The sequence below is a fragment of the Streptomyces sp. JJ38 genome (genome assembly GCF_019303475.1).
Classification (GTDB): Bacteria; Actinomycetota; Actinomycetes; order Streptomycetales; family Streptomycetaceae; genus Streptomyces.
The window spans coordinates 1-52,309 of record NZ_JABLSI010000036.1 but is presented as its reverse complement, the minus strand read 5'-3'; the positions used below and the strand labels follow the sequence as shown (position 1 = coordinate 52,309).

The window sequence follows — 52,309 nt, the reverse complement described above, 5'->3', positions numbered from 1 at the left end:
CCGGAGGCGGGGGCGGGGATCTCGGTGTCGACCTTGTCGGTCGAGACCTCGAGCAGCGGCTCGTCGGCCTCGACGGTCTCACCCTCGGCCTTCAGCCAGCGGGTGACGGTGCCCTCGGTGACGCTCTCGCCGAGCGCCGGAAGGGTTACGGAAACCGGCATGGTTTCGGTTGCTCCTTACGAAAGGTACGGATGTGGTCGCGCCCGACGCGATCAGTCGTGGGAGTGCAGGGGCTTGCCGGCCAGCGCCAGGTGCGCCTCGCCGAGAGCCTCGTTCTGCGTGGGGTGAGCGTGGATGAGCTGTGCGACCTCGGCGGGCAGCGCCTCCCAGTTGTAGATGAGCTGGGCCTCTCCGACCTGCTCGCCCATCCGGTCGCCGACCATGTGCACGCCGACCACGGCCCCGTCACGCACCTGGACGAGCTTGATCTCGCCCTGCGTCTTGAGGATCTTGCTCTTGCCGTTGCCACCGAGGTTGTACTTGAGCGTCACCACCGCGTCCGCGCCGTACTTCTCCTTGGCCTTGGCCTCGGTCAGACCGACGGAGGCGACCTCCGGGTGGCAGTACGTGACGCGCGGCACGCCGTCGTAGTCGATCGGGACGACCTTCTGCCCGGCCACCCGCTCTGCGACGAGGATGCCCTCGGCGAAGCCCACGTGGGCGAGCTGGAGGGTCGGGATGAGGTCACCGACGGCCGAGATGGTCGGCACGTTGGTCCGGCAGTACTCGTCGGCGAGGACGTAGCCGCGGTCCATCGCGACCCCGGCCTCCTCGTAGCCCAGGCCCTGCGAGACCGGGCCGCGGCCGATGGCGACCAGCAGCACCTCGGCCTCGTACTCCTTGCCGTTGGCCAGCGTGACCTTGACGCCGCCGTCGGTGTACTCGGCCTTCTCGAAGAAGGAGCCGAGGGAGAACTTGATGCCGCGCTTGCGGAAGGCGCGCTCCAGCAGCTTCGAGCTGCTCTCGTCCTCGGCCGGGACGAGGTGGGGCAGGCCCTCGACGATCGTCACGTCGGCGCCGAAGGACTTCCACACCGAGGCGAACTCGACGCCGATGACGCCGCCGCCCAGGATGATCGCCGACTTCGGCACCCGGTCCATGACCAGGGCGTGGTCGGAGGAGATGATGCGGTCGCCGTCGATGTTCAGCCCCGGCAGGGACTTGGGCACCGAGCCGGTGGCCAGCAGGATGTGCCGGCCCTCGTAGCGCTGTCCGTTCACGTCGACGGACGTGGGGGAGGAGAGGCGGCCCTCGCCCTCCACGTAGGTGATCTTGCGGGAGGCGATCAGCCCCTGCAGGCCCTTGTAGAGGCCGGAGATCACGCCGTCCTTGTACTTGTGGACACCGGCCATGTCGATGCCCTCGAGCGAGGTCTTCACACCGAACTCGGCACCCTCGCGGGCCTGGTCGGCCAGCTCACCGGCGTGTAGGAGCGCCTTGGTGGGGATACATCCGTAGTGCAGGCAGGTGCCGCCGACCTTGTCCTTCTCGATCAGGGCGACGTCGAGACCCAGTTGCGAAGCGCGCAGGGCGGCGGCGTAACCGCCGCTACCGCCGCCGAGGATCACTAGGTCGAAAACGGTGCTGGCGTCGTTCGCCACGTCACGTCCTCCATGCATGGGTGCGCCGGAGCCGGTCGACTGTGACCGGGCGGCTGTGCGTTCGGCCGCTCTACTGCTTCGGCCCTGTGGTTGAGCGGGCCCCTGTCCTGCCGAGACCCCATCTTCGCACTTGTCGGGGGCGGGCGGGACGCGGGGCCGGTGTGTGAGACGTCGTGCGGCCTCCCGAGCGGTTCCGGCCTGCGCCGCAACCGGCTGCTACCGGTCGGTAGCCCGGCCTGATCGCCGAGAGCGAACACCACGCGGGTCGCGGAGGACCCGGACGCGCTCGGGCCCTCCGCGGGGCGTGACGGCCCTGCGGAGGGCCCGGGGGAGCGGGGCGGCCGGGGGGACGTCAGAGGCCCGGGGCCCCGGCGACGGTGGCCGCCCTGGCGGCCGCGACGCGCCGCGGTGCGCGGGACGCACGCCGTGCGCCTTCCGCCCGCGGTGCGAGGAGCGTCACAGCAGCTCGCCGTCCGCGGTGCGCTCGGCCAGCCGCAGCAGCGTCCGCACCGCGGAGCCCGTGCCGCCCTTGGGCGTGTAGCCGAACGGCGCCGACTCGTTGAACGCGGGGCCCGCGATGTCCAGGTGGGCCCACGGCGTGCCCTCGGAGACGAACTCCTTCAGGAACAGGCCGGCCACCAGGCCGCCGCCCATGCGCTCGCCCATGTTGGCGATGTCGGCCACGGTGGAGTCCATGCCCTTGCGCAGCTCCGGCGGCATCGGCATCGGCCAGGACTGCTCGCCGGCCTCCTCCGCCGTCTCGTGCACCTCGGTGCGGAACGCCTCGTCGTTGGACATGACGCCGAAGGTGCGGTTGCCCAGGGCCAGCACCATGGCGCCGGTCAGCGTGGCGACGTCGACGAGCCCGTCCGGGGACTCCTCGCAGGCCCGGGTCAGCGCGTCGGCCAGGACGAGGCGGCCCTCGGCGTCGGTGTTGAGGACCTCGACGGTCTTGCCGCTGTACATGGTCAGCACGTCGCCCGGGCGCAGCGCGTTGCCCGAGGGCATGTTCTCGGCGAGGGCGAGCCAGCCGGTGACGTTGACCGCGAGCCCCAGCCGGGCGGCGGCCACCACGGCCGCGAACACGGCGGCGGCACCGCTCATGTCGCACTTCATCGTCTCGTTGTGGCCGGCCGGCTTCAGGGAGATGCCGCCCGAGTCGTAGGTGATGCCCTTGCCCACGAGGGCCAGCGTCTTGGCCGACTTCCCGTACGTGTAGCTGAGCTTCACCAGCCGGGGCGGGCTGTCCGAGCCCTGGCCGACGCCCAGGATGCCGCCGTAGCCGCCCTTGGCCAGCGCCTTCTCGTCCAGCACCTCGACCTTGAGGCCGTGCTCCTTGGCGGCGGCCTGGGCCTGCGCGGCGAACGAGGCCGGGTGCAGGTCGTTCGGCGGGGTGTTGATCAGGTCCCGGGCGCGGGCGACCTCCTCGGCGAGCACGACGGCCCGCTCGACGGCGGCCTTGTGCGCCTTGTCGCGGGGCTTGCCGCCCAGCAGCGCCACCTCGGCCAGCGGCGCGCCGGCGTCGTCGCCCTTGCCCGCCTTGGCACCCTTGGCGCCCTTGGCCGACTTGGCGCCGGCGCCCTTGCCCTCCTGCTCGCCCCGGTAGGCGGTGAAGGCGTAGGCGCCCAGCAGCGCGCCCTCGGCGACCGCGGCGACGGACTCCACGCCGTCCTCCAGAGGAAGGGCGAAGGCGGCCTTGCGCGTTCCGGTGAGCGCCCGCGCGGCGGCACCGGCGGCCCGGCGCAGCGTCTCGGGGGCGAAGCCGGAGCCGTCCTCGGGCGCGGAGCCCAGGCCCACGGCCAGCACGACCGGCGCCTTCAGCCCGTCCGGGGCCGGGAGCTTGGTCGTCTCGCCCTCGCCGCCGCTCGCGCCGAGCGTCTCCAGGACGGTGGCGAGCCGCCCGCCGAACGCCTTGTCCACCGTCTCGGCACCGGGGGTGATGGCCGGAGTGCCGGAGTCGTCGGCGCTTTTGGCGATGCCGATGACGATGGCGTCCGCACGCGTCGTTGCGGCGGACGAGGTACTGAGGGTCAGAGCAGTCACTGTCCTGGAGATCCTGTTCTTTGGAGATTCGTGTGAATTCCCTGGGGGTCTGGTGAGGCTGAGCCTACGCCTCAGCCTGCCGCAACCGACGGGCGGCTGGGAAGCGGCGGGCACCCGCCCGGCCGTCAGCCGTGCGCCGGGCGCCCGGCCGGCCCCCGCGCCTCGGCGAGGTCCGCCGAGGTCAGCCGAGGGCCAGGACCAACAGGCAGGCGGTCGTGGCGCTTTCGGCGAGCGCTCCGAAGACGTCGCCGGTGACCCCGCCCAGCCGGCGCCGGCACCGGCGCAACAGCAGCTCGGCCACGGCCAGTCCGGCGAGGACGGCCGCCGCGCCCCGCAGCGCGTCCGCGGCGCCGCCCACCGTTGCGCCCGCCGCCGCGGCCAGGAGCGTCACCGCCCCGGCGACCACCGCGGCCGGGACGGGTGGGACGGTGCCCGCGACGACCGCCCCCAGCCCCTCGGGACGGGCCGCGGGCACCCCGCGCCGGGCGGCGAGCGTGAGGGCGGTGCGGGCGGCGGTGGCGGCCACGGCGTACCCCCAGGCGGCCTCGGCCCAGCCCTCCGCGTAGAGCCCGGCCAGGACGGCGACCTGTCCGAGCAGCACGAGCAGCAGCGCCACCACCCCGAAGGGACCGATGTCGGACTTCTTCATGACCGCGAGCGCGCCCGCGGCGTCCCGGCCGCTGCCCAGCCCGTCGGCGACGTCGGCCAGCCCGTCCAGGTGGAGCCCGCGGGTCAGTACGGCCGGGACCGCGACCGTGGCGACGGCCGCGGTGAGGGGGCCCGTGCCGAGCGCCGCCAGCGCCGCGCCCGTCGCGCCCGCCGCGAGCCCGACGACCGCCCCCGCCACCGGCGCGCAGAGCATGCCCGGGCGGGCCGTGGCGCGGTCCCAGCGCCGCACGGGGACAGGGATCACGGTGAGGGTGCCGAAGGCGAAGCGGAGGCCGTCCGTGCGGCGAGGCGGTGTGTCGTTCATGGCGCGGACAGGCTACGGCCTGCCCGTGGACGGCCGGATCCGGGTGCGCCCCTCAGGGGCGCGGGAACCGCGCGACCAGCCACGACGCGGCGGCGGGTGACGCGGCGCGGGCAGGGCAGCCCCGACCCGGGCCGGACCCGGTACCGGGCCCGCGTGGCTCAGGCCACGTCGGCCGGGGCCGGGTCAGGGGCCTGGGCCGGGGTGTCGGCGGGCAGCTCCGCGGCGAGCGCGGCCGCGGCCTGGACGAGCGGCAGCGCGAGCAGCCCGCCGGTGCCCTCGCCCACCGTCACACCGTGGTCCAGCAGCGGTGTGAGCGCCATGCGGTCCAGGGCCTTGGCCTGCCCCGGCTCGCCGCTCGCCTGTCCGGCCAGCCACCAGTCCGGGGCGCGGAAGGCGACCCGCTGGGCGACCATGGCGCAGGCCGCCGAGACGACGCCGTCCAGGATCACCGGCGTCCGGCGGACGGCCGACTGGAGCAGGAAGCCGGTCGCCGCGGTGAGGTCCGCGCCGCCCACCGCGGCCAGCAGCCGCAGCTGGTCCCCGAGGACGGGCCGGGCGCGCCGCAGCCCGTCCCGGATGGCGGCGCACTTGCGCATCCAGACCAGATCGTCGATCCCGGTGCCGCCGCGGCCTGTCACGACCGAGGCGTCCGTGCCGCACAGCGCGCCGATCAGGATGCCGGCCGCCGTCGTGCCGCCGACGCTCAGGTCGCCCAGGACGACGAGGTCGGTGCCCGCGTCCGCCTCCTCGTCGGCGACGGCCATGCCGACGCGGAAGGCGCGCTCGGCCTCCTCGGCGCTCAGGGCGTCCTCGACGTCCGCGCGCCCGCTGGAGCGGCGTACCCGGTGCCGGGTGACCTCGGCGGGCAGCTCGGCGGGGTCGCAGTCCAGCGACATGTCCACGATGCGCATCGGTACCCCGGCCCGGCGTGCCAGGACGGCGCCGGGGCTGCTGCCGTCCAGCGCGGAGCGGACCAGGGTGTGGGCCGAGCCGGCGGGCCGGCCCGAGACGCCGAGTTCGGCCAGCCCGTGGTCGCCGGCGAACACCACCATCCGGGGCCGCTCGACGGGGGCGACGGGCACCCGGCCCTGGGCCGCGGCGAGCCACTCGCCGATCTCGTCCAGCCGGCCGAGGGCGCCGCGCGCGAGCCCGGTACGCAGTCGGCGCTCCTCCGCGTCCCGCCGGACGCCGCCGTCGGGCCGCTCGATGAGGTCGCCGAAGTCGTCGAGGTCCAGGCGGTCTTCGCTCATGGAGGGGAGGTTACCCGGCGCGGCCCGGGGCCCCGGGCTCCGGGGCCGGGCCCGCTCGCCCCGGTGGCGGCCGGCGTCTCGCGCCTCCCCGCGGTGTGCGCCTCACCCCCGCCGCCCGCCCCTCAGCGCAGGACGACGGCGTTGCCCGCGACGACGAGGAGGGCGTGCTCGCACTCCGCGGCGAAGGCCGTGTTCAGCCGGCCCAGCTCGTCCCGGTAGCGGCGGCCCGCCGGCGTCGCCGGATGGACGCCCGAGCCGACCTCGTTGCTCACGGCGACGACCGTGCGGCTCGTCCCGCGCAGCGCCCCCACCAGCTCCGCGACCCGCTCGTCGAGCCGCCGCCTGCCGCCCCGCGCCCAGGACTCGTCCGACCAGGCGTCGACGGCGTCCATCGCGTCCGTCAGCCACAGCGACAGGCAGTCGATGAGCAGCGGCGGCCCGTGGCGCTCCAGCAGCGGCACCAGATCGCATGTCTCGACGGTGCGCCAGGAAGACGGCCGGCGCTCCCGGTGCGCACTGACCCGCTCCGCCCAGTCCTCGTCGCCATCCCGGGAGCCGCCCGTCGCGACGTAGAGGACGTCCGGGTGCGCGCTCAGCCGCCGCTCGGCCTCCACCGACTTGCCCGAGCGGGCGCCGCCCAGCACCAGCGTGCGGCGCGGCACCTCCGGGACGTCGTGGAAGTCCCCGGCCGCCAGCGTCGTGCCGTCCGGTTCGACTCGCGCCCCGACCGCCGCCAGCCGCCGGTGCAGCTCGTCGCCCGGGGGCACGGTGTGGTCCACGTGGACGGCCAGCACGTCCGTCGTCGGGCCGACGACCCCGGCCGCCCGGAGCCGGGCCAGCGCCTCGGGGCGGCCCAGCACGTCCAGCAGCACGAGGTCGTAGGGGGCCTGCGCGTCCTCCAGCCCCGCCGGGGCCGAACCCGGGGGCAGGTAGAGCAGCCGCTGTCCGTCGGGCCCGGTGACGGCGTATCCGGTGCCGGGCGAGTCCAGGGCGACGGCGTGGACGCGGTGGCCGCTGATCAGCGCCAGGTCCTGCCCGTCGGGCACCCGCACCGGCGCGGGGAGCCCGGCGGGAACCTCCACGGGCGGGCCGTCCTGCGGATGGGAGAGCAGCACCTGCCGCACCCCGTGCAGCGACCGCCCCGCCCGGGCGGCGGCGAAGGCGGGCCCCGGAGTGAGATCGACGAGCAGGGTTCCGTCCACCAGCAGCGCCGTGGCGGCCCGGGCACGGGTGCCGAGGGAGGCGGCGCACACGGCGCAGGGGCAGTCGGGCCGGGGGAGTCCGGCGGGTGCGCCGGTGCCGAGCAGAGTCACGTCCACGGGACGATCGTCTCGCGTCCTGTCCGGAACGGCGCGGGGACCCACGTCCTGACTCCCCCGGCCGGGGCTGCCGCGAGTACGCTGCGGGCAGGATCCGCATGATCTTCCGACGACCCCGGCGCCCAGGAGGCGGACATGGCATGGACGTGGCAGTTCGAGAAGGCGGACGGCACCAGCACGGAGCCCCCGGCCCCCGTCGAGGACTTCGCCACCCAGGGGGACGCGGAGTCCTGGGTCGGGGAGAACTGGAAGGAACTGCTGGAGAGCGGCGTCGACCAGGTGCGGCTCCTGGAGGACGGCACCGAGGTCTACGGGCCGATGAGCCTGCACGCGGCCGCCGAGTGACCCGGCTGGGCGAGCCCCTCAGGCCTCGCCCAGCCGCACCGTGACCCGGTGCTGGGCGCCGCCGCGGAGGTAGCGGACCGGCACCCGGTCCCCCGGACGGTGCCCCGCGAGCGCCTCCGCGAGGTCGACGACGTCCACGATCTCCTCGCCGTCGACCTCGACGACCAGATCCCCGGGACGCAGGCCCGCCGCGGCGGCGCCCCCGTCCTCCGCGACCTCGACGACGGAGGCGCCCGCGGGCTGGAAGTCCTCCCCCAGGACCGTGCGCACGGAGACGCCCAGCTCCGCCTTGTCCGCGTCCACGACCTTGCCGTGGCGGATCATCTGCCCGGCGAGGTCGCGGACGGTCGCCGCCGGGATGGCGAAGCCGATGCCCGGCGCCGGGGCCGCGCCGAACTGCGGGTCCCGCGCCGAGAGCGTCGGGATGCCGATGACCTGCCCGGCCAGGTTCACCAGGGCCCCGCCGCTGTTGCCGGGGTTGATCGCGGCCGAGGTCTGCACCATGTTGCCGATCGTGGCCCGCCCCTCGCCCTCGCTCACCGAGCGGCCCACGGCCGAGACGATGCCCTGCGTGACGCTGGAGGAGAGCCCGAGCGGGTTGCCCATGGCGAGCACGATCTGTCCGACCTCCACCCGGGCCGAGTCGCCGAAGGTGGCCGGACGCAGTCCGCGCGGCGGGTCGGTGAGCCGGATGACGGCCAGGTCCTGGTCCTCGTGGGCGGCGACCAGCTCCGCCTTGAGCGGGCCCCCGCCCGTGGCGAGCGTCACCTCGAACGTCCGCGCGTCACCGACCACGTGCGCGTTCGTCACGATGTGCCCCGCGGTGTCGTGGACGACGCCCGAGCCGAGCTGCTCGTCGGTGGTGATCTGCACGACGGACGGCAGGACGTCCTGCACGACCTGCTGGTACCGCTCCTGGAGCTCGTCCGGGTCCGCCGGGGCGGGCGGCGGCGGGGACGGCGCGCGCGTGGCGGACGACGGGCCGGACGGGCCGGCTGAGTGCCCCGCCCCCGGCCCCTGGCCCGCGAGGCCGGAACAGCCGGTGAGCGGCGTCGTGACGCACAGCAGCGCCGCCGCGCACAGCAGGGCGGCGCCCGCGCGGCTGGCGGCGGGGACGGCGGCGGCACGGGTCATGAGCGCAGTCTCGCCCCCGGCCCCGGGCGCCGCCGGTCGGCACCGTCGAACGGCCGACCCCGCACCGCCCGCCCGGGACGGCCCGACGCACGACGACGGCGCCGGACCCGCCCCGTGCGGGGCGGGTCCGGCGCCGTCGTGGAAGGGGTGCCGAGGCCCTCGGCGGTTCACCCGGCGGAGGGAGCCGCGGAGGGCAGCCGTGCGGTGAGCCGCGCCGGAGGAGCGCGTCACACCCCGGGGATCAGACCGTCCTCGGTGAGCAGCGCGCGGACTTCCTCGATCGTCGCCTCCCGCTCCGGGAGGATCAGGTCCGAGGGCTCCAGCGCGGCGTCGGGCAGGGGGGCGCCGAGCCGGTGCACGGCGTCCAGCAGCGCGAGCAGCGTGCGGCGGAACCCCGGCTCGTCGCCGCCGTCCAGCTCCGCCTGCAGCTCGTCGTCCAGCTTGTCGAGCTCCGCCAGGTGCGAGTCGTCCAGCTCTACCTGGCCTTCGCCCATGATCCTTACGATCACGTCGTGCTCCTTCGTGCGGGGCCGGAAGCCGCGGCCGTCACTGCTTGTCGAACTTGGGCGTGTCCTGCCGCTGGGCCTGCTGCCCCTGATCCGAGGCACCGCCCTCGATGGCCTGCTGCCCGCTGCTGCCGCCGGCCAGCTCGGCCTTCATGCGTTCGAGCTCCAGCTCCACGTCGGAGCCGCCGGAGATGCGGTCCAGCTCGGCACTGATGTCGTCCTTGGCCGTCCCCGTCGGGTCGTCCAGGGCACCGGAGGCCAGCAGCTCGTCGATCGCGCCCGCCCGGGCCTGGAGCTGCGCCGTGCGGTCCTCCGCGCGCTGCACCGCGAGCCCGACGTCGCCCATCTCCTCGGAGATGCCGGTGAAGGCCTCGCCGATCCGTGTCTGCGCCTGGGCCGCCGTGTAGGTGGCCTTGATCGTCTCCTTCTTGGTGCGGAACGCGTCGACCTTCGCCTGGAGCCGCTGCGCAGCCAGGGTGAGCTTCTCCTCCTCGCCCTGGAGCGTCTGGTGCTGCGTCTGCAGGTCGGTGACCTGCTGCTGCAGGGCGGCCCGCCGCGTCAGCGCCTCCCGGGCCAGGTCCTCCCGGCCGAGCGAGAGCGCCTTGCGGCTCTGCTCCTCCAACTTCCCCGACTGCTGGTTGAGCTGGTTGAGCTGAAGCTCCAGCCGCTTGCGGGAGGTGGCGACGTCCGCGACGCCGCGTCGCACCTTCTGCAGCAGCTCCAGCTGCTTCTGGTAGGAGTAGTCGAGCGTCTCGCGCGGGTCCTCGGCCCGGTCCAGGGCCTTGTTGGCCTTCGCGCGGAACAGCATTCCCATCCGCTTCATGACACCGCTCATGGGCCTCGCGCGCCCCCTTCGTCGACGGACTCTTCGCCTCGGCATCCCTACAGAACCCACAGTACGGGCCCTGCTTCCATTACCGCACCGTCCTCGCCCCGATGAGCTCCTTCTCCAGGACGATCGTGACGCGTGCGTCTCCCGCCAGGGGTGTAGACGCGGACTCGGGGCGTCCCCGTTCCGCCGGGTTCCGTCCGGTCCGGGAGCATCCCGGAGGCGCCGTCCGTTTCCACCCGGTGCCGCCGCCCACCCCGTCCCGGAAGCTCCCGCCCTCCCGCCGAGGTCACCGGGTCACCGTTGCGGGATCGTGCTCACGGCGGGTGGGGCGCACCCCCGGGCACGCCGTAGTCTTGGAGACGTGTTCCGAAGCCGTTCCAAGGAAGATCACTCCCCGGCCGCCGAGGCCGCCGAGGAGCTGACGCAGCGCGACCCACAGGCGCCGAAGGGCCGCCCGACGCCCAAGCGCCGGGACGCCCAGGCGCAGCGCCGGTCGCTGTCCAAGCCCCCGGCCAACCGCAAGGAGGCCGCGAAGCGGGCGCGCGAGGCGCGCCGGGCGGACATGGCCAAGCAGCGTGAGGCCCTGGCCACGGGTGACGAGCGCTACCTGCCCCCGCGCGACCGCGGCCCCACCCGCCGCTTCGCCCGGGACTACATCGACGCAAAGTGGCACATCGCCGAGTTCTTCCTGCCGATCGCCGTGCTCATCCTCGTGCTGAGCATCGTGCCGAACGTGCAGGCGAAGAACCTCTCGCTGGTGCTCTGGATGGGCGTCATCGCGATGATCGTGCTCGACTCGGTGGTCACCGCGCGGCGGCTCAAGAAGGCCCTGCGCGAGCGCTTCCCCGGGGAGAACCTGCGGGGCGTCACGATGTACGCCCTCATGCGCACGCTCCAGATGCGCCGCATGCGGCTGCCCAAGCCGCAGGTGGCCCGGGGTGAGGCGCCGCGCCGCTGATGCCCGCCCCCGCCCAGGGCTTCGGCGAGGCGGCCGAGGCCTGGCTCGGTGGAGTCGGCAGGCTGCGTGACGCGGTGCGCCAGACCCTCGTCGCGCATCAGCTCGACGCCGAGCTGGCCGCCCGCTTCCCCGTCGGGCGTCGGCTGCGCGTTCTCGACGTCGGCGTGGGACAGGGCACCCAGGCGGTGCGGCTGGCCCGCATGGGGCACGAGGTCACCGGGATCGACCTCGACCCGCGCATGCTGGAGGCCGCCCGCGACGCCCTGGCCGCCGAGCCGGTGGACGTCCGGGGCCGCGTCCGGCTGCTGGCCGGGGACGCCCGGGAGACCGGCGCCCGGTTCGCGCCGGGCTCCTTCGACGCCGTGCTCTGCCACGGCGTGCTGATGTACGTGGAGGAGCCGGGGCCGCTGCTGGCGGGCCTGGCGAGGGTGCTGGCCCGCGGCGGGTTGCTGTCCCTGGTGGTGCGCAACGCCGACGCGCTCGCCCTGCGCCCCGGGCTCTCCGGCGACTGGGAGGCGGCGCTGGCGGCCTTCGACGACCCGCACTACACGAACCGGCTGGGCGTCGCCGCCCGGGCCGACCGGCTGTCCACCCTCACGGCGGCGCTGGCGGGCACCGGGGCTCCGTTGCGTGCCTGGTACGGCGTGCGGCTCTTCACCGACCTGGCGCCCGACGAGGCGGAGCCGCCGTCGGGGGAGGAGCTGGAGCGGTTGCTCGCCGCGGAGGAGCGAGCCGGGCGGACCGACCCCTACCGCGGTGTGGCCGCGCTGCTGCACGTCTGCGCGACGCGCGACTGACCCGCGCCCGCGCAGGGGCGCGGGGAACCGCGCGACCGGCCACAGCGCACCCGCACGCTGCGACGTGCCGACCGGGCCCCGTTGGGGTGGGGCCCCGTGCCGGGGGCTGCGCTTGCCAGCCCCGCGCCGTCGCGCAGACCTCGCAAGCGCAGCGGCCCGGGGTTCACGGCAGGGCGAGCATGCGCTCCAGGGCGAGCTTGGCGAACTTCTCCGTCTCGGGGTCGACCTGGATGCGGTTGACCACGGTGCCGTTCGCCAGCGACTCCAGCGCCCACACCAGGTGGGGCAGGTCGATGCGGTTCATCGTCGAGCAGAAGCAGACCGTCTTGTCGAGGAAGACGATCTCCTTGCCGTCCGCGGCGTAACGGTTCGCCAGCCGCCGTACGAGGTTCAGCTCGGTGCCGATGGCCCACTTCGAGCCGGCCGGGGCCGCGTCGAGCGTCCTGATGATGTACTCCGTGGAGCCCACGTAGTCGGCCGCGGCGACGACCTCGTGCTTGCACTCGGGGTGGACCAGGACGTTCACGCCGGGTATCCGCTCGCGGACGTCGTTCACCGAGTCGAGCGAGAAGCGGCCGTGCACCGAGCAGTGGCCGCGCCACAGGATCATCCTCGCCGCCCGCAGCTCCTCGGTGCTCAGACCGCCGTTCGGCTTGTGCGGGTTGTAGACGACGCAGTCGTCCAGCGACATCCCCATGTCGCGCACGGCGGTGTTGCGCCCGAGGTGCTGGTCGGGCAGGAAGAGGACCTTCTCGCCGTTCTCGAAGGCCCAGTCCAGCGCGCGGCGCGCGTTGGAGGAGGTGCAGATGGTGCCGCCGTGGCGGCCGGTGAAGGCCTTGATGTCCGCGGAGGAGTTCATGTACGAGACGGGGACCGTGACGTCGGCCACCCCGGCCTCGCTCAGCACGTCCCAGCACTCGGCGACCTGCTCGGCCGTCGCCATGTCCGCCATCGAGCAGCCGGCGGCCAGGTCGGGGAGCACGACCTGCTGGTCGTCGGTGGTGAGGATGTCGGCGGACTCGGCCATGAAGTGCACACCGCAGAACACGATGTACTCGGCCTGCGGGCGGGCCGCGGCGTCCCGGGCGAGCTTGAAGGAGTCGCCGGTGACGTCGGCGAACTGGATCACTTCGTCGCGCTGGTAGTGGTGCCCGAGCACGAAGACCCGGTCGCCCAGCTTCTCCTTGGCCGCGCGGGCGCGCTCCACCAGGTCCGGGTCGGAGGGGGCCGGGAGGTCGCCGGGGCACTCGACGCCGCGCTCGCTCTTCGGGTCGGCCTCCCGGCCGAGGAGCAGCAGGGCCAGCGGCGTGGGCTGGACATCCAGTGACTGCGCTGGGTTCACGTTTGTTCACTCCTCTTGGCGAATCCGGGCGCCTTGGAAGCTGACGGCACGCACCCTTGATTCAGGGCCGCCCTGGGCGGGCGACCCCTGCCTCGTCTTCTGGTCTGACTCGGTTTCTCGTCTAACTGACGCAATCCCATGATAACCGGTTCGTGTCAGTGTGACGATGCAGCGGGCCTGCGATGTGACGCACGCCCCGTCCCCGACCCCCGCTCCCTGCCGCCGGGCCGTGACCGAGTGCGGGGCGGTGTGCGAGCATGAAGGCGGAATGAGCGGAAGAGGATGACCCCGCACCGGAATGAATCCGGCAGCCCGCCTGTTCCCCAGGTGGCAGAGCAGTCCGTACAACCCGGGAGAGAAGCAGATGTCCGTATCGGACGAGACGGCTACGACGACTGACGGCATCATCCTGTCCGACGCCGCGGCGTCGAAGGTCAAGACCCTGCTGGAGCAGGAGGGCCGGGACGACCTGGCGCTGCGCGTCGCCGTTCAGCCGGGCGGCTGCTCCGGTCTGCGCTACCAGCTCTTCTTCGACGAGCGTTCCCTCGACGGGGACGTCGTGAAGGACTTCGACGGTGTGAAGGTCGTCACCGACCGGATGAGTGCCCCGTACCTCAACGGCGCCTCGATCGACTTCGTCGACACCATCGAGAAGCAGGGCTTCACGATCGACAACCCGAACGCCACCGGCTCCTGCGCCTGCGGCGATTCCTTCAGCTGAGCGAGCCCGCCGGCCCGGCCCCGTACGGGGCCGGGCCGGCGGTGTGCGACGACGGAGGGCGGCTCCCACTCGGGGAGCCGCCCTCCGTCGTGCTCACGGTGTCCTCGGCCTGCGTCCTCGGCCCTGCCTCCAGGGCCTGCGTCCTCCGCTCCGCGCCGGGAGTGGGGCCGCGTGACGCGGACGCTCAGCGGCGCGGAATCGTCCGGCCCCCGGCGTCGACGACCGTGCGCTCGCCGACCGGCTCCTCCAGGGGCACCGTGACGCTCGTCTCCTTGGCGACGAGGATGCAGGGCTGCCCGGGCTCGGCCGGGGTCGCGGCCACCGTCACCCGCACGCGGTCCGCCGTCTCCGCGGCCTCGGCCGCGTAGACGCCGCACACCCCGCCCATGAAGTGCAGGGTCAGCTCGCGGTCGCTCGCGCTGTAGCCCTCCACCGTCATGCCCATGTGGGGCGGCTCCACGTCCGGGTCGGCCGGAGGCACGAAGCCGGGCTCCTGGCCGCCGTCACCCTTCGGCGGCGCGGGCGGCATGGGGTCCGTCGTGGGCGGCGCGCTGGGGCGCGGGTCGGGCCGCTCGCCGGGCGCGGGGACGCCCGTGGGCTCGCCCGGGTCCCCCGGGGCGCCCGGGCTCCCCTCGCCGCCGGCCGCGACGGTGATGTCCACCGGCTCCAGGGCGGGAAAGGTCACGGCGCGTCCCCGCGCCCCGCCGTCGTCCGCCAGCTCGAACCGCCACGACGGCACGAGTACCGGCTCGCCGCGCGAGTGCCGGGCGGCGAGCACGAACTCGGCGTCCGTGACCACCAGCTCGTCCTGGCCCGCCGACGGCTCCATCCGCTGTGCCGGGCAGGGCGTCGTCACACAGTGCACCGCCACCGGAACGCCGCGCTCGCTCATCACCCGCAGCGTCTCCTCGGCGCCCAGCACCGGGTACGTGGTGCCGGCCCGCACGGTGGCCAGGTGACCCTCCGCCCGGACGACGCGCCCGTCGGCCCCGACCGACACGGTGGTCCGCCAGGCGTCCGTGGGCACCTCCTCCAGCACCGGGTCCGCCTCCACGAGCCGCAGGGCGCCCCGTGTCCCGGCGGCCTCCGTCCGCGCCTCGCCCAGGCCCGCGGCCTCCAGCACCGGGGCGGCGATCTCCTTGGCCTCCTCGGGGGAGACCGGCGGTGTGATGGGCGCGGCCGGCGCCCGCCCGGGGGACGTCGCGGTGCCGTCGTGCGAGGGCACTTCCTCGCCCTTCAGCCCGCCCTTGTCGTCGCCCTGGGGCGTGTAGTGGACGAAGGACCAGGCGCCGCCGTCCCGCTCGCGCACCCGCAGGGCGGGGCCCGTGCCGTCGGTGCCGTCGGCGGCCACCCAGGAGCCGTGCTCGCGCTCCGGCTCCGCGGTGATGCCGAGCGAGCGGGCGAGCTCCGTCACCGTCTCCTTGTCCACCTGCCCGGTGGGGCGGTACACCGTGGCCCGCTGCGGGCCACGCGGGAGCTCGCCCTCGGCGCGGAAGGTGGGCACGGAGGCGGCGGCCGCCTCCGGATAGCCCTCCAGCTCCAGCGGGTCGGGTTCACCCACGGCCGCGACGTCCGGCTTCGCGCCGCCCGAGGGGCCGCCCTGCCCGGCGGCGACGACCGCGCCGCCGCCGACCAGCAGCACCGCGACGGCCACCATCGCGGTGACCAGCCGCCTTCGGCCGGGCCTCTCCGGCACGTCATCGGGGTGCGGTTCTGTATCCACCGTGCTCACCGCGTCGCTCCTTCGGCTCCGCCCTGCGCTGACGCGGGTGGGACGTGCCGAGGAGCGTTCCGGTTCCGCTTCGTCTTCCGGTGGGCTCTCCCGTCGGCTCCGCCGTCCGGCGGGGCCGGTCAGTCGCCGTAGTCGGACATCCCGTCCAGGAGCCGACTGGAGCGGTCGGGGACCCGTACGCCGTGCAGCGGCTCGGCGGGCTTGCGCGGTTCCGCGGCGGCCGCGGAGCCGGACGTCCAGCGCCCGGCCATCCGCGCGCAGTCGCCCCGCAACTCGTCGAGGGATTCCGGCTCGGGCGCGCCGGACGTGGTCGAGGGTGCCCTGTCCTTGGTCATGAGTCGACGGTAGCCAGCAATCGGACGTCGGGTAAGACCTACTTTCGGGTAGTAATCGCCAGTAGGTACATCTGCTGCGAAGTTCCCTCGAACGGGTAGCGTGAAGTGACCGCCCAACCGACTCCGCCACGACAGGAGCAGCCCGCCGTGCGCATCGCCGTCTCCGGCTCCATCGCCACCGATCACCTGATGACCTTCCCCGGTCGATTCGCCGACCAGTTGGTCGCGGAGCAGTTGCACACCGTCTCCCTGTCCTTCCTCGTGGACACCCTCGACGTCCGCCGCGGGGGCGTCGCGGCCAACATCTGCTTCGGCATGGGGCAGCTCGGCGCCCGTCCCGTCCTCGTCGGCGCGGCCGGTGAGGACTTCGCCGAGTACAGCGCCTGGCTGGAGCGGCACGGCGTGGACACCGAGTCCGTGCGGATCTCCGAAGTGCTGCACACCGCCCGCTTCGTCTGCACCACCGACACCGACCACAACCAGATCGGCTCCTTCTACACCGGGGCCATGAGCGAGGCCCGGCTCATCGAGCTCCACGCCGTCGCCGAGCGTGTGGGCACCCTGGATCTGGTCCACATCGGCGCCGACGACCCGGAGGCGATGTTCCGGCACACCGAGGAGTGCCGGAACCGCGGCATCCCCTTCGCCGCCGACTACTCGCAGCAGCTCGCGCGCATGGACGGCGACGAGATCCGCGAGCTCACCGACGGCGCCGCCTACCTCTTCGCCAACGAGTACGAGGCCGCGCTCATCGAGCGGAAGACCGGCTGGTCCGCGGAGGAGCTGCTCACCCGGGTCGGCACCCGCGTCACCACCCTGGGCGCCCGCGGTGTGCGGATCGAACGCAAGGGCGAGCCGACCGTCGAGGTCGGCTGCCCGGAGGAGGAGCGCAAGGCCGACCCGACGGGCGTCGGCGACGCCTTCCGGGCCGGCTTCCTCTCCGGCCTCGCCTGGGGCGTGAGCCTGGAGCGGGCGGCCCAGGTCGGCTGCATGCTGGCGACCCTGGTCATCGAGACCGTCGGCACCCAGGAGTACGCGCTCAGCCGCGATCACTTCATGGAGCGTTTCACCAAGGCCTACGGTTCCGACGCCGCCGCCGAGGTCCAGGCCAACCTGGCCTGACATCCGGGCCCCGGGCAGGAGATCAGCGGCGGCGGACCCGGTACTCCGTCCCCTCGGCGCCGAGGAACTCCTGCCCGCGCATCTCGCACCACGCCGGGATGTCCAGCCGGGCGGCCTCGTCGTCGGAGAGCACGATGACGACGCCGCCCACCGGCACCCGGTCGATCACCTTGGCCAGCTCGATCACCGGGATCGGGCAGCGCTTGCCCAGGGCGTCCACGGTGATCGACGCCTCGGAGGGCGTCGGGGCGGGCTCGGCCGACGCGGCCTCCTGCGGCTTCAGCTGGTCCCGCACGGAGCGGACGGCCTCCGGGAGCGCCCTCAGGAAGGCGTCCACCTCCTCCGCCGTCGTCCCCCGGGGGAGGGACATCCGGATGTTCCCCTCCGACAGGACGCCCATCGCGCGCAGCACATGGCTCGGGGTCAGGGTGCTGGACGTGCACGAGGAGCCGGAGGACACCGAGAACCCGGCCTCGTCCAGCGCGTGCAGGAGCGCCTCGCCGTCCGCGTAGAGGCAGGAGAAGGTCACGATGTGCGGCAGCCGGCGCAGCGGATCACCCACCACCTCCACGTCCCCCACGCGTTCGGGCACCGCCTGCCGGATGCGGTCCACCAGCGGACGCAGCCGCTCCGCCTCCGCCGCCGCCTCGGCCTGCACCGCCCGCAGCGAGGCCGCGGCGGCCACGATGGCCGGCAGGTTCTCGAAGCCCGGCGCCCGCCCGGACTCCCGCTCGTCCCGCGGCCCCGGTGGGGAGAAGCGGACGCCCTTGCGCACCGCGAGCAGCCCCACCCCGCTCGGCCCGCCCCACTTGTGCGCGCTGGCGGCCAGCAGCGCCCAGTCCCCGCCGACCTGACCCCACGCCAGGGACTGGGCGGCGTCCACCAGAAGGGGGACGTCCGCCTCCCGGCAGGCCGCGGCCACCTCGGCCACCGGCTGGACGGTGCCCACCTCGTGGTTGGCGGACTGCAGACAGGCCAGCGCGGTGGCCTCCCCGGGCTCCGGGCCCCCCGGACGGAGCAAGCCGGCGAACTTCTCCGGGACGACGCGGCCGCCGCGGTCCACCGGTGCCTCGGTCACCGTCCCGCCGTCCGCCGCGTGCCGCTCGGCGGCGTGCAGGACGGCCGAGTGCTCGACGGCCGAGACCAGCAGGTGCCGTCCCGTCCGGCGCCGTCCTGTCAGCACGCCGGCCACCCCGGTGTGCAGGGCGTGGGTGCCCGAAGGGGTGAAGACCAACTCGTCCGGTCGGCAGCCCACCGACTCCGCGGCCGACTCCCGGGCCGCGTCCAGCAGCAGCCTGGCCCGCCGCCCCTCGCGGTGCAGCCGCGCCGGGTCGGCCCAGCCCTCGTCGAGCGCGGCGAGCAACGCCTGCCGGGCCAGGGGGTGCAGGGGAGTGGCGGATGCGGCGTCGAAGTAGGGCACGGGCAAAACCTAACCCGCCGCGAGGCCGCCGCCGGGCCCCCGCACCGGGGCATTCCACCCCTTCGGAGGGAGCGGCGGCGCGTTACCCACCCTCCCCGCACGCCTCCAGATCGTGTCCAGTAGGGTTTGGTCCGCATAAACATCCAAACCCTGCCCGCGCCAGGGCCGGCGCTCGGTCACCAGGTCCGCGCCCGGCTGAGCGGGCGAGACTCTCGGGAAGGCGCTACGTGAGTCCCAACGGCTCCGACCTCCCCCACGAGCGCCTGGAGGCGCCCGCGGGTGGTTCCCCCCGGTCGCGGCGCCCGATGCGGCGGATCCTGCCGCCGGCGCTGTCCGCGGTCCTGGTCCTGGCGACCGCAACCGGTTGCACATCAGAGGACCTCCCCCGCCTCGGCATGCCCACTCCCGTCACGGAGGAGGCGCCGCGCATCCTCTCCCTGTGGCAGGGCTCGTGGGCTGCCGCCCTCGCCGTCGGCGTGCTGGTGTGGGGGCTGATCCTGTGGAGCGTCATCTTCCACCGGCGCTCCCGCACCAAGGTCCAGGTGCCCACACAGACCCGGTACAACATGCCCATCGAGGCGCTGTACACCGTGGTCCCGCTCCTCATGGTCTCGGTGCTCTTCTACTTCACGGCTCGTGACGAGACCGAGCTGCTGGAGACCTCCGACAAGCCCGACCACGTCATCAACGTCGTCGGCTACCAGTGGAGCTGGGGCTTCAACTACCTGGAGGACGTGGACGGCGACCCGTCCACCGACAACCGGGACGCCGAAGAGCTCGCCGGTATCCCCGACCGGATGATGGAGGCCGTCCCCGAGGGCGCCGAGGGCGTGCACGTGGCGGGCATCCCGGGCGACCGGAACCCGCAGACGGGCAACCCCGGCCCCACGCTGTGGCTGCCCAAGGGTGAGACGGTCCAGTTCGTCCTCACCTCGCGGGACGTCATCCACTCCTTCTGGGTGGTGCCGTTCCTGATGAAGCAGGACGTGATCCCCGGCCACACCAATGTCTTCGAGGTGACCCCCAACAAGGAGGGCACCTTCCTCGGCAAGTGCGCCGAGCTGTGCGGTACGGACCACGCTCGGATGCTGTTCAACGTCAAGGTCGTCTCCCCCGAGCGCTACCAGCAGCACTTGGAGGAACTGGCCGAGCAGGGCAACACCGGCTATCTGCCTGCGACGATCGAGCAGTCGGAAGCGGCCAAGAATGCGGAGACGAACAACCCGTGAGCATCCTCAACGAACCCCAGGGTGCCGCCGCGGCAGACGACTCATATGAGAACGAGCTGCCCGTGCGGCGCAAGCAGCCAGGCAACGTCGTGGTCAAGTGGCTGACGACCACCGACCACAAGACGATCGGCACGCTCTACCTCGTCACGTCGTTCGTCTTCTTCATCGTCGGCGGCGTCATGGCGCTCGTCATGCGCGCCGAGCTGGCCCGTCCGGGCACGCAGTTGGTGTCGAACGAGCAGTTCAACCAGCTCTTCACCATGCACGGCACGGTGATGCTCCTGATGTTCGCGACGCCGCTCTTCGCGGGCTTCGCGAACTGGATCATGCCGCTGCAGATCGGCGCGCCCGACGTGGCGTTCCCGCGGCTGAACATGCTGGCCTACTGGTTCTACCTCTTCGGCTCCTCGATCGCCGTGGGCGGCTTCCTCACGCCGAACGGCGCGGCCAGCTTCGGCTGGTTCGCCTACACGCCGCTCTCCAGCGTGGAGCACTCGCCGGGTGTCGGCGCCGACATGTGGATCGTCGGTCTGGCCCTCTCCGGCTTCGGCACGATCCTCGGTGCGGTCAACTTCATCACCACGATCATCTGCATGCGCGCTCCGGGCATGACGATGTTCCGCATGCCGATCTTCACCTGGAACGTGCTGCTCACCGGTGTGCTGGTGCTGCTGGCCTTCCCGGTGCTCGCCGCGGCGCTCTTCGGCCTGATGGTGGACCGCACCTTCGGGGCGCACATCTTCGACCCGGCCAACGGCGGGGCGCTGCTGTGGCAGCACCTGTTCTGGTTCTTCGGTCACCCCGAGGTGTACATCATCGCGCTGCCGTTCTTCGGCATCGTCTCGGAGATCGTCCCGGTCTTCTCCCGCAAGCCGCTCTTCGGCTACATCGGCCTCATCGGCGCGACGATCGCGATCGCCGGCCTCTCGGTGACGGTGTGGGCCCACCACATGTACGTCACCGGCGGCGTGCTGCTGCCGTTCTTCTCCTTCATGACCTTCCTCATCGCGGTTCCGACCGGTGTGAAGTTCTTCAACTGGATCGGCACCATGTGGAAGGGCTCGCTCAGCTTCGAGACCCCGATGCTGTGGACCGTCGGCTTCCTGATCACCTTCCTCTTCGGTGGTCTGACCGGCGTCATCCTGGCCTCGCCGCCGATGGACTTCCACGTCTCCGACTCCTACTTCGTGGTGGCCCACTTCCACTACGTGGTGTTCGGCACCGTGGTCTTCGCGATGTTCGCCGGCTTCCACTTCTGGTGGCCGAAGTTCACCGGCAAGATGCTGGACGAGCGGCTCGGCAAGATGACGTTCTGGACGCTGTTCGTCGGCTTCCACGGCACCTTCCTGGTGCAGCACTGGCTCGGCGCCGAGGGCATGCCCCGCCGGTACGCCGACTACCTCGCGGCCGACGGCTTCACCGCGCTGAACACCATCTCGACGATCAGCTCGTTCCTGCTCGGCGCGTCGATGCTGCCGTTCTTCTACAACGTCTGGAAGACGGCGAAGTACGGCGAGAAGGTCGGCGTCGACGACCCGTGGGGCTACGGCCGTTCGCTCGAGTGGGCGACGTCCTGCCCGCCGCCGCGGCACAACTTCCTCACCCTGCCGCGGGTGCGTTCGGAGTCGCCGGCGTTCGATCTGCACCACCCGGAGATCGCCGCGCTCGACCAGTTGCAGAACCACATCGCCGAGGAGGCCCCGGCCTCCATCGCCGGCGGCGCATCGGGTGCGAAGGAGACCGGCAAGTGAAGATCCAGGGCAAGATGTTCATCTGGCTGGCCCTCTTCATCCTGGCCATGGCCATCATCTACGGCATGTGGTCGAAGGAGCCGGTCGGCACCACCGCGCTGTTCATGGCCTTCGGCCTGACCATCATGGTGGGCTACTACCTGGCGTTCACCGCCCGACGGGTGGACACCGGCGCCGGGGACCGGGAGGACGCGGACGTCGCGGACGACGCGGGCGAACTGGGCTTCTTCAGCCCGCACAGCTGGCAGCCGCTCGCCCTCGGCGTCGGCAGCGCGTTCGCCTTCCTGAGCCTCGTCTTCGGCTGGTGGCTCATGTGGATCTCCGCGCCGGTCATCCTCGTGGGCCTGTTCGGCTGGGTGTTCGAGTACTACCACGGTGAGAACCAGAACCAGTGAGACACGGTGAGGCCGCGCTCGGTACGCCGAGCACGTGAGTGCGGCACCGCGAAAGTCAAGGGTCACCCCCGGAGTGTTCTCCGGGGGTGACCCGTTTGTACGCGCTGAACGCGCCCGTTCTGCCCAGTCTTCATACGTTCTAAGTCATGAGGCACGGGACGCATGGATCGCAACGAATCATCCGAAGCGGCGCGGTACTGCTGGCCTCGGCGGTGGTACTGACGGCCTGCGGGGACTCCTCGCACCCGCTCGGCGGGAAGCCGTACGACGCCGCGGACCAGGTCGCCGTCAGCGCGGGCGGGAAGGCCACGGCGGTGACGGCCGCGGGCGGGAAGGCGCGGCGCACCGTCGACGCCGACAAGCCGCTGGAAGTCTCCGCCACCGGTGACGAGGGCCGGATAACCGACGTCGTCGTCGTCGACGGGGAAGGCCGCCACGTGCGCGGGGAACTGGCCGCCGACGGCACCCGCTGGCGCAACACCACCCCGCTCGCCGCCGGCGTGACGTACACCGTGAAGGTCAGCACGGAGAACGAGGACGGCCATCCCGGCCGCACCACCTCCGCCTTCCGCACCCGCGAGGCGCCCGAGGACAAGCGGCTGGAGGTGACCCTCGGCCCGGAGGCCGGCACCTACGGCGTGGGCCAGCCGATCACTGCGGAGCTGAGCAAGAAGGTCGAGAAGGCCGAGCAGCGGCGGATCGTCGAACGGGCCCTGCGGGTCACCTCCACGCCCGAGGTCACCGGCTCCTGGCACTGGGTCGACGACAAGAAGCTGCACTACCGGCCCAAGGAGTACTGGCCGACGAACGCCAGGATATCCGTGGAGAGCCGGCTGGAGGGCCTCCAGGTCCGCAAGGGCCTCTACGGCGGCGAGAGCGAGCCGCTCGCCCTCAGGACGGGAGACCGGGTGGAGGCCGTCGCCGACGCCCAGTCACTCCAGATGACGGTCAAGCGCAACGGCGAGGTGGTGAAGACCTTCCCCATCACCACCGGCAAGGCCGGCTTCCGCACCCGCAACGGAACCAAGGTCATCCTCGGTCGCCAGTCCTTCGTCCGGATGACCAGCACCAGCATCGGCATCGGCCCCGGCAGCTCCGAGTACTACGACATGCCCGTCCACTGGGCCACCCGCCTGACGTGGAGCGGCGAGTACGTCCACGCGGCGCCCTGGTCGTCCGGCTCGCACGGCTACGCCAACGTCAGCCACGGCTGCACCGGGATGAGCACCGCCAACGCCCGCTGGTTCTTCAACAACGTCCGCCAGGGCGACCTGGTCACTCATGTCAACACCGAGGGCACCGACATGCCGGCCTTCGGCAACGGCTTCGGGGACTGGAACCTCACCTGGGAGGAGTGGCAGAAGGGCAGCTCCCTCCAGCGCGCCGTCCAGGAGGCGGGGCCGGACACCAGCGGGGGCGCGGGCCGCCTGCGCCCCGGGGTGTGACGCCGCCCCGGGTTCCCCGCGCTCGCAGGAGCGCGGGGAACGGTGCGAACGGCCACGGCGCACAGGCAGGCCGCGACGTGCCGGAGGAGGCACCCCCGGCCCGCTCCGGGCCCGGTGCCGGGGCTGCGCTTGCCAGCCCCGCGTCTTCGGGGCAGACCTCCCAGGCGCCGGACTCAGGCGGCGTTGCCGGCCTTCCGGCCGCGCAGCAGACCGGCCAGTGCGTCGGCCAGCGCCACCGGGTCCACCGGGTGGGCGGTGACGGCGTCGGCGCGGCTCCAGGAGGCCAGCCAGGCGTCCTGCCGCCGGCCGATCAGCAGCAGCACGGGCGGACAGTCGAAGATCTCGTCCTTGATCTGCCGGCACACGCCCATGCCGCCCGCGGGGGTGGCCTCGCCGTCCAGGATGCAGACGTCGACCCCGCCCGCGTCGAGAGCGCTGATCACGGCCGGCAGCGTGGCGCACTCGAGGTACTCCACCGAGGGCGCGTCCGCCGCGGGCCGCCGCCCGGCCGCCAGCCGCACCTGCTCGCGGGTGCTCACGTCATCGCTGTAGACCAGCACCGTGGCCGTCGGCTGCATCGTTCCTCCGCGTTCGTATCCGCCGTGACAGGCTGAGACGGGTCTTGTGGACAGGGCTGAAGAGGTGGTGCTCGGTACGTCGCGTGTACTGCGTGCGTGCCCGGGATGCTACTCCTTCACCCACGCGGCGGGCACCACTTCGGACGGCCCGGGGAACCGGCGCGTGCCCCGGGTTCGTCCTGCGCACGGGGGCGGACACACCGAACTGGACCCCCCGAAGTGAGTACGGAATAAGCGACCGACATAATGTCGGTCGTGGCGACAGCAACAGCAGTAGAAACCGGGCACGCGCACCCGTCGGTCAACCGGCCGAACCTCACCAGCGTCGGAACGATCATCTGGCTCAGCTCAGAGCTGATGTTCTTCGCGGCCCTCTTCGCGATGTACTTCACCGCTCGTTCGGTGATGGGCGCGGAGTTCTGGACGGAGAAGGCGGATGCGCTCAATCTCCCCTTCGCGGCGGCCAACACCACCATCCTGGTGCTCTCCTCACTCACCTGTCAGATGGGTGTGTTCGCTGCCGAGCGCGGGGACGTGAAGAAGCTCCGTTCGTGGTTCGTGATCACGTTCGTGATGGGCGCCGTCTTCATCGGCGGCCAGATCGTGGAGTACGTGGAGCTCGTCAAGCACGAGGGCCTGTCCCTCTCCTCCGACCCCTACGGCTCGGTGTTCTACATGACCACCGGCTTCCACGGGCTCCATGTCACCGGTGGGCTGATCGCGTTCCTGTTCGTCCTCGGCAGGACGTACATGGCGCGGCGGTTCACCCACCACCAGGCGACCGCGGCCATCGTCGTGTCCTACTACTGGCACTTCGTCGACGTCGTCTGGATCGGCCTCTTCGCCACGATCTACCTGATCAAGTAGTCGGGCCGCGGGCCTGGCACAGCAGAGCCAAAGACATCGACGCAGAAGATCCTGACACCGGGGTAATCCGTGAAAAAGCTCTCCGCACGACGGCGCCATCCGCTGGCGGCGATCGTCGTTCTACTCTTCGCGCTGGCGGCCACCGGGGGGCTGTACGCCGCGTTCGCTCCCGCCGGCGAGGCGAAGGCCGATGAGACGGCCGCCGCCCAGTCCCTCGCCATCGAGGAGGGCGAGAAGCTCTACGCCGTCGGCTGCGCAAGCTGCCACGGCACCGGTGGCCAGGGCACCAGCGACGGCCCGAGCCTCGTCGGCGTCGGCGCCGCCGCGGTCGACTTCCAGGTCGGCACCGGCCGCATGCCCATGCAGGCGCCGGGCGAGCAGGCGCCCGAGAAGCCGGTGATGTACACGCAGGCTCAGATCGACCAGCTCGCGGCCTACGTCGCCTCCCTCGGCCCCGGCCCCGCCGTTCCGACCAAGGAGCAGTACGACCCCGCCGGGCTCAGCGCCGAGGAGATCGCCAACGGCGGTGTCCTCTTCCGCACCAACTGCGCGCAGTGCCACAACTTCACCGGCGAGGGCGGCGCCCTGACGGACGGCAAGTACGCTCCGGACCTCACGGACGTCGAACCGAAGTACCTGTACGAGGCCATGGAGACCGGCCCGCAGAACATGCCCTCCTTCCCGGACACGGTCCTCCCGGCCGAGGAGAAGAAGGAGATCATCGCCTACCTGACCAAGGTCAACTCCTCCGAGGCCGCGACCCCGGGCGGGTACAAGCTCGGTGGCTTCGGCCCCGTCGCCGAGGGTCTGTTCGCCTGGGCCGTCGGTCTGCCCGTCCTGGTCGGTATCACCGTCTGGATCGCGGCCCGGAACGCTAAGGCCAGGAAGTCATGAGTAGCGAGACTGGACCACACGAGAACGTGTCAGACGACAAGAACCTGCCCTCCGCGCGGGACCCCCACGGGGCCGAGACGGAGCCGGCACACACCAACCCGTTCGCCGACCCCGGACTGGCGCCGCACGACGAGCGCATCCAGGACATCGACGAGCGCGCGGCCAAGCGCTCCGAGCGCACCGTGGCCCTGCTGTTCACCCTGTCGATGCTGGCGACGGTCGGCTTCATCGTCTCCTACGCGATGATCCCGGTCGACAAGCTCGTCTACATCTTCCCGCTGGGCCACATCAACGCGCTGAACTTCGCGTTGGGCACGACGCTGGGCGTGGCGCTGTTCGCCATCGGCGCCGCAACCGTGCACTGGTCCCGGACGCTGATGAGCGGCGCCGAGATCGTGCAGGACCGCTACCCGATCGGCGCGGACGACACCGTCAAGCAGTCGGCCCTCGCCGACCTCGCCGTCGGCGTCAAGGACTCGCAGTTCGGCCGCCGCAGGCTGCTGCGCAACACCATGTTCGGCGCGCTGGCCCTCGTCCCGCTCTCCGGCGTCGTGCTGCTCGGCAGCCTCGGCCCCGCGCCGGGCACCAAGCTGCGGCACACCGCCTGGCAGCGCGGCAAGCGGCTCGTCAACGAGAACACCTCGGAGCCGCTGCGCCCCGAGGACATCACCGTGGGCTCGCTGACCTTCGCCATGCCCGAGGGCCTGGAGCACGACTCGCACGAGTTCCAGAAGGAGATCGCCAAGGCGGCGCTCATGCTCGTCCGGCTGGAGCCGGAGGACATCAAGGACCAGCAGGAACTCGAGTGGTCCTACGAGGGTGTCGTCGCGTACTCCAAGATCTGCACCCACGTGGGCTGCCCCGTCAGCCTCTACGAGCAGCAGACGCACCACGTGCTGTGCCCCTGTCACCAGTCCACGTTCGACCTCGCCGACGGCGCGCGCGTCATCTTCGGGCCCGCCGGCCACCCGCTGCCGCAGCTGCGCATCGGGGTGGACGACGAGGGATTCCTGACGGCGCTGGACGACTTCGCCGAGCCCGTCGGACCGAGCTTCTGGGAGCGCGGATGAGTAACGCAGCCGACAACATCCGGCCCCGGCCGGAGGCCCCCCGGGGCGAGCGCATCGCGGACTGGGCCGACGGCCGACTCGGCATCTACGGTGCCGCCAAGAAGAACATCCGGAAGGTCTTCCCGGACCACTGGTCGTTCCTCCTGGGCGAGATCGCGCTCTACTCGTTCATCATCATCATCCTGACCGGCGTCTACCTGACGCTGTTCTTCAAGCCCTCCATGGCCGAGATCCACTACGAGGGCTCGTACGTCCCGATGCAGGGCGTGCTGATGTCGGAGGCCTTCGCCTCCACCCTGGAGATCAGCTTCGACGTCCGCGGCGGTCTGCTCGTCCGGCAGATCCACCACTGGGCGGCGCTGATCTTCCTCGTCGCCATGTTCGTGCACATGATGCGGGTGTTCTTCACCGGAGCGTTCCGCAAGCCGCGCGAGCTGAACTGGCTGTTCGGCTTCCTCCTGTTCGTCCTGGGCATGTTCACCGGTTTCACCGGCTACTCGCTCCCGGACGACCTGCTCTCCGGTACCGGCATCCGCTTCATGAGCGGCGCCATCCTCTCCGTCCCGGTCGTCGGCACCTACCTGGCGATGTTCCTCTACGGCGGCGAGTTCCCGGGCACGGACATCATCCCGAGGTTCTTCGCGATCCACGTGCTGCTGCTGCCGGGCATCATGCTGGGCCTCGTGGTGGCCCACATCCTGCTGCTCGTCTACCACAAGCACACCCAGTACCCCGGCCCCGGCCGCACGAACTCCAACGTCGTCGGCTTCCCCTTCATGCCGGTGTACATCGCCAAGGCCGGTGGCTTCTTCTTCCTGGTCTTCGGCGTCATCGCGCTCATCTCCGCGCTGTTCCAGATCAACCCCGTGTGGGTGATCGGGCCCTACCGGCCGGACCAGGTGTCCACCAACGCCCAACCCGACTGGTACATGGGCTTCTCCGAGGGCCTCATCCGCGTGATGCCAGGCTGGGAGTGGGTCATCCCGACGGGCCACACCATCAACTTCGGTGTGTTCGTCCCGTTGATGATCTTCCCGCTGGTCCTGGTCAGCCTCGCCCTGTACCCGTTCTTCGAGTCCTGGGTCACCAAGGACAAGCGCGAACACCACCTGCTGGACCGTCCGCGCAACGCTCCGACGCGTACCGCGTTCGGTGCCGCCTGGATCAGCTGGTACTTCGTCATGCTGGTCGGCGGTGGCAACGACCTGTGGGCGATCTTCTTCGACCTGTCGATCAACTCGATCACCTGGTTCGTCCGCATCGGCTTCTTCGTCGTGCCGGTCCTGGTGTTCGTCGCGACGCGCCGCATCTGTCTCGGCCTGCAGCGCCGGGACCGGGACAAGGTGCTCCACGGCCGCGAGACCGGCATCATCAAGCGTCTGCCGCACGGTGAGTTCGTCGAGGTGCACGAGCCGCTCTCGCAGGAGCAGCTCCACCTGCTCACCCAGCACGAGCAGATGAAGCCGGCCGAGCTGCCGCCGCCCGTCGACGAGAACGGCGTCAAGCGCAAGATCGGTCCGGTCGAGCGGCTGCGGGTCCGCGTCAGCCGGGGCTACTTCGGCCCCCACGCGCAGATCCCCAAGCCGACGCCCAGGGAATACGAAGAGATCATGTCCGGCCACGGGCACCACTGATCTCAGCAGCGGCCACAGCAGGGCCCCGCTCGCCGTCCTCGTCCGGACGGTGGACGGGGCCCTGTGGCGTTCCCGCGGACCGCTAATGTGGGTGATCGCGGCGTCGCGCACCGCACGCCGCTCGCGGAACTCGACAGGAGCGTGCCCATGAGCGCTGTGACCCCCGCCGGAGGCGACACCGTGGCGGACCGCTCGTGGCGGAGCGTTCTGAACGCCCTGATCGCCGGCCAGGACCTCACCGCCGAGGACACGGCGTGGGCGATGGACCGGATCATGCGCGGAGAGGCGACGGACGCCCAGATCGCCGGTTTCGCCGTGGCCCTGCGGGCCAAGGGCGAGACGGTGGGCGAGGTGGCGGGCCTGGTCCGGACGATGTACGAGCACGCCAGGACGATCGACGTCCCCGGTCCCACGGTGGACATCGTCGGCACCGGGGGCGACCAGGCGAAGACGGTCAACATCTCCACCATGTCCGCCATCGTGGTGGCGGGCACCGGCACGAAGGTCGTCAAGCACGGCAACCGGGCGTCCTCCTCGGCCAGCGGTGCGTCCGACGTCCTGGAGAAGCTGGGCGTGAACCTGGAGCTGAGCCCCGAACGCGTCGCCGAGGTGGCGGAGGAGGCCGGGATCACCTTCTGCTTCGCGGTGAAGTTCCACCCCGCGCTGCGGCACGTCGCCAACGCGCGTCGGGAGCTCGGCGTGCCGACGCCGTTCAACTTCCTCGGCCCGCTCACCAACCCGGCCCGGGTGGGGGCGCAGGCGACCGGTGTGGCCGATGCCAGGATGGCGCCCATCCTCGCCGGTGTGCTCGCCGAGCGCGGCACCTCGGCCCTGGTGTTCCGGGGCGACGACGGCCTGGACGAGCTGACCGTGACGGCGACCTCCACCGTCTACGTCGTGCGAGACGGCGTGGTGCGCCGGGAGAGCTTCGACCCCCGGGACGTCGGGCTCGACCTCGTCTCGGTGGAGGCGCTGCGGGGCGGGGACGCCGCACACAACGCGGAGGTGGCGCGCAGGCTGCTGGACGGCGAGCGCGGGCCCGTGCGGGACGCGGTGGTGCTCAACTCCGCCGCCGCCCTGGTGGCCCTGACGCCGGGTGAGGCCCCGTTGGCCGAGCAGCTTCCCGGCGCGATGGCGCGGGCGGCGGAGTCGATCGACTCCGGTGCCGCCAAGGCCGCCCTGCACCGCTGGGCCGCGGCCACCCACGCCTGACGCCGAGGGGAGGCGTCTGCCTGGCCCAGGGGCTGTGGCATACTCGGCGCAGGTCACGAGTGACAGCGACGAAGGCCCCGGCCCGCTGTCCGGCAACCCTCCAACCGTGGCGGGGTGCCCCGGGTGATGACCGGGCCGCACGACAGCAAGGTCTGCGGCAAGCGCGGTCGAGGGAGTTCCCCATGAGCAAGCGAATGCGTTAGGGCCGTTGTGCCCCGGGCCCGCACGGGCCCCGCAGCGGCAGCCGCACGGTACGCGTCCCGCGTCGGGCTCGGCGGGCGTCCCCGGAGGCCCGCCCCCCCCCGGACGTCCGGCTGGGCGATTCCGCCGCCCGTCCACACGACGCTCGCCGACCGCGCTCGGAACCCTCTCCACCCCGTCTCTCCTGGGAGATCCCCATGTCCCTCGCCACCCCTGCCCCCGTCACGTTCCGTACCGTCGAGGACGCCACGGGTGACGCCCCGTTGCCCGTGCTCGGTGCCGACGTCCGGGTGCCCGGCGCCGACGCGGTCACCTACGCCGCGCTCGACTACGCGGCCAGCGCGCCCGTCCTCCGGCGCGTCTGGGACGACGTCGCCTCCTACGCCCCCTACTACGGCAGCGTGCACCGGGGCGCCGGCTACCTCTCCCGACTCTCCACCGAGCTGTTCGAGCAGAGCCGCGCCACCGTGGGCGCGTTCCTCGGCTGTCGGCCGGACGACGAGGTCGTGTTCACCCGTTCCACGACCGACTCCCTCAACCTGCTGGCCGGCGCGCTGCCGGAGGGCACCCGGGTGTTCGTCTTCGCCTCCGACCACCATGCGGCGCTGCTGCCCTGGCGTGGACGGGACACGCACTGGCTGGACGTTCCGCGCAGTCCCCGGGAGGCCGTGGGGCTGCTGGAGGAGGCGCTGCGCGGGGCCGGGCCGGGGCCGGCGCTGGTGTGCGTGACGGGGGCGTCCAACGTGACGGGGGAGCTGTGGCCCGTCGCGGAGCTGGCCGCCGTCGCCCACCGGTACGGCGCCCGCGTCGTCCTGGACGCCGCCCAGCTCGCCCCGCACCACCCCGTGGACGTGGGAGCGCTCGACGTCGACTACGTGGCCTTCTCCGGCCACAAGCTCTACGCGCCCTTCGGTGCCGGCGTCCTGGCCGGGCGCGCGGACTGGCTGCGCGCGGCCGAGCCGTATCTGGCCGGCGGCGGGGCGAGCCGTGCCGTCGCGCGCGCCGCGGACGGCTCCGTCTCGGCGGAGTGGCACGCGACGGCGGCCCGGCACGAGGCGGGTTCGCCCAACGTCATCGGCGCGTACGCCATCGCCTCGGCGTGCCGGGCGCTGACGGAGGCGGGGTTCGACCGGCTCCTCGAGCGGGAGCGGCGGCTCCTGGCGCGGCTGCGCACCGGGCTGGCCGAGCTGCCGGGCGTCCGGGTGCTCGCGCTCTTCGGGCCCGAGGCCGAGCGCGTGGGCGTCGTGTCGTTCACCGTCGACGGCTGGAGCTGCCGCGACTTCGCCGCCGCGCTCGCCTCCGAGTACGGGATCGGGGTGCGCGACGGGCTGTTCTGCGCACACCCGCTGCTGCGCGCGCTGCTCGGGGCCGGGGACGCGGTGCCGGGGGAGTGCGGGGGCGAGCCGGGCCCCGGGGGACGGGAACTGGGGGCCGTCCGGGTGAGCTTTGGCGTGGGGACGCCGGAGGAGCACATCGGCCGGTTCCTCACGGCCACCGCGGAGCTGCTGCGCCGCGGCCCGTCCGGCGTATCGGCCGCGTAGCGGCGCCGCACGTCGCAGGCCGGGCCGGAGTCGTGGCTGGCCGCGCGGTTCCCGCCCCCTTCCGGGGCGCGGGCTCAGGCGTCCAGGCCGATGGCGAAGGCGGCCTCCAGGTCGTGCTGGGAGTAGGTGCGGAACGCGATGTGGGTTTCGGTGGAGAGCACGCCGGGAATCTTGCTGATCCGCCCGGGGATGACGTCGGCCAGGTCGTCGTGCCGCGCCACCCGCACCATGGCGATGAGGTTGTGCGCGCCGGTCACGGAGTAGACCTCGCTGACGCCGTCCAGCGCGGCGATCTGCTCGGCGACCTCGGGGATCGCGTCGGTGCTGGTCTTGATGAGCACGATCGATGTGATCACGGCGTCGTCTCTCCCTCGGTGGCCTGGGCGGGCCCGCTCACTCTAGCCCCACGCGCGGATGACGGCTCGGCCACGGCGTGACCCACTCCGCACACGCGGTGGCTTGCAGGCCGTAGGGTTGCGGGTGAGAACCTGCCCCGCACAAGGACGTGCCCGCGAGCAGCCAACGGACGAACTGGGAAAGTCGAGGACGAACCATGCCGGTCCCTCAGCCGACGGCCGACACGCGCTGGCGCTGCACCCTGTGCGGGAACCTGACCCGCTTCGACGTGACGCGCAGCAGCAGGGTCGTCGAGTACGTACACCTCGATCTGGCCGGTGAGCCGAAGGTGGAGGAGAGCGAGGTGCTGAGCGAGGCGCTGGAGTCCGTGCGCTGCCGCTGGTGCAACGCGGTCGACCAGGTGGAACTCGTGGACCGGCCGGGCGGCGAGGACTGAGCAGAGACGGACGGGTGCTGAGGCGTGCAGGAGACGACGGGCGGTGAGCCGCACCGGGAGCGGCGACCCGGTGCCGAGGAGCGGCCGCGTGCCGCCGAGGTGCTGGACCGCCCGTTGCCCGAGCGGGTGCGCCGCCGGGTCGTGGCGCTCACCGGGGACGCCATCGGTGCCCTGACCGTCGCCGAGCTGCCCGCCCCGGTACGTCAGTACGCGCGGTTCACCCCGGCGCGGCGGGCCAAGTTCGGCGGCAACGCGATGGCCGCCGCGCTGGAGACGGACGCGCTGTTCCGGCAGCGCATCGGGTCCCGGCTGCGTGAGCTGCTGCCCGAGCTGGCCGAGGCCATCGTGGAGGGCTCGCCCCCGGCCGCGGCCGACCCGGTGGACGTCGCGGCGCTCGCCTACGTCCTGCGCCCCGACGGCTGGCCGAAGCTGGTGACGGCGGCGGGCGAGGAGGCGCAGCGGGCGCAGGCGGAGCGGGCCGGCGCGGAGGCCGAGCGTGAACTGGAACGGCTGCGAAGGGAGTTGGCCCAGGCCCGCAGCGCGAGCCGGGAGGACGGCGGCAGGCTGCGTGCGGAGCTGGAGGCGGCCCGCAGGGAGATGGACGGGCTGCACCGCAGGCTGCGCAGCGCGCAGGCCGACATCAAGCGCGGCGAGGCCGCTCTGCGTAAGCTCCAGGCGGAGTTGGACGAGGTCCGGGCGCGGGCGCAGGCGCAGAAGACGGCGGCGGACAGCGAGGCGCGGCGGCTGCGGGCCCGGGCCGCCGAGGCGGAGTCGGCGCTGGAGGCCGGGCGCCGGGCGGTGCGGGAGGGCCGCGGCGTGGCCGACATGCGGGTGCGGCTGCTGCTCGACACCGTGCTGGACGCCGCCCAGGGGCTGCGCCGCGAGCTGGCGCTGCCGCCCGCGTCCCACCACCCGGCGGACACGGTGGAGGCCGTCGAGCCGGGGCGGATGAGCCCGAAGGACGTGGCGCACCGGGCGCTGTCCGAGGAGGACCCGGCCCTGCTGGACCAGTTGCTGGCGCTGCCACAGGTGCATCTGCTGGTGGACGGCTACAACGTGACGAAGACGGGCTATCCGACGCTGCCGCTGGAGAAGCAGCGGCTGCGGCTGCTGGGCGGGCTCGCGGGGCTGGCCGCGCAGTCGGGGGCGGAGGTCACCTGTGTGTTCGACGGTGCGGAGTTGGCCGCTCCGGTGCTGCTGGCTCCGCCGCGCGGGGTGCGGGTGCTGTTCAGCAAGCCCGGGCAGACGGCCGACGAGCTGATCCGTCGGCTGGTGCGGGCCGAGCCCGAGGGCCGTCCGGTGGTCGTGGTCTCGACGGACCGGGAGGTCGCCGACGGGGTGGCCGAGGCGGGCGCGCGGCCGGTCGCATCGGCGTTGCTCCTCAGGCGACTTGCCCGTTCCTGAGTGCGGAGTCCGATTTCTCGCTCCTGTCACCATGCGCCCGATCTGCACTGTGGCTCGTGCCTACGGTGTGTCAAGTGACCGTTGCTGCCTGTGTGATGTTGGTAAAGGATGGCCGTCAGCGGTGAGATTTTGGCCGCAGGGATTTGAAGCGGTCATCGCGACCTGGCTACTGTCGGGCCTCGAACCTCCGCGCGGTTGATCGCCCATCCGGGGTGACCGTGGAGGAACCGCCGAGTCCGCAGCGCGCGCGGAACCGGTCCGCTGGGCCACGGTTCGTCCGGCCCGCCGGTCCGGCAGGCGGCTGAGGAAGAAGGAGCTCGCCCCAGTGGCGTCCCACCGTCGTCCCAAGCAGCCGGGCCGAACCCGCGCGACCGTGCTCACGGCGACCGCCGCCGCGGCGGTCGCCCTCTCCGCGAACTCGGCCGTGGCCGATCCGGAGCCGACGAAGCGCAGTGTCAAGGCCAAGGTGGACAAGCTGCGTGAGGACGCGGCGGCGGCCACCGAGAAGTACAACGGGGCTAAGGAGAAGGCCGACAAGCTCCAGAAGGACGTCGACCGGCTCCAGGACTCCGTGGCCCGCGGCCAGGGCGAGCTGAACGACCTGCGCAACGGCCTGGGTTCGATGGCCACCGCGCAGTACCGCAGCGGCGGCATCGACCCCTCGATGCAGCTGCTCCTGTCCGCCGACCCGGACGACTACCTCTCCCGCGCCTCGACGCTGGACCAGCTCAGCCTCAAGCAGCTCGGCTCCCTGAAGAAGATCCAGGGCAAGCAGCGGCAGCTCGAGCAGCAGCGGGACGCCGCCGCCGACAAGCTCAAGGACCTGGCCAAGACGCGCAAGGAGCTGGGCGACCACAAGAAGAAGGTCCAGGGCAAGCTCGCCGAGGCCCAGAAGCTGCTCAACAAGCTCACGGCGGAGGAGCGCGCGGAGATGCGCGCCGAGGAGGAGCGGGCGAGCCGCGCGGCCGGCGAACGCGTCGAGATGGGCAACGAGGGCACGGCGTCCGGCCGGGCCGCGTCCGCCTACGAGGCTGCCAAGACCCGCGTGGGCATGCCCTACGCGTGGGGCGCGGAGGGGCCGAACTCCTTCGACTGCTCCGGGCTGACCTCCTGGGCCTACCGGCAGGCGGGCATATCCATCCCGCGGACCTCGCAGGCGCAGGCCAACGCGGGCATGCGGATCAACTCGATGAGCGACCTCAAGGTCGGCGACCTGGTGATCCTGCGCACGGACCTGGGCCACGTGGGCTTCTACGCCGGCAACGGCCAGATGCTGCACGCCCCCAAGCCGGGCGCCCAGGTGCGCTACGAGTCGATCGCCCGCTCCGGCATGCCCTTCATGTGGGGCGTGCGCATCTGACCCGGGCGCCGGGCTCCGTTCCCGGCACCGGGCGACGCGCCGTCTCACCCGTGCGAGTGATTCCACGGGAGGGCGCGCATACCGCGCTCAGGCGCACCCACCCCGCAGAACAGCGGTGTCCCCGGGCGGGGCGGTCAACTCCGCGCTGACCGGCGTCCCCTCGGATGCTTGGAGTCGCCGTCCCACGGCGGCTACTGTGCCGGGCGCCCTCGCAAGGAGGGAGGGGAGCGTCAGCGGAAGGAGCGCGGCCAACCGTGGTCTCGCATCGACACAACGCGCCGCCGGGAGCCGGCAGGGCGGCCCGGGCCACAGTTCTCACGGCCGCCGCCGCCTCGGCCGCGGCGATGGCCGCCGCTCCCGCCGGAGCGGACCCGGACAGGCCGACGGCGGCCTCGGTCGACGCGAAGGTCGAGCGGCTCTACGCCGAGGCCGAGCGGGCCACCGAGAAGTACAACGCGTCCCAGACCGCGGTGACCGACCTGCGCCGACGCGTGGCCCACACGCAGGACGAGGTCGCCCGCGGCCAGGCCCGGGTCAACCGGCTGCGCAACGCGCTGGGTGCGCTGGCCGGTGCCCAGTACCGCTCCGGCGCGCTCGACCCGACCGTCGCCCTGCTGCTCTCCAGCGACCCCGACGGGTATCTGGGGAAGGCCGCCGCGATGGAGCGCGTCAGCAGCCGCAAGCTCGGGGAGCTGCGGGAACTGCGCGGCGCCCAGCGGTTGCTGGACGCCAAGCGGGAGCGGGCGCGCGGGCAGCTTCAGCGGCTGGAGAAGGAGAACGAGCGGCTGCGCCGGCACAAGCGGGCGGTGCAGAGCAAGCTCGGCGCCGCCCGGCGGCTGCTCAACTCCCTCTCGGCGGCCGAGCGGCGCGAGCGCGAGGAGCGCGCCTCGCGGTCCGGCACCCGCTCCGGGGCCGCGCCCACGGCCGTCGGTACCGGCCGGTGGGGCGCCGCCCTCGCCGCCGCGCGCAGCGCGCTCGGGCGCCCCTACGCCTGGGGGCAGTCCGGCCCGGGCGCCTTCGACTGCGCGGGGCTGACGCAGTGGGCCTACCGGCAGGCGGGGGTGTCCATCCCGCGCACCTCGCAGGGGCAGGCGTACGCCGGGCGGCGGGTGCCGCTCTCCGAGGCCCGTCCCGGCGATCTCGTCATCTACCGCGGCGACGCCAGCCACGTGGCGATGTACGCGGGCGGCGGGCAGGTCATCCACGCCCCCTATCCCGGGGCGCGGGTGCGCTACGACCCGGTCGGGATGATGCCCGTCAGCGGGGTGACCCGGCCCTGACCGGCTCCGGGGCCGCGGCGTCCCCGGGCGTCGCCGGGAGGGCCCCGGGGCGGGCGACGGTCGAGCGCCACAGCGCGAGGCAGGAGAGCGCGGCGGCGGTCAGCAGGAGGCCGTTGCGCAGGACGAGCAGGGTGACGCCGAGCGGCTCGCTGGCGACGACGGCGTCGAAGTAGAGCGGGAACTCCAGCACGGTCAGGGCGGTCGCCGCCAGGATCAGCCCGGCGGGCACCCGCTGCCGCGCGGAGCCGAGGGCGAGCGCGGCCGCGGCCAGCCCGACGAGCCACACCAGGTACTGGGGGCTGATGACCCGGCTGGTGACGGTGAACAGCAGGACGGCGGCCAGCGCGGCGTCGGCCGCCGTCGAGCGCTGCCACGTGACGACGCGCAGCCGCCAGCGGACCAGCCAGGCCAGGGCGGCGACGGTGCACAGGAGCGAGGCGGTGGCGACGGTCGCCACGTGCGGGCCGAGGAACTCCATCGAGCCGTAGTGCAGGCTCACGTACCCCTCCCAGCCGGCGTACCGCGCGAGGTGGAACACGAGGGCGCCCACGGACTCGACCTCCAGGCCGCGGTCGCGCTGGGCGAAGAGGAAGTCCCACCCGTGCGGCGCGGCGAGGGTGAGCACGGCCGCCAGAAGGCCCGCGGTCACAAGCGAGCTCGCCACCAGCCTGCGACCGCCGCGCCCGGGGCGGACGCCGGCCAGCAGCAGCGCGGGCCACACCTTCACGAGGGCGCCGAGCGCGATGAGCGCGCCCGCGGTCCGCGGGTGCCGCGCGACGGCGAGGACCGCGCCCACGGCGACCGCCGTGACCATCAGGTCGTAGCGGGCGTACACCGTCGGCCCCAGCAGCGGCACCCCGGCCACCCAGGTCCACGCGCCGGCCCGGGAGACCGGACGCCGCAGCAGCAGCCCGAGGACGACGGCGTCGGCCCCGCAGGCCAGCACGAAGAACGCGGCCTCGTAGCGGAGGAAGGGCAGCAGGTCGGGGGCGAGGACGGGCAGGGCGGCACCGGGCGGGTACTGCCACGTCACGTCGTCGCGCGGAAAGCTGCCCGAGCGCAGGATCTCGGCCCACCCCTGGTAGATCACCGAGACGTCGGTGGTGACGTCGGGGCCGCGCAGGGTCAGTACGCCGAAGACGCACAGGAGCAGCGCGGTGCGGGTCAGGAGCCAGCAGAGCAGGATCCGGGCGAACGGGGGCAGGCGCATGGACCGACCGTACGCGGCGCCGCCGGGCCCCGGTACCGACGGCAGGGGTGTCGCGGGAAAGCGGTACTGTCATCGGCGATGCACAAGACGCTGATTGTCACCAACGACTTCCCGCCCCGGCCCGGCGGCATCCAGGCGTTCCTGCACAGCATGGCGCTCCGGCTGGACCCGGCGAAGGTCGTGGTCTACGCCTCCACCTGGAACCGCACGGCGGAGGGGCGGGAGGCGACGGCCCGGTTCGACGCGGAGCAGCCCTTCACCGTCGTGCGCGACCGCACCACGATGCTGCTGCCGACACCCCGGGTGACGCGCCGGGCCACCGAGCTGCTGCGCGAGCACGGCTGCGCGTCGGTGTGGTTCGGGGCCGCCGCGCCACTGGGGCTCATGGGCGGCGCGCTGCGGGCGGCCGGGGCCGAGCGGCTGGTGGCGACGACGCACGGGCACGAGGCGGGCTGGGCGCAGCTGCCGGGGGCCCGGAGCCTGCTGCGCCGCATCGGCGAGTCCACCGACACGCTCACGTACCTGGGCGAGTACACCCGCTCCCGCATCGCCGGGGCGCTGACGCCCGAGGCGGCCGGGCGTATGACCCAGCTTCCGCCGGGAGTGGACGAGAAGACCTTCCATCCCGGCTCGGGCGGGGACGAGATCCGCCGACGGCTGGGTCTGAGCGACCGGCCGGTCGTGGTGTGCGTGTCCCGACTGGTGCCGCGCAAGGGCCAGGACACCCTGATCCGCGCACTGCCCCGGGTGCTGGCCGAGGTGCCGGACGCGGTGCTGCTGATCGTCGGCGGCGGCCCGTACGAGAAGGACCTGCGGCGGCTCGCGGACGAGACCGGGGTCGCCGGATCCGTGCGGTTCACCGGCCCCGTCCCCTGGGAGGAACTGCCCGCCCACTACGGCGCCGGGGACGTCTTCGCGATGCCCTGCCGCACCCGGCGCGGCGGGCTCGACGTCGAGGGCCTGGGCATCGTCTACCTGGAGGCCTCCGCCACCGGGCTGCCCGTCGTCGCCGGTGACTCCGGCGGCGCGCCCGACGCCGTCCTGCACGGGGAGACGGGCTGGGTGGTGCGCGGGGAGAGCGCGGAGGAGACCGCCGAACGCGTCACGGTACTGCTGAAGGACCCCGGGCTGCGGCGGCGCATGGGGGAGCGCGGCCGCGCCTGGGTCGAGGAGCGCTGGCGCTGGGACCTGCTCGCGGAACGGCTCAAGGCGCTCCTTTAGGGGGCTGTGCGGAGCCCGGCGAGGACCCCGGCCCTCTCACCGGGAGGCCGACAGCGTTTGCGCGGCGCGGTGCGGCACACGAGGCTGGGGTGCCATGGACCCCGTCGCAGCGCTGGACCGGATCGCGTTCCTGCTGGAGCGGTCCCAGGCGCCCACCTACCGTGTCCAGGCCTTCCGCAGGGCCGCCGCCGTGGTGGCGGGCCTGCCGGAAGGCGAGGCCGAACAGCGCGCCGGTGACGGCTCGCTCACGGCGCTCGCCGGCATCGGGGACACGACGTCCCGGGTCGTGCGCGAGGCCCTGGCCGGGAGCCGGCCCGACTACCTGGCGAAGCTGGAGGAGGAGTCCGGGGGCGAACAGGCGGCGCCGGAGGCCGCCCGGGCTCTGCGGGCGGCCCTCACGGGCGACTGCCACGTGCACTCCGACTGGTCCGACGGCGGCAGCCCCATCGAGGTCATGGCCCGCACCGCCGCCGCCCTCGGCCACCGCTGGACGGCCCTCACCGACCACTCGCCCCGGCTCACGGTGGCCCGTGGGCTCTCCGCCGAGCGGCTGCGCGAGCAGCTCGACGTCGTCGAGCGGCTGGGGCGCGAGCTGGCGCCGTTCCGGCTGCTCACCGGCATCGAGTGCGACATCCTGCCCGACGGCTCGCTGGACCAGGAGGAGGAGCTGCTCGACCGGCTGGACGTCGTCGTCGCCTCCGTCCACTCCGAGCTGCGGATGCCCGCACCCGCGATGACGCGGCGCATGATCGAGGCCGTGACGAACCCGCGCGTGGACGTGCTCGGGCACTGCACGGGGCGGCTGCTCGGCGGTCGGCGCCCGCGGCCGGAGTCCGAGTTCGACGCCGAGGCGGTCTTCGCCGCCTGCGCCCGCGCCGGGACGGCCGTCGAGGTCAACTGCCGTCCGGAGCGCCGCGATCCGCCCCGCCGACTGCTCGGCGCGGCGGTCGCGGCCGGGACGCTCTTCGCGATCAATACGGACGCCCACGCCCCCGGGCAGCTCGACTGGCAGCTCGGGGGCTGTGTGCGGGCCGCGGAGTGCGGCGTGCCGGCCCGTGACGTCGTCAACACCTGGGACGCCGACACGCTCCTGGAGTGGACCCACCCGGGGTAGGCCGCCGGGGAGCGCGGCGTTCAGCGGCGGCGGATGCGCAGGGGCAGCGGGTACTCAGCGGCAGGCGGCGCTCAGGCGTAGAGGGACTCGATCTCCTGCGCGAAATCCTTCGCCACGACGTTCCGCTTGAGCTTGAGCGAGGGCGTGATGTGCCCGGACTCCTCGGTGAACTGGGAGGGAAGGACGCGGAACCTGCGTACCGACTCCGCGCGCGAGACGGCGGCGTTGCCGTCGTCCACCGCCTGCTGCACGGCGGCCGTCAGCTCCGGGTCGGCCAGCAGGTCGGTGCGGCTCAGCCCGGCCTTGCCGTTCTCCTCGGCCCAGCGCGGCAGGAACTCCTCGTCCAGGGTGATGAGCGCGGCCACGTAGGGGCGGCCGTCGCCGACGACCATGCACTCGGCCACCAGCGCGTGGGCGCGGATGCGGTCCTCGATGACGGCCGGGGCGACGTTCTTGCCGCCCGCCGTCACCAGGATCTCCTTCTTCCGCCCGGTGATCGTGAGGTAGCCGTCCTCGTCCAGCGTGCCCACGTCCCCGGTGTGGAACCAGCCCTGGGAGAGGACCTCGTCGGTGGCCGCCTCGTTGTTCCAGTAGCCGGAGAACAGGTGCTCGCCGTGGAGCATGACCTCCCCGTCGTCGGCGATCCGCACGACCGTACCGGGCAGCGGCTGGCCGACGGTGCCGACCTTCTGCCGGTCCCAGGGGTTGAACGCCGTCGCCGCGCAGGACTCGGTGAGCCCGTAGCCCTCCAGCACGGTGAAGCCGATGCCTCGGTAGAAGTGGCCGAGCCGGGTGCCCAGGGCGGCACCGCCGGAGATCGCGTGGGTGGCCCGGCCGCCGAGGACGGTGCGCAGCTTGCCGAAGACGAGCCGGTCGAACAGCTTGTGCTTGAGCCGGAGCTTGAGCGACGGGCCGCCGGGGGAGTCCAGCGCCTCGCTGTAGGCGATGGCGGTGGCCGCCGCCTTGTCGAAGATCCTGCCCTTGCCGTCACCCTCGGCCTTGGCCCGCGCCGAGTTGAAGACCTTCTCGAACACCCGGGGCACGCCGAGCACGATCGTCGGCTGGAAGGAGGCCAGGTCGTCGGTGAGCGTCTTGACGTCCGGCACCAGCCCGAGGCGGATGGGCGCCATCACGGCGGCGATCTGCACCATGCGCGCGAAGACGTGTGCGGTGGGCAGGAAGAGCAGCACCGAGCCCTCGCCGGGGCGGAAGAGCGGCTTCAGCCGCTCGACGACGTTGCCGCACTCGGCGAAGAAGGCGCGGTGGGTGAGCACGCAGCCCTTGGGGCGGCCCGTGGTGCCGGAGGTGTAGACGATCGTCGCGGGCGAGTCGGCCTTCGCGACGGCGCTGCGCTCGGCGACGGTCTCCGCGGAGATCCCGGCCTCCTCGCCGGCGCGGACCAGACCGGCGACGGCGTCCTCGTCGATCGTCCAGACGTCGCGCAGCTCCGGCAGCCGCTCCCGCAGCCCGGCGACGGCCTCGGCGTGCGCGGCGCTCTCCACGACGATGCCGACGGCACCGGAGTCACCGAGAATCCAGGCGACCTGCTCGGGGGAGCTCGTCTCGTACACCGGGACCGTGACGCCACCGGCGCACCAGATGGCGAAGTCCAGGAGCGTCCACTCGTAGCGGGTGCGCGACATGAGGGCGACGCGGTCGCCCGGCTCGACGCCGGCCGCGATGAGACCGGCCGCGGCGGCCTCCACCTCGGTGAGGAACGCGGTCGCCGAGAGGTCCTGCCAGCGGGCCGGGTCCCGTGGGTCCTTGCGGGCCATCACGGGCAGGTCGGGGTACTGCGCGGCGTTCCGACGGATCAGGTCGGTCAGGTTGCCGTCTGCGGGGACCTCGTACAGGGCCGGAAGGCTGAACTCGCGCAAGACTGCTGCTCCTCGTCGGCGCCGGGTGTGGCCGTTCGCCGCGAGACCTGGACGAGTCTCGCGTGCTGGACGGCCCGGACGTTACCCATCGGTACGGGCGCCGGTACAGAGGGGGGCCGCAGATGTTCCCTGTGTCACATCGTGCGCGTGCGCGGCGGGCCGCCCGCCCGACCCTAGACCACGCGTTCTCCGAACCGTTAGTAACCTCCGGGCCGTCCGGGTGGCCCGGAAGGAGATCACCACCGCGCTTAGGGTGGGCTCATGCGACGTACGCGGGTACACGTGGTCAGCGACGTGCACGGCAACGCCGAGGCGCTCGCCCGGGCCGGGGACGGGGCCGACGTCACGCTCTGCCTCGGCGACCTCATCCTGTTCCTCGACTACGCGGACCACAGCCGCGGCATCTTCCCCGACCTGTTCGGCAAGGAGGCGACCGACCGCTTCGTGGAGCTGCGCACCGCCCGCCGCTACGCCGAGGCCCGCGCCTACGCCGGCCGGCTCTGGGACGGCGTCGACCGCGCCAGCGCCATCGAGAGCGCCGTGCGCCGCCAGTACGCCGAACTCTTCGCCGCGCTGCCCAACCCCACGTTCGCCACCTACGGCAACGTGGACATACCGCGGCTGTGGCCCGAGTACACCAGGGTCGGAACAACCGTCCTGGACGGCGAGACCGCCGAGATCGGCGGCCTGACCGTCGGCTTCGTCGGCGGCGGCCTGCGCACCCCCATGAACACCCCCTACGAGGTGGACCCGGAGACCTACGCGGAGAAGATCGCCGCGCTCGGCCCGGTGGACGTCCTCTGCTCGCACATCCCGCCGGAGGTGCCGGAGCTGTGCTACGACACCGTGGCACGCCGCTTCGAACAGGGCAGCGTCGCGCTGCTGGAGGCCATCCACACCATCCGCCCCCGGTACGCGCTGTTCGGGCACGTGCACCAGCCGCTGGTCCAGCGCATGCGCATCGGCGCCACCGAGTGCGTCAACGTCGGTCACTTCAACGCGACGGGCAGGCCCTTCGTCCTGGAGTGGTGACGCCGCCGGTACCCGGGCGCGATAGCCTTCAGCGGCACCGGCTCCAGCAGTTCGAACGGTCACGCGGAGGACCACAGCGATGGCGGAACACACCAGGTCGAGCATCACCGTCGACGCGGCACCGGCCGAAGTCATGGGCGTGATCGCCGACTTCGCTCGCTACCCGGAGTGGACCGGCGAGGTCAAGGAGGCCGAGATCCTGCGCACCGACGAGCAGGGCCGCGCCGAGGAGGTGCGCCTCCTGCTGGACGCGGGCGCCATCCGGGACGAACACACCCTCGCCTACACCTGGCACTCGGCGCACGAGGTGAGCTGGTCGCTGGTGAAGTCGCAGATGCTCCGCTCGCTCGACGGCTCCTACCGCCTCCACCCGGCCGGGCCCGAGCGCACCGAGGTGACCTACCAGCTCACGGTCGACGTCAAGATCCCCATGCTCGGCATGATCAAGCGCAAGGCGGAGAAGGTCATCATCGACCGCGCGCTCGCCGGCCTGAAGCAGCGCGTCGAGTCCGAGGCCGGCGGCCGGGGCTGACGTGCGCCGCACCGTCCTGGTCACCGGTACGGGCGGCGCGGGCCGCAGCACGGTGGCCGCCGCCACCGCTCTGGCCGCCGCCGGGGACGGTCTGCGCACGGTACTGCTCACACCCGGGCCCCTTCCCGCCGCCGTGGCCGCCACCGCGGGGCTGCGGCACCTGCGGCTGGACCCGGCCGCGGGCTTCCGCTCGGCGGCGCTCGACCTCCAGCGGCAGGCCAAGGGCGTGCTCGACTTCCTCGGCGCCCAGCCCCTGGAGGAGGACGAGCTGACCGAACTCCCCGCCGCCGAGGCGCTCGCCCTCCTGCGCGCCCTCCACTCCCTCCACGCCGACGCCGCGGCCGATCCCGACGCCGCGGCCGATCCCGACGGCGCGGGCTGGGACGTCGTCGTCGCCGACCTCGCCCCCGTCCGGACGGCCCTCGGCCACCTCGCCCTGCCCGAGAACCTCGCCCGCCTGCTCGCCCGGCTGCTGCCGCCGGAACGGCAGGCCGCCCGGGCCCTGCACCCCCTGCTGGCCCAGCTCGCCGGCGTCCCGATGCCCGCCGAGCGGCTCTACGCGACCGCCGCCCGCTGGCAGACGGCCCTCGCCGCGGTGCGGGAGCTGCTCACCGGCCCCGGCGTCTCGGTGCGCCTCGTGGTGGGTCCGGAGGCCGGGGCGCCCCGGGCGGTCGCCGAGGCCCGCGCCGGGCTCGCCCTGCACGGGCTGCACCTGGAGGCCGTCGCCGTCAACCGGATGCTGCCGGGCGGTTCGCCCGACCCGTTCGTGGCCGCCCTTCACGCCGGGCAGCGCGAGACCACCGGGGAGCTGCGCACCGCGCTGGACCCGGTGCCGGTGTGGGAGCTGCCCTGGCTGCCCAAGGCGCGCACCCCCGGGGAGCTGGCGGGGCTCGGCGTGCCCGCGCCGGGAGCCTCCCCGGTGCCGGGCCCGGCGCCCCGGGTGGAGGACCGGCTGGCGGACTCGGGCGAGCTGGTGTGGCGGCTGCCGCTGCCCGGCGCCGTCCGCGAAGGGGTCGAGCTGGTGCGGCGCGGGGCCGAGGTGATCGTCACGGCGGGCCCCTACCGCAGGGTGCTGCCCCTGGAGGGCGCCCTCGTCCGCTGCTCGGTCGCCGGGGCCCGGCTCGCGGACGGCGAACTGGCCGTCAGGTTCCGGCCCGACCCCGCACTGTGGCCACGGGGTGCGTGACCGGTACTGTCGGAAGGGCCGAACGGGGCTGCGAGCCGGAAGCCGCCCCACGTCGCTGTCCCAGGAGTCCGCGATGAGCGATGCCACCGAGCGTGACGCCGATGCCCGGCGCGATCCCCACGAGCCCGCCGGGGACGCCTGGGCGGGCGCCTGCGCGGAGGACCTGGCGGCCGAGCGGGAACGCCGCCGCGAGAAGTACGGCCCCCAGCCGGGCAGCGCGGCCGAGGAGCTGCGCCGCCTCGCGGAGAGCGTGGCCGGCCGGCTCGCCGAGATCACCGCACCCCTGGCCGGGCAGGCCTTCGGTGCGGCGGGGCAGGGCGAGCGCTGGGCACGGCAGCTCGTGGAGGGTGCCCGGTCCGCCGTCGAGCCGGTCGTCGAGCGCAATCCGCAGGTCTTCGAGCACCTGGCCGCCGCGGGCAACGAACTGCTGGCCGCCTACCGTTCGGCGGTGACCGACGCCGAGCAGCGCTGGACGCGGCGCCCGGACGGGCAGCGGCCCCCGGGGGAGGCCGGGAAGGGCGCGGAGGGGGACGGCGGCGAGGAGCCGCCCGGCGCCGAGCGCATCGACCTGGACTGAGCCCGCCCGTCCACGGGCCGAGCACCGGGGCTTCGGCCCGCTGCCCTCCGGTAACGTTGAGTTCAGCGGGGCTCTACTGATAGCTGAGGGACATATGGGACTCACCATTGGCGTCGACATCGGCGGTACCAAGGTCGCGGCCGGTGTCGTCGACGAGGCCGGGAACATCCTGGAGACCAGCACGGTACCCACCCCGCAGACCGCCGAGGGCGTGATCGAGGGCATCGCCGACGCCGTGCGCGCGGCGAGCGCCGAGCACCCCGTGGAGGCCGTCGGCATCGGCGCGCCCGGTTACGTGGACGACAAGCGGGCCACCGTCCTGTTCACCCCCAATCTCACCTGGCGCCACGAACCGCTGAAGGACCGTGTCGAGCAGCGTGTCGGCCTCCCCGTCGTCATCGAGAACGACGCCAACGCGGCGGCCTGGGGCGAGTACCGCTACGGCGCGGGGCAGGGCCACGACGACGTCGTCTGCATCACCCTGGGCACGGGGCTGGGCGGCGGCATCGTGATCGGCGGCAAGCTGCACCGCGGCCGGTACGGGATCGCGGCCGAGTTCGGACACATCCGCATGGTGCCCGACGGCCTGCTGTGCGGCTGCGGCAACCAGGGCTGCTGGGAGCAGTACGCCTCCGGCAGCGCCCTCGTCCGCTACGCCCGCCAGCGCGCGGCGGCCACCCCGGAGAACGCGGGCATCCTGCTCGGCCTCGGGGACGGCACGCCCGAGGGCGTCCAGGGCCGGCACGTCAGCGAGGCGGCCCGCGCGGGCTGTCCGGTGGCCATCGACTCCTTCCGCGAGCTGGCCCGCTGGGCGGGCGCCGGGCTCGCCGACCTCGCCACCCTCTTCGACCCCGGGGCCTTCATCGTCGGCGGCGGCGTCTCCGACGAGGGGGAGCTGGTGCTGGGGCCGATCCGCAAGTCCTACCGCCGCTGGCTGGTGGGTGCGCAGTGGCGGCCCCAGGCCGAGGTGCTGGCCGCCCAGCTCGGCGGCAAGGCCGGTCTGGTGGGCGCCGCCGACCTCGCCCGGCAGGGCTGAGCGCGGCGTACGGAGAGGCTGAGCGGCGCCGGAGCGCCGCGCCGGGCTGACGCGGTGTCAGCCCGCGCCGTACGGTGAGGGCATGACGCCGCTCGCGGACCTGCCCGAGTCCCGTACCGAAGCCGACGGCTCGGCCGTCGTCCGGCTGCTCAGCTACAACATCCGCGCCATGCGGGACGACGTCGGGGCGCTCGTCCGGATCATCCGGGCCTGCGTGCCCGACGTCGTCTGCGTTCAGGAGGCGCCGCGTTTCTTCCGCTGGCGCAAGCACGCGGGCCGGCTCGCCCGCCACACGGAGCTGGTCCACGTCACCGGCGGCGCCACGGCCTGCGGTCCGATGATCCTCTCCTCGCTGCGCGCGACGGTGGAGGAGGCCGAGGACGTGCTGCTGCCGCGCACGCCCGGGCTGCACCGGCGGGGGCTGGCGACCGCGGTGCTGCGGTTCGGGGAGCGCGCGCGGCTGTCGGTGGTGAGCTGCCACCTGAGCCTGGCCGGGTGGGAGCGCGCCGAGCAGGCCGGGCTGCTGCTGGACCGGCTCGCGCGCATGCCGGGGCCGGCGGTGGCCGCCGGGGACCTCAACGAGCGGCCCGACGGGCCCGCCTTCAAACGGCTGGCCGGACGTCTTCAGGACGGCTGGGCCGTGGCGCCCTGGGGGGAGGAGTACACCTCCACCGCCCGGCGGCCCCACCAGCGGATCGACGCGGTCCTGGCAGGCCCCGGTGTGGAGGTGCTGGGGTGCGGGGTGCCGGCCGGGCTGCCCGGCGTCAGCCCGGAGCTGCTGGGCGCCGCCTCGGACCACCGCCCGGTGCTCGCGGCGCTGCGGCTGCCCTGACCGGGGGGTGCTGCCCAGCGGTCCAGGGCGCCGCCCGGCGGCCCGGTGCGCTCAGACGACGGCGCCGCGGCCCGGGTCGTCCCAGTCGTCGTCCTCGCGCTCGTCGCGCAGCCGGGTGACCAGCGTGCCGAAGCCGCCGACGAAGCCGCCGATGCCGAGGAACGTCATCCACCAGCTCAGGTCCCACTGGAACAGGACGGCGGCCAGCAGCAGGGCCGGGCCGCCGAGCACGGCCAGCCAGGCGAACTTCGTCACCGTGTCGGCCTGGGGCAGCGGCGGCGGCTCGGGCGGGACGAAGTGGTCGTCCTCCTCCGGAGGCTCGGCGGCCTCCCAGTCCCGCGGGCCCTGGCCCGCCGTGTTCATCGAGCCGGCCGAGTAGACGGTGAAGCCGCGCAGCGGCGCGTCCTCGGAGGATCCGGTGGAGGCCGGGGAGCCGGGGGATTCCGGTGCGCCCGGGGAGTTCGTCGCGCCCGGAGCGCCCGGTGCGCCCGGGGCACCGGACGACGCCGGGCCCGGGGAGGCCGCGCCGGGCGCCGCCTCGCCGTCCTCCCGGCCGTCCTCGGTGCTTTCGCCCGGCTGTGTGGCCTCCCGGCCCTCGGTCAGCTCCGCCTTGGCCCAGACCCCGGGCGGGTCCGGCGGTTCGGCACCGTAGCCCGCGACGATCTGTGCCCAGGCGGCTTCCTCGTCCAGCGGCTCCCGGCCCTCGCCGGAGCCCCGATCACGATCCGTCACGTGCGGCCTTCCTCGCTGCCAGGCGGGTGATGAAGGCGTGGGAGTCGGCGAAGATCTGCTCGGCGTCGTTGTCCAGCGTGGCCACGTGGTAGCTGTTCTCCAGCACGGTCTCGGTCACGTCGGTGGAGGAGACGGCGCCCAGGATCGCCGCCGAGTCGCTCGGCGGCACCACGTGGTCCACCCGGCTGTGCATGAGCAGCAGCGGCTGGGTGACCTGCGGCAGCTCCCGGTGGGTGAGTCGCAGGAGGTTCCGCAGGGAGTACGCCGCGTGCAGGGAGACGCGGTCGTAGCCGATCTCCGTGCCGCCCTCCTTGCGGATGTCGCTGGTGATGCCCGGAGCCGAGCGGACGAGGTACCGCATGACGGGCAGGGCGTACCCCTGTCGGCGGGGGAAGCTGATGGCCGGGTTGACGACGGCGACGCCGCTGACGGCGTCCCCGTGCCGGGCGGCCAGCCGCAGCGCCATCGCACCGCCCATGGAGAGCCCGGCGACGAAGACCTGACGGCAGCGTTTGCGCAGGTCGAGCAGCTCGTGCTCGACCGCCGCGTACCAGTCCTGCCAGCCGGTGACGGCCATGTCCTCCCAGCGGGTGCCGTGACCGGGCAGCAGGGGAACGGAGACGGTGAGCCCACGTTCGGCCAGGTAGCGCCCCCAGGGGCGTACCGACTGCGGGGTGCCGGTGAAACCGTGGCTGATGAGGACGCCGATCTCGTCGGAGCCTTCGTGACGCATCGGCTCGCACCCGGGAAGCAACGGCACGGGGTTCTCCTTCGCGGAGCAAGGACAAGGGAGGTCCTGCCACCCTACGCGTACGCGTGGCCACCGGGTAGCCCGGTAGGCCCGGCCGACGCACCGGCGCGGCGGGATATGGTGCTCACGACGGACACAGGAGGTTCCCCGGTTGTTGTACGGAGCGATGAAGGTCTCCATCGGAGGTGCGCTGAAGCTCGGCTTCCGCCCCTGGGTGGAGGGTCTTGAACATGTCCCGGCCGAGGGCCCGGCGATCCTCGCCAGCAACCACCTGTCGTTCTCGGACTCGTTCTTCCTGCCGGCCGTGCTCGACCGCAAGGTCACCTTCGTGGCCAAGGCCGAGTACTTCACCACCCCCGGAGTCAAGGGCAGGCTGACGGCCGCGTTCTTCAAGGGGGTCGGACAGCTCCCGGTGGACCGCTCCGGCGCGCGGGGCGCGGCCGAGGCGGCGATCAAGAGCGGTATCGACGTCCTGGAGGGCGGCGGCCTGTTCGGGATCTACCCCGAGGGCACCCGCTCGCCCGACGGGCGGCTCTACCGCGGCAAGCCCGGCGGCCTGGCCCGGATCGCGCTGGCCACCGGAGCGCCGGTGATCCCCGTCGCGATGATCGACACGGAGAAGATCCAGCCGCCCGGCAAGGTCGTCCCGAAGCTGATGCGGCCCGGAATCCGGATCGGCGCCCCGCTGGACTTCAGCCGCTACCAGGGTATGGAGGGGGACCGCTTCATCCAGCGCTCGCTGACCGATGAGGTCATGTACGAGATCATGAAGCTGTCCGGCCAGGAGTACGTGGACATGTACGCCACCGCCGCCAAGCGCCAGATCGCCGACGCCGCCAAGCGGGAGGCCGAGGAGGAGAAGGCCGCGGAGAAGGCCGCCAAGGCCGCCGCCAGGGAGGCGGCGAAGGAGCAGGCCAAGCGGCAGGACGGCGGCCGGGACGGCCACACGGCCTGATCTTCGCTCCGGGGGGATGACCGATGACGGGCACGGACGTCGCGCGGGTGCGCGGAACCGGTGGGCCGCGCCGCCGCCCGCGGTGGCTGCCGCGGGTCGCGGGGCGCATGTCCGTCGAGGCGCCGCTGTGGCGCGCCCTCGCCGGGTACCGGGTCCTGAGCTGCGGCTACGCCGTCGCCGTCTTCGCGTACAACAGCGAGGTCTACACCCGTCCGCTGCTGGGGGTGGGCTATCTGGCCGTGCTGGCCCTGTGGACGGCCGGCACGCTGGGCCGGGTGTCGTCCGCCGAGCGGTGTACGCCGCGCTTCCTCGCCGTGGACCTCTTCCTCGCGCTCACGGGCATCCTCATCACGCCGCTGGCCGAAACCCGGTCCCTCGTCGGTCCGACGCTGCCCTCGATCTGGGTGGCCGGCTCCGTACTGGCCTTCGCGATCAAGGGCGGCTGGCGGTGGGCGGCCGCCACCTCGCTCGTCATCGGCGCCGCCAACATCGTCGAACGCGGTGAGCTGTCGCGGGACACGGTCCACAACATCGTCCTCGTCACCGTGGCCAGCATCGGCATCGGCTACGTGGTGGAGGTGGCCCGGGTCTCCGAGCGCACCCTCGCCGAGGCGCTGCGCATCGAGGCGGCCACGCGGGAGCGCGAGCGGCTCGCCCGCGACATCCACGACAGCGTGCTCCAGGTGCTGGCCATGGTGCAGCGCCGGGGCTCCGCGATCGGCGGCGAGGCGGCGGAGCTGGGACGGCTGGCCGGTGAGCAGGAGGCGGCCCTGCGCACGCTCGTCTCCAGCGGGGTGGGTGTGCCCGCGCCGGCCGCCACCCCGCCCGACCGGCGCGGGGCGGCCCCCGGCCGGGACGCGTCGGACGGGCTGGGGGCGCCGGACGCGTCGGACGGTCCGCCGGACGCGGTGGACCTGCGCTCGCTGCTGGCGCTGCGCGCGGGCGGCCGCGTCACCCTCGCGGAGCCGGGCGCCCCGGTGCTGCTGCCGCCCTCGGCCGCCCGGGCCGTCGCCGCGGCCGTGGGCGCCGCCCTGGACAACGTGCGGCGGCACGCCGGGGAGGGGGCGCACGCGTGGATCCTGCTGGAGGACGAGCCCGACGCCGTCCTCGTCACCGTGCGGGACGACGGTCCCGGCATCCCTTCGGGGCGGCTGGAGGCCGCGGAGGCGGAGGGCCGGATGGGTGTGTCACTGTCGATCCGGGGCAGGCTGCGAGAGCTGGGAGGCAGCGCGGACGTCGTGTCGATTCCCGGCCAGGGTACGGAGGTTGAACTGAAGGTGCCGAAGCCATGACCGACTCCACCGCCAGGACCGCCGAAGCGGGCGTGAGCGTGATGGTCGTCGACGACCACCCGATGTGGCGTGACGCGGTCGCCCGCGATCTGGCCGCGGCCGGGTTCGACGTCGTCGCGACGGCGGGGGACGGCCCGCAGGCCGTGCGCCGTGCCGAGGCCGCCGCTCCCGACGTGCTCGTGCTCGATCTCAACCTCCCCGGTCTCCCCGGTGTCGAGGTCTGCCGCAGGGTGGTGGGCGAGGGCACGGGCCCCAGGGTGCTCGTCCTCTCGGCCAGCGGCGAGCACGCTGACGTGCTGGAGGCGGTGAAGTCGGGCGCCACCGGCTATCTGGTGAAGTCGGCCGGGCCCGAGGAGCTGATCGAGGCCGTGCGCCGCACCGCCGTCGGGGACCCGGTCTTCACCCCCGGCCTGGCGGGTCTGGTGCTGGGGGAGTACCGGCGACTCGCCGGCGAGGCCGCGGCCGGCACGTCCCGGGACGCGGACCGCTCCGACACCCCCCGGCTGACCGAGCGGGAGACCGAGGTGCTGCGGCTCGTCGCCAAGGGGCTGTCGTACAAGCAGATCGCGGAACGTCTCGTCATCAGCCACCGCACGGTGCAGAACCACGTGCAGAACACCCTCGGCAAGCTCCAGCTCCACAATCGGGTGGAATTGGTGCGCTACGCCATAGAAGCCGGCCTGGACGAAGGGTGATCGACCGGTAACCTACCGTCGCGAAGGCGAGAGTCGGGGGAGAGCCCGGGCAACGCCGAGGGAAGGGGACGGACATGCGCGTCGGCCTGCTCACCGGAGGCAGCGACTGCCCCGGCCTCAACGCCGTCATCCGGGCGATCGTGCGCAAGGGCGTGCAGGAGCACGGCGACACCTTCCTCGGCTTCCGGGACGGCTGGCGCGGCGTGCTCACTGACAACGCCATGGAACTGGGCATCACCGAGGTGCGCGGCACCCTCCCGCGCGGGGGCACCATCCTCGGCTCCTCCCGCTCCGATCCACTCACCGGCACCGACGGCCCCGCCCGGGTGCGGGCCACGCTGGCCGCGCACCGGCTCGACGCGCTCGTCGTCATCGGCGGCATCCACACCCTCGCGGCCGCCGCGGCGCTGGCCGACGAGCACGGGCTGCCCTGCGTCGGCGTGCCCAAGACGATCGACAACGACATCTCCGGCACCGACTACACGGTCGGCTTCGACACGGCGGTCACCGTCGCCACCGAGACCATCGACCGCCTGCACACCACGGCCGAGTCCCACAAGCGGGTCCTCGTGGTGGAGGTGATGGGCCGCAACAGCGGCTGGATCGCCACCCACGCGGGCCTGGCCGGGGGCGCCAACGGCGTCCTCATCCCCGAGTACCCCTTCGACCTGGACCGGGTGTGCGGCTGGGTGCAGTCGCGGTTCGGGGCCAGCTACGCGCCCATCGTCGTCGTCGCGGACAACGCCCGTCCCGCCGACACCGAGGTCCGGCTGGGCGGGCTGTCCGGCATCGGGGAGTGGCTCGGCCGGGAGATCGAACGCCGCACCGGGCACGAGGCCCGCGCCACGGTGCTCGGCCACATCCAGCGCGGCGGCACCCCGAGCCCGTTCGACCGCTGGCTGGCCACCCGCTTCGGCCTGCACGCCGTCGACGCGGTGCACGCCGGTGCCTGGGGCGAGATGGTCGCCCTGCACGGCACCGACGTCACCCGGGTGCGGCTCGCCGACGCCGTCGCCGCGGTGAAGACGGTCGACCGCGAACGGTACGCGGAGAACGAGGTCTTCTTCGGCTGACGGCCGCGCCTGGGAGGTCTGCGCGAAGGCGCGGGGCCGGCGGGCGCGGCCCCCGGCACCGGTCCAGGCCCGGCCCGGGGGCCCCGCCCGCGCGTCGCCGGCCGCGCGGG

Annotated in this window: 50 protein-coding genes and 1 riboswitch; of the genes, 31 read left to right on the top strand and 19 right to left on the bottom strand. The window is 73.3% G+C overall.

From position 1 onward, the window contains the following. From HPT28_RS19480 to HPT28_RS19455, 6 genes are all read right to left on the bottom strand, one after another. Positions 1 to 161, bottom strand: a 161-nt coding sequence (locus HPT28_RS19480; RefSeq protein WP_306824639.1) for a biotin/lipoyl-containing protein, incomplete at its 3' end; no start/stop codon positions are given. A 51-nt stretch (positions 162 to 212) separates the two neighbouring features. Beyond that, on the bottom strand, positions 213 to 1,601 hold the full coding sequence (lpdA, locus tag HPT28_RS19475; protein ID WP_219092436.1) for a dihydrolipoyl dehydrogenase: 1,389 nt from the start codon (positions 1,599 to 1,601) through the stop codon (positions 213 to 215). Positions 1,602 to 2,057: 456 nt separating this feature from the next. Further along, positions 2,058 to 3,644 carry a leucyl aminopeptidase gene (locus HPT28_RS19470; protein ID WP_219092435.1) on the bottom strand — a complete coding sequence of 529 codons (1,587 nt, stop codon included), beginning with the start codon at positions 3,642 to 3,644 and terminating at the stop codon, positions 2,058 to 2,060. Between the two features lie 181 nt (positions 3,645 to 3,825). Continuing rightward, positions 3,826 to 4,617: an adenosylcobinamide-GDP ribazoletransferase gene (locus HPT28_RS19465; protein ID WP_219092434.1), complete on the bottom strand. Its 792-nt coding sequence runs from the start codon at positions 4,615 to 4,617 to the stop codon at positions 3,826 to 3,828. A 158-nt stretch (positions 4,618 to 4,775) separates the two neighbouring features. Next, positions 4,776 to 5,867 (bottom strand): nicotinate-nucleotide--dimethylbenzimidazole phosphoribosyltransferase, encoded by a 1,092-nt coding sequence (locus HPT28_RS19460; RefSeq protein WP_219092433.1) that lies wholly within the window; start codon positions 5,865 to 5,867, stop codon positions 4,776 to 4,778. A 122-nt stretch (positions 5,868 to 5,989) separates the two neighbouring features. Further along, on the bottom strand, positions 5,990 to 7,186 hold the full coding sequence (locus tag HPT28_RS19455; RefSeq protein ID WP_219092432.1) for a bifunctional adenosylcobinamide kinase/adenosylcobinamide-phosphate guanylyltransferase: 1,197 nt from the start codon (positions 7,184 to 7,186) through the stop codon (positions 5,990 to 5,992). A 135-nt stretch (positions 7,187 to 7,321) separates the two neighbouring features. Here HPT28_RS19455 and HPT28_RS19450 point away from each other — a divergent pair, with 135 nt between their 5' ends. Next, positions 7,322 to 7,531 (top strand): hypothetical protein, encoded by a 210-nt coding sequence (locus tag HPT28_RS19450; protein WP_219092431.1) that lies wholly within the window; start codon positions 7,322 to 7,324, stop codon positions 7,529 to 7,531. An 18-nt stretch (positions 7,532 to 7,549) separates the two neighbouring features. On the opposite strand, the gene HPT28_RS19445 is transcribed toward HPT28_RS19450, so the two are convergent. The 3 genes from HPT28_RS19445 to HPT28_RS19435 all read right to left on the bottom strand — a co-directional run bounded on the left by HPT28_RS19445 (position 7,550) and on the right by HPT28_RS19435 (position 9,994). Then, positions 7,550 to 8,665, bottom strand: coding sequence for a S1C family serine protease (locus tag HPT28_RS19445; protein WP_219092430.1), 1,116 nt, complete (start codon positions 8,663 to 8,665; stop codon positions 7,550 to 7,552). Between the two features lie 227 nt (positions 8,666 to 8,892). Beyond that, entirely contained in the window at positions 8,893 to 9,174 is a 282-nt protein-coding gene (locus tag HPT28_RS19440) for a hypothetical protein (RefSeq protein WP_219092429.1), read from the bottom strand. Between the two features lie 37 nt (positions 9,175 to 9,211). Then, a complete protein-coding gene (locus HPT28_RS19435; RefSeq protein ID WP_257578929.1) occupies positions 9,212 to 9,994 on the bottom strand; it encodes a PspA/IM30 family protein in 783 nt (260 codons plus the stop codon). A 370-nt stretch (positions 9,995 to 10,364) separates the two neighbouring features. Between HPT28_RS19435 and HPT28_RS27105 the strand changes: the two genes are divergently transcribed. Together HPT28_RS27105 and HPT28_RS19425 are read left to right on the top strand one after the other, a co-directional pair. Further along, positions 10,365 to 10,961, top strand: a complete 597-nt coding sequence (locus HPT28_RS27105; protein WP_308119371.1) for a DUF3043 domain-containing protein — start codon at positions 10,365 to 10,367, stop codon at positions 10,959 to 10,961. Beyond that, a complete protein-coding gene (locus HPT28_RS19425) occupies positions 10,961 to 11,758 on the top strand; it encodes a bifunctional 2-polyprenyl-6-hydroxyphenol methylase/3-demethylubiquinol 3-O-methyltransferase UbiG (RefSeq protein WP_219092427.1) in 798 nt (265 codons plus the stop codon). Before HPT28_RS27105 ends, HPT28_RS19425 begins: the two co-directional genes overlap by 1 nt. Positions 11,759 to 11,921: 163 nt before the next feature. Here the strand turns inward: HPT28_RS19425 and nadA are convergent, their stop codons facing one another. Beyond that, entirely contained in the window at positions 11,922 to 13,100 is a 1,179-nt protein-coding gene (gene nadA / locus HPT28_RS19420) for a quinolinate synthase NadA (RefSeq protein WP_219092426.1), read from the bottom strand. Between the two features lie 364 nt (positions 13,101 to 13,464). Here nadA and erpA point away from each other — a divergent pair, with 364 nt between their 5' ends. Then, on the top strand, positions 13,465 to 13,821 hold the full coding sequence (erpA, locus tag HPT28_RS19415) for an iron-sulfur cluster insertion protein ErpA (protein ID WP_219092425.1): 357 nt from the start codon (positions 13,465 to 13,467) through the stop codon (positions 13,819 to 13,821). 184 nt (positions 13,822 to 14,005) lie between these two features. On the opposite strand, the gene HPT28_RS19410 is transcribed toward erpA, so the two are convergent. Next, entirely contained in the window at positions 14,006 to 15,553 is a 1,548-nt protein-coding gene (locus HPT28_RS19410) for a hypothetical protein (RefSeq protein WP_219092424.1), read from the bottom strand. A gap of 119 nt (positions 15,554 to 15,672) precedes the next feature. After that, positions 15,673 to 15,888: a hypothetical protein gene (locus HPT28_RS19405; protein WP_219092438.1), complete on the bottom strand. Its 216-nt coding sequence runs from the start codon at positions 15,886 to 15,888 to the stop codon at positions 15,673 to 15,675. 147 nt (positions 15,889 to 16,035) lie between these two features. Here HPT28_RS19405 and HPT28_RS19400 point away from each other — a divergent pair, with 147 nt between their 5' ends. Next, complete coding sequence (locus HPT28_RS19400; protein WP_219092423.1) at positions 16,036 to 17,010, top strand: carbohydrate kinase family protein; 975 nt, start codon at positions 16,036 to 16,038, stop codon at positions 17,008 to 17,010. Positions 17,011 to 17,032: 22 nt separating this feature from the next. On the opposite strand, the gene HPT28_RS19395 is transcribed toward HPT28_RS19400, so the two are convergent. Then, the gene (locus HPT28_RS19395; protein ID WP_219092422.1) at positions 17,033 to 18,430 is read right to left on the bottom strand and encodes a cysteine desulfurase/sulfurtransferase TusA family protein; all 1,398 of its coding nucleotides are present in this window, start codon (positions 18,428 to 18,430) and stop codon (positions 17,033 to 17,035) included. A 227-nt stretch (positions 18,431 to 18,657) separates the two neighbouring features. Here HPT28_RS19395 and coxB point away from each other — a divergent pair, with 227 nt between their 5' ends. The 4 genes from coxB (at position 18,658) to HPT28_RS19375 (ending at position 23,250) form a co-directional block, all read left to right on the top strand. Further along, a complete protein-coding gene (gene coxB / locus HPT28_RS19390) occupies positions 18,658 to 19,659 on the top strand; it encodes a cytochrome c oxidase subunit II (RefSeq protein ID WP_219092421.1) in 1,002 nt (333 codons plus the stop codon). Next, entirely contained in the window at positions 19,656 to 21,410 is a 1,755-nt protein-coding gene (gene ctaD, locus HPT28_RS19385) for a cytochrome c oxidase subunit I (protein ID WP_219092420.1), read from the top strand. The genes coxB and ctaD overlap by 4 nt, the downstream gene beginning before the upstream one ends. After that, positions 21,407 to 21,805: a cytochrome c oxidase subunit 4 gene (locus HPT28_RS19380; RefSeq protein ID WP_219092419.1), complete on the top strand. Its 399-nt coding sequence runs from the start codon at positions 21,407 to 21,409 to the stop codon at positions 21,803 to 21,805. Before ctaD ends, HPT28_RS19380 begins: the two co-directional genes overlap by 4 nt. Before the next feature lie 146 nt (positions 21,806 to 21,951). After that, positions 21,952 to 23,250 carry an Ig-like domain-containing protein gene (locus HPT28_RS19375; protein WP_219092418.1) on the top strand — a complete coding sequence of 433 codons (1,299 nt, stop codon included), beginning with the start codon at positions 21,952 to 21,954 and terminating at the stop codon, positions 23,248 to 23,250. A 173-nt stretch (positions 23,251 to 23,423) separates the two neighbouring features. On the opposite strand, the gene HPT28_RS19370 is transcribed toward HPT28_RS19375, so the two are convergent. Next, positions 23,424 to 23,828 carry a hypothetical protein gene (locus HPT28_RS19370; RefSeq protein ID WP_219092417.1) on the bottom strand — a complete coding sequence of 135 codons (405 nt, stop codon included), beginning with the start codon at positions 23,826 to 23,828 and terminating at the stop codon, positions 23,424 to 23,426. 246 nt (positions 23,829 to 24,074) lie between these two features. On the opposite strand from HPT28_RS19370, the gene HPT28_RS19365 reads away from it, so the two are divergent. From HPT28_RS19365 to HPT28_RS19340, 6 genes are all read left to right on the top strand, one after another. Continuing rightward, entirely contained in the window at positions 24,075 to 24,695 is a 621-nt protein-coding gene (locus HPT28_RS19365; protein ID WP_219092416.1) for a heme-copper oxidase subunit III, read from the top strand. A gap of 69 nt (positions 24,696 to 24,764) precedes the next feature. Continuing rightward, entirely contained in the window at positions 24,765 to 25,589 is an 825-nt protein-coding gene (locus HPT28_RS19360; protein ID WP_219092415.1) for a c-type cytochrome, read from the top strand. Then, entirely contained in the window at positions 25,586 to 26,659 is a 1,074-nt protein-coding gene (locus HPT28_RS19355) for a ubiquinol-cytochrome c reductase iron-sulfur subunit (RefSeq protein ID WP_219092414.1), read from the top strand. Before HPT28_RS19360 ends, HPT28_RS19355 begins: the two co-directional genes overlap by 4 nt. Further along, positions 26,656 to 28,293 carry a ubiquinol-cytochrome c reductase cytochrome b subunit gene (locus HPT28_RS19350; protein ID WP_219092413.1) on the top strand — a complete coding sequence of 546 codons (1,638 nt, stop codon included), beginning with the start codon at positions 26,656 to 26,658 and terminating at the stop codon, positions 28,291 to 28,293. Before HPT28_RS19355 ends, HPT28_RS19350 begins: the two co-directional genes overlap by 4 nt. Positions 28,294 to 28,440: 147 nt before the next feature. Next, positions 28,441 to 29,505, top strand: a complete 1,065-nt coding sequence (trpD, locus tag HPT28_RS19345) for an anthranilate phosphoribosyltransferase (RefSeq protein ID WP_219092412.1) — start codon at positions 28,441 to 28,443, stop codon at positions 29,503 to 29,505. Between the two features lie 51 nt (positions 29,506 to 29,556). After that, positions 29,557 to 29,675, top strand: a riboswitch (SAM riboswitch). 228 nt (positions 29,676 to 29,903) lie between these two features. Then, the gene (locus HPT28_RS19340; protein WP_219092411.1) at positions 29,904 to 31,247 is read left to right on the top strand and encodes an aminotransferase class V-fold PLP-dependent enzyme; all 1,344 of its coding nucleotides are present in this window, start codon (positions 29,904 to 29,906) and stop codon (positions 31,245 to 31,247) included. A 74-nt stretch (positions 31,248 to 31,321) separates the two neighbouring features. On the opposite strand, the gene HPT28_RS19335 is transcribed toward HPT28_RS19340, so the two are convergent. Further along, the gene (locus tag HPT28_RS19335; RefSeq protein ID WP_219092410.1) at positions 31,322 to 31,603 is read right to left on the bottom strand and encodes an Lrp/AsnC family transcriptional regulator; all 282 of its coding nucleotides are present in this window, start codon (positions 31,601 to 31,603) and stop codon (positions 31,322 to 31,324) included. Between the two features lie 197 nt (positions 31,604 to 31,800). Here HPT28_RS19335 and HPT28_RS19330 point away from each other — a divergent pair, with 197 nt between their 5' ends. The 4 genes from HPT28_RS19330 to HPT28_RS19315 all read left to right on the top strand — a co-directional run bounded on the left by HPT28_RS19330 (position 31,801) and on the right by HPT28_RS19315 (position 36,084). Then, entirely contained in the window at positions 31,801 to 32,040 is a 240-nt protein-coding gene (locus HPT28_RS19330; protein WP_219092409.1) for a hypothetical protein, read from the top strand. Between the two features lie 24 nt (positions 32,041 to 32,064). Further along, positions 32,065 to 33,444, top strand: coding sequence for an NYN domain-containing protein (locus HPT28_RS19325; RefSeq protein WP_219092408.1), 1,380 nt, complete (start codon positions 32,065 to 32,067; stop codon positions 33,442 to 33,444). 325 nt (positions 33,445 to 33,769) lie between these two features. Beyond that, positions 33,770 to 34,804 carry an NlpC/P60 family protein gene (locus HPT28_RS19320; protein ID WP_219092407.1) on the top strand — a complete coding sequence of 345 codons (1,035 nt, stop codon included), beginning with the start codon at positions 33,770 to 33,772 and terminating at the stop codon, positions 34,802 to 34,804. A gap of 254 nt (positions 34,805 to 35,058) precedes the next feature. Next, positions 35,059 to 36,084 carry an NlpC/P60 family protein gene (locus HPT28_RS19315; protein WP_308119369.1) on the top strand — a complete coding sequence of 342 codons (1,026 nt, stop codon included), beginning with the start codon at positions 35,059 to 35,061 and terminating at the stop codon, positions 36,082 to 36,084. Here the strand turns inward: HPT28_RS19315 and HPT28_RS19310 are convergent. Then, complete coding sequence (locus HPT28_RS19310; RefSeq protein WP_219092405.1) at positions 36,062 to 37,294, bottom strand: glycosyltransferase family 87 protein; 1,233 nt, start codon at positions 37,292 to 37,294, stop codon at positions 36,062 to 36,064. The genes HPT28_RS19315 and HPT28_RS19310 overlap by 23 nt on opposite strands. Positions 37,295 to 37,372: 78 nt before the next feature. Here HPT28_RS19310 and HPT28_RS19305 point away from each other — a divergent pair, with 78 nt between their 5' ends. After that, positions 37,373 to 38,515 (top strand): glycosyltransferase family 4 protein, encoded by a 1,143-nt coding sequence (locus tag HPT28_RS19305; RefSeq protein WP_219092404.1) that lies wholly within the window; start codon positions 37,373 to 37,375, stop codon positions 38,513 to 38,515. A gap of 94 nt (positions 38,516 to 38,609) precedes the next feature. Next, positions 38,610 to 39,629: a PHP domain-containing protein gene (locus HPT28_RS19300; RefSeq protein ID WP_219092403.1), complete on the top strand. Its 1,020-nt coding sequence runs from the start codon at positions 38,610 to 38,612 to the stop codon at positions 39,627 to 39,629. Positions 39,630 to 39,700: 71 nt separating this feature from the next. Here HPT28_RS19300 and HPT28_RS19295 read toward each other — a convergent pair whose 3' ends face one another. Next, a complete protein-coding gene (locus tag HPT28_RS19295) occupies positions 39,701 to 41,506 on the bottom strand; it encodes a long-chain fatty acid--CoA ligase (RefSeq protein WP_219092402.1) in 1,806 nt (601 codons plus the stop codon). A gap of 261 nt (positions 41,507 to 41,767) precedes the next feature. Here HPT28_RS19295 and HPT28_RS19290 point away from each other — a divergent pair, with 261 nt between their 5' ends. The 6 genes from HPT28_RS19290 (at position 41,768) to HPT28_RS19265 (ending at position 46,701) form a co-directional block, all read left to right on the top strand. Further along, complete coding sequence (locus HPT28_RS19290; protein WP_219092401.1) at positions 41,768 to 42,538, top strand: metallophosphoesterase; 771 nt, start codon at positions 41,768 to 41,770, stop codon at positions 42,536 to 42,538. Positions 42,539 to 42,617: 79 nt separating this feature from the next. Next, entirely contained in the window at positions 42,618 to 43,070 is a 453-nt protein-coding gene (locus HPT28_RS19285) for an SRPBCC family protein (protein WP_219092400.1), read from the top strand. Between the two features lies 1 nt (position 43,071). Further along, positions 43,072 to 44,256, top strand: a complete 1,185-nt coding sequence (locus HPT28_RS19280; RefSeq protein WP_219092399.1) for an ArsA family ATPase — start codon at positions 43,072 to 43,074, stop codon at positions 44,254 to 44,256. 73 nt (positions 44,257 to 44,329) lie between these two features. Next, a complete protein-coding gene (locus HPT28_RS19275; protein WP_219092398.1) occupies positions 44,330 to 44,833 on the top strand; it encodes a DUF5304 domain-containing protein in 504 nt (167 codons plus the stop codon). A gap of 94 nt (positions 44,834 to 44,927) precedes the next feature. Beyond that, the gene (locus HPT28_RS19270; RefSeq protein WP_219092397.1) at positions 44,928 to 45,869 is read left to right on the top strand and encodes an ROK family glucokinase; all 942 of its coding nucleotides are present in this window, start codon (positions 44,928 to 44,930) and stop codon (positions 45,867 to 45,869) included. Positions 45,870 to 45,951: 82 nt separating this feature from the next. After that, entirely contained in the window at positions 45,952 to 46,701 is a 750-nt protein-coding gene (locus tag HPT28_RS19265; protein ID WP_219092396.1) for an endonuclease/exonuclease/phosphatase family protein, read from the top strand. Positions 46,702 to 46,752: 51 nt separating this feature from the next. Here HPT28_RS19265 and HPT28_RS19260 read toward each other — a convergent pair whose 3' ends face one another. Continuing rightward, positions 46,753 to 47,433 carry a hypothetical protein gene (locus tag HPT28_RS19260; protein ID WP_219092395.1) on the bottom strand — a complete coding sequence of 227 codons (681 nt, stop codon included), beginning with the start codon at positions 47,431 to 47,433 and terminating at the stop codon, positions 46,753 to 46,755. Further along, entirely contained in the window at positions 47,420 to 48,193 is a 774-nt protein-coding gene (locus HPT28_RS19255) for a carboxylesterase (protein ID WP_219092394.1), read from the bottom strand. Before HPT28_RS19255 ends, HPT28_RS19260 begins: the two co-directional genes overlap by 14 nt. Positions 48,194 to 48,350: 157 nt before the next feature. Between HPT28_RS19255 and HPT28_RS19250 the strand changes: the two genes are divergently transcribed. The 4 genes from HPT28_RS19250 (at position 48,351) to HPT28_RS19235 (ending at position 52,199) form a co-directional block, all read left to right on the top strand. After that, complete coding sequence (locus HPT28_RS19250) at positions 48,351 to 49,139, top strand: 1-acyl-sn-glycerol-3-phosphate acyltransferase (protein ID WP_219092393.1); 789 nt, start codon at positions 48,351 to 48,353, stop codon at positions 49,137 to 49,139. A gap of 107 nt (positions 49,140 to 49,246) precedes the next feature. Then, positions 49,247 to 50,431 carry a MacS family sensor histidine kinase gene (macS, locus tag HPT28_RS19245; protein ID WP_257578931.1) on the top strand — a complete coding sequence of 395 codons (1,185 nt, stop codon included), beginning with the start codon at positions 49,247 to 49,249 and terminating at the stop codon, positions 50,429 to 50,431. Further along, positions 50,428 to 51,126, top strand: a complete 699-nt coding sequence (locus tag HPT28_RS19240) for a response regulator transcription factor (RefSeq protein WP_219092391.1) — start codon at positions 50,428 to 50,430, stop codon at positions 51,124 to 51,126. The genes macS and HPT28_RS19240 overlap by 4 nt, the downstream gene beginning before the upstream one ends. A 74-nt stretch (positions 51,127 to 51,200) precedes the next feature. Next, positions 51,201 to 52,199 carry an ATP-dependent 6-phosphofructokinase gene (locus tag HPT28_RS19235; protein ID WP_219092390.1) on the top strand — a complete coding sequence of 333 codons (999 nt, stop codon included), beginning with the start codon at positions 51,201 to 51,203 and terminating at the stop codon, positions 52,197 to 52,199. Positions 52,200 to 52,309 lie beyond the last annotated feature (110 nt).

Coding starts and splice junctions, on each gene's coding strand:
- HPT28_RS19450 (WP_219092431.1), top strand. CDS start 7,322: ATGGCATGGACGTGGCAGTTCGAGAAGGCGGACGGCACCAGCACGGAG.
- HPT28_RS19305 (WP_219092404.1), top strand. CDS start 37,373: ATGCACAAGACGCTGATTGTCACCAACGACTTCCCGCCCCGGCCCGGC.
- HPT28_RS19350 (WP_219092413.1), top strand. CDS start 26,656: ATGAGTAACGCAGCCGACAACATCCGGCCCCGGCCGGAGGCCCCCCGG.
- HPT28_RS19365 (WP_219092416.1), top strand. CDS start 24,075: ATGTCGGTCGTGGCGACAGCAACAGCAGTAGAAACCGGGCACGCGCAC.
- erpA (WP_219092425.1), top strand. CDS start 13,465: ATGTCCGTATCGGACGAGACGGCTACGACGACTGACGGCATCATCCTG.
- HPT28_RS19275 (WP_219092398.1), top strand. CDS start 44,330: ATGAGCGATGCCACCGAGCGTGACGCCGATGCCCGGCGCGATCCCCAC.
- trpD (WP_219092412.1), top strand. CDS start 28,441: ATGAGCGCTGTGACCCCCGCCGGAGGCGACACCGTGGCGGACCGCTCG.
- macS (WP_257578931.1), top strand. CDS start 49,247: ATGTCCGTCGAGGCGCCGCTGTGGCGCGCCCTCGCCGGGTACCGGGTC.
- HPT28_RS19460 (WP_219092433.1), bottom strand. CDS start 5,867: ATGAGCGAAGACCGCCTGGACCTCGACGACTTCGGCGACCTCATCGAG.
- HPT28_RS19370 (WP_219092417.1), bottom strand. CDS start 23,828: ATGCAGCCGACGGCCACGGTGCTGGTCTACAGCGATGACGTGAGCACC.
- HPT28_RS19290 (WP_219092401.1), top strand. CDS start 41,768: ATGCGACGTACGCGGGTACACGTGGTCAGCGACGTGCACGGCAACGCC.
- HPT28_RS19285 (WP_219092400.1), top strand. CDS start 42,618: ATGGCGGAACACACCAGGTCGAGCATCACCGTCGACGCGGCACCGGCC.
- HPT28_RS19425 (WP_219092427.1), top strand. CDS start 10,961: ATGCCCGCCCCCGCCCAGGGCTTCGGCGAGGCGGCCGAGGCCTGGCTC.
- HPT28_RS19405 (WP_219092438.1), bottom strand. CDS start 15,888: ATGACCAAGGACAGGGCACCCTCGACCACGTCCGGCGCGCCCGAGCCG.
- HPT28_RS19250 (WP_219092393.1), top strand. CDS start 48,351: ATGAAGGTCTCCATCGGAGGTGCGCTGAAGCTCGGCTTCCGCCCCTGG.
- HPT28_RS19375 (WP_219092418.1), top strand. CDS start 21,952: ATGAGGCACGGGACGCATGGATCGCAACGAATCATCCGAAGCGGCGCG.
- HPT28_RS19330 (WP_219092409.1), top strand. CDS start 31,801: ATGCCGGTCCCTCAGCCGACGGCCGACACGCGCTGGCGCTGCACCCTG.
- HPT28_RS19465 (WP_219092434.1), bottom strand. CDS start 4,617: ATGAACGACACACCGCCTCGCCGCACGGACGGCCTCCGCTTCGCCTTC.
- HPT28_RS19355 (WP_219092414.1), top strand. CDS start 25,586: ATGAGTAGCGAGACTGGACCACACGAGAACGTGTCAGACGACAAGAAC.
- HPT28_RS19235 (WP_219092390.1), top strand. CDS start 51,201: ATGCGCGTCGGCCTGCTCACCGGAGGCAGCGACTGCCCCGGCCTCAAC.
- HPT28_RS19300 (WP_219092403.1), top strand. CDS start 38,610: ATGGACCCCGTCGCAGCGCTGGACCGGATCGCGTTCCTGCTGGAGCGG.
- HPT28_RS19340 (WP_219092411.1), top strand. CDS start 29,904: ATGTCCCTCGCCACCCCTGCCCCCGTCACGTTCCGTACCGTCGAGGAC.
- HPT28_RS19310 (WP_219092405.1), bottom strand. CDS start 37,294: ATGCGCCTGCCCCCGTTCGCCCGGATCCTGCTCTGCTGGCTCCTGACC.
- HPT28_RS19445 (WP_219092430.1), bottom strand. CDS start 8,665: ATGACCCGTGCCGCCGCCGTCCCCGCCGCCAGCCGCGCGGGCGCCGCC.
- HPT28_RS19435 (WP_257578929.1), bottom strand. CDS start 9,994: ATGAAGCGGATGGGAATGCTGTTCCGCGCGAAGGCCAACAAGGCCCTG.
- HPT28_RS19240 (WP_219092391.1), top strand. CDS start 50,428: ATGACCGACTCCACCGCCAGGACCGCCGAAGCGGGCGTGAGCGTGATG.
- HPT28_RS19270 (WP_219092397.1), top strand. CDS start 44,928: ATGGGACTCACCATTGGCGTCGACATCGGCGGTACCAAGGTCGCGGCC.
- HPT28_RS19265 (WP_219092396.1), top strand. CDS start 45,952: ATGACGCCGCTCGCGGACCTGCCCGAGTCCCGTACCGAAGCCGACGGC.